We start from the raw sequence: 54,454 nt of genomic DNA on the forward strand, positions 1-54,454 counted from the left end.
CGCATAGGAAGGCCATGGCAGCGGCGGTCAGCAGCGTCAGCCAGGCGCTCTGCCCCGATCCGGGCACCACCTGCGTTGCGCGCCGGTCGCGCACTGTCCGGGCCGCGCGCCGGTCGCCCGTTTTCTGCGTCTCGCGCGGTTCGGGGGCCGCGCCGCTCACAGATCGGCCCCGGCAAGCTGCATCCGCCGCCCCGCGATCCGCAGCACCCGCGCCGAGATCTGCGACTTGGCGGTGCGGATCAGGTTCAGGTCATGGGTGGCGATCAGCACCGCCGTACCCATGCGGTTCAGCTCGATCAGCAGCGACAGCAGCCGCACCGACATGTCCCAATCCAGGTTGCCCGTCGGCTCATCGGCCAGCAGCACCTCGGGCGAGGTCATCACCGCGCGGGCCAGCGCCGCGCGCTGGCGCTCACCCCCCGAAAGCGTCGGCGGCAGCGCATCGGCCTGCGCCGACAGCCCCACCCAGCCCAGCAGGTCGTCAAGGTCGCCTTCGGGAACCGGGCGCTGACTGGCGATCAGCGGCAGGGCCACGTTTTCGCGCACCGGCAGATGATCCAGAAACTGGCAGTCCTGATGCACCACGCCGATCCGCTGGCGGGCCCGGGCCAGATCATTGCGCCCCATCTTGCGGCGACTTTCGCCAAACAGCCGCACATCCCCGCTGCGCGGCTGCAATTCGCCGTAGCAGAGTTTGAGAAGCGTGGTCTTGCCCGCGCCCGACGGACCGGTCAGGAAATGAAAACTCCCCTGCCCCATGCTGAGCGAGACATCGCTGAACAGCTCGGTCCCGCCGTAACTATGTGCAACACCGTCCAGTTCGATCAACCCGGTCTCCCGTTACGGCTTGGACTTCACCTTTGGGCTTGCTACAACACCGCAATCGAAGTGCCAATGGCGGATACTTCGCAATCAGGGAGCGCCCGTCATGCGCTTGATCTGTCCCGGGTGCGGCGCACAATACGAGATCGACGACGCGCTTGTGCCTGCGACCGGGCGCGATGTGCAGTGTTCGGCCTGTGGCCACGCCTGGTTCCAGTATCCGGCCGAAATCGATGCCGCCAGCGCCGCCGATGACAGCACCCCTGCGGCGGGCGAGGACGAGGGCACCGATACCCCCGCTGCCGCCGCCCCTCCGGCCACCCCTCCGGCTGCCGAGAGCGCGCGCCGCCCGATCGACCCGGCGGTGGTTGACGTGCTGCGCGCCGAAGCCGCCCATGAGGAACGCCTGCGCGCGCAGGAGGCCGCCCGGCCCACCGTGCCGCAGGAACCGCCCGCAGCCGATGCGCCGCCTGATCCCGCGCCGGAAACGCCCGCCGACCCTGCCGAGCCTGCCTCCGGGCTGGAACCGCAGGCCCCGTCCTCCGGCGGGCGCCGGGCGCGCAAGGCCGAAGCCGCGGCCCCGCCGGAACCCGCGCGCGCCAGGGCCGACACCGAGGGCACCCGTGGCGGGCTGCTGCCGGATATCGAAAGCATCAGTTCCACCCTCAAGCCCGAGAAAGCCCGGCGCAGCAATGCCGAAGGCAGCGAGCACGCCACCCCCGATGCCGACTCCCGCGGGGGGTTCGTGCAGGGGTTCACCGCGGTCGTCATTGCCATGCTTGCGCTGGTGCTGCTGTATATGTTTGCAGAGCCGCTGGCCCAGGCTGTTCCGCCGCTCGCAGATGCGCTGGCCGGATATGTCCGGCTGGTCGAGGGCGCGCTGCAATGGGCCGCCGGGCTTGTCGATTCCGTCACCGTCTGGCTGCGCGGCAGCGACTGACGGCAGACCGGCGGCCCTTGCCGACCCCGGACGCCGCGCTGCGCGTCATGCCCCTTGCGACCGTCCCCGGGCGCTGTGCGGCGGCGCGCAAATGGACGGACCACGGCAATGCCCCGCAAAGCCGCCCTGTTCAACCGCGCCGGAATGGTGATGGCTGGCGGCGCGGCGGGGTGTCTGGCATCAGGCCCCGCGCGCCCGGCCCCTGCAAGCGCCTTCAGCCCGGAACGGCAACCGGCGCCGGGGTGGCGCCCGCAAACCCGGCAATCAGGTCGCAGGCGCGTTCGAGCACCGCATCATCCACGGTCAGGCTGATCCGGATCCAGCTGTCCAGCACCGCCCCGAACGAGGTGCCGGGCATCACCGCCACGCCCGTCGCCTCGACCAGCGCATGGGCAAAGGCGTCGGCGCCCCCGTCGCGGGCGCCACGGGTGTCGATCAGCGCGAACATGCCGGCCTCGGCCGGGTGCACCCGCAACCCGGCGACCCCGTCCAGCCGGGATTGCACCAGCGCCAGTCGCCGCCCCAGCCGCTGGCGCAGCCCTGCGGCCACAAGATCCGGTTCACGCAGGGCCGCCGCGGTCATGTCGGCAATGAAGGGCTGGTTGCCGAACAGCATGGTTTCGGCCAGCGGCAACACCCTGGCGCAGAACTCGGCCGGGCCCGCGCACCACCCGGTGCGGAACCCGGCGGCGGCATGGCTCTTGGACAGGCTGTTGGTGACCACCACGCGCTCGGCATCCAGTGCGAAGGGCGAGATGAAGGGTTCAGGCCCGAACACCAGATCCTCATAGACCTCATCCGACAGCACCCAGAGGTCATGGGCGCGGGCCAGGTCCAGGATCGCCTCGACCTCGGCACGGCGCAGCACGGCGCCGGTGGGATTGTGGGGGGTGTTGAGGAAGATCACCCGCGTGGCCGGGGTGATCGCGGCCTCCAGATCGGCGGGCTGGATGCGAAAGCCCTGTTCGGGGCGCAGCGGCACGGCGACCGGGGTTGCCCCGCAGGCGGCGATGACGCCTTCATAGGTGGCATACATGGGGTCGCCCACCAACACCTCGCAGCCGTCATGGGCCATGGCCATCAGCACCGCATAAAGCGCGGTCTGGGTGCCGGGAAAGGCGACGAAATTCTGCGGCTCCATGGGCCGGCCCAGCCGCTCGGTATAGCGTGCGGACAGCGCATCCAGCAGCTCGGCCTCGCCCCGGCCATCGGAATAGCCGGTGCGCCCGGCATGCATGGCCCGCGCGGCCACGTCGATCAGGGTTTCGGGGATGTTCACATCCGGCTCGCCAATGGTCAGCAGGATGACCTCGCGGCCCTGACGCTCCAACTCGCGGGCACGGTAATGCACCGCCCATTTCGCACTGCCCAGATCGGCAAGCCGATCTGTCACCGGGGCGTAACGCATCTGAACCTCCTTTGCCGATCCGGGACGAAGCTGTGCCAAGACCGCGCGCCGGGCGCAAGGCCCCTGCGCCCGAAACTTGCCGGAAGGGCTTGCATTCCGCCATCGACCGGGTGTTGGTATGCCGCGAAACACCGAGGCCGAAAGAGGGAGCTTCCGATGCCGCTGACCATGAACCGCGAGGTCTTCATCACCTGTGCCGTGACCGGATCCGGGGGCACCCAGGACCGCAGCCCGCATGTGCCCCGCTCGCCCGCGCAAATCGCCGATGCCGCCATCGACGCCGCCCGCGCGGGCGCGGCCATCGTGCATTGCCATGTGCGCGACCCGGACACCGGCGCCCCCTCGCGCGATCCGGCGCTGTACCGCGAGGTGACCGAGCGCATCCGCGAGGCATCGGTCGATGTGGTGCTGAACCTGACCGCCGGCATGGGCGGCGATCTGACGCTGGGCGGCACCGACACCCCCCTGCCGCCCGTCACCGGCACCGACATGATCAGCGCGGCCGAGCGCGTGCAGCATGTGGTGGACTGCCGCCCCGAACTCTGCACACTTGATTGCGGCACCATGAACTTCGCCGAGGCCGATTACATCATGGTCAACACCCCCGGCATGTTGCGCGACATGGCCGCGCGGATGGTCGAAAGCGGCGTCCGGGTGGAGATCGAGGCCTTTGACACCGGCCATCTGTGGTTCGCCAAGCAGCTTGTGGCCGAAGGGATCATCCCCGACCCGGTGCTGGTGCAGCTGTGCATGGGCGTGCCCTGGGGCGCGCCGGATGATCTGAACACCTTCATGGCCATGGTGAACAATGTGCCTGCGGGCTGGCACTGGTCCGGCTTTGCCCTGGGGCGCAACCAGATGCCCTATGTGGCCGCTGCGGCCCTTGCGGGCGGAAATGTCCGCGTGGGGTTGGAGGATAACCTGTTCCTGGACAAGGGCGTGCTGGCCACCAATGCGCAACTGGTGGAGCGCGCGGTGACCATCCTGGAAAACATGGGCGCCAAGGTCATCGGCCCGCAGGCCGTGCGCGAGCGCCTGCAGCTTGAAAAACGCGGCCCGGCATGAGGCTCCTGGCCGCCCTTGCGCTGGCCCTTCTGGCGGGCTGCGGCACGGTCTGGCGCGACACGGACGCGCCCATGACCCCCGTGGCGGCGCTGGATCTGGATGCCTATGCCGGCCGCTGGTATGAGGTCGCGCGCTTTCCCGTCCCCTTCCAGCGCGGCTGCACCGCCACCACTGCCGACTATGGCCCGCCCGAGGATGGCGCGATCACGGTGGTCAACACCTGCCGCCGCGGCGCTCCTGATGGACCGGTCAGCCAGATCGCCGGGCGCGCCACGGTGGTGGGGCCGGGGCAGTTGCGGGTACGGCTGGGGCGGATCCCCTTTGCGGGCGCTTATTGGGTGCTGTGGGTCGCACCCGACCATGACACGGCGGTGGTGGGCGTGCCCAGCGGGCGCGCGGGCTGGATCCTGCACCGCAGCCCGGATATCCCGCCCCAACGGCTGGAGCAGGCCGGCGCGGTGCTGGCCGCGGCCGGCTATGACCTTTCACATCTGAAAATGACGGAGCATTGATGCCCAAGGCAGCGATCATCGGCGGCGGCGTCATCGGCGGCGGCTGGGCCGCGCGGTTTCTTCTCAACGGCTGGGAGGTGGCGGTTTATGACCCCGACCCCAACGCCGAACGCACCCTGGCGGCGGTGCTGAACAACGCCCGTGCCGCGCTTCCGGCGCTGTCGGACGTGCCCATGCCCCCCGAAGGCACCCTGCGCTTCGCCGCAACCCTGGCCGAGGCCGTCAGCGGCGCCGATTACATCCAGGAATCCACGCCCGAACGGCTGGACCTGAAACACCGCGTCCTGGCCGAGGTGCAGGCCAGCGCGCCGGACACGCCCATCGGCAGTTCGACCTCGGGCTACAAGCCCTCGCAACTGCAGGAGAACGCCCGCAATCCCGGGGCGATCTTCGTGGCGCATCCGTTCAACCCGGTCTATCTGCTGCCGCTGGTCGAAATCGTGCCATCGGCAGCCAATGACGCCGCGGGCATTGCCGATATCTGCGCGCTGATGCGTGACATCGGCATGTTCCCGCTGCATGTCCGCAAGGAGATCGACGCCCATATCGCCGACCGCTTCCTGGAAGCGGTGTGGCGCGAGGCGCTCTGGCTGGTCAAGGACGGCGTCGCCACCACCGAGGAGATCGACGAGGCCATCCGCATGGGCTTCGGCCTGCGCTGGGCGCAGATGGGGCTGTTCGAGACCTTCCGCATCGCCGGGGGCGAGGCCGGGATGCGCCATTTCCTGGCCCAGTTCGGCCCCTGCCTGACCTGGCCCTGGACCCGGCTGATGGATGTGCCCGAGTTCAACGATGACCTGGTGAACCTGATCGCCGGGCAGTCGGACGACCAGTCAGGGCACCTGTCCATCCGTGAGCTGGAGCGCATCCGCGATGCCAATCTGATCGGCTTCCTGCGCGTCCTGAAAGAGCGCAACTGGGGCGCCGGGCGCGTGCTGCTGGAACATGACGCCCGCCAGCGCCAGACCACCCCCGCCCCCACCCCGGACACCGCCGCACCCATGGTGATGGCGCAGATGCAGGTCCTGCCCGGCTGGATCGACTACAACGGCCACATGACCGAAAGCCGCTATCTGTTTGCCTCCTCGGAAACCACCGATGCCTTCCTGCGCTTCATCGGCGCGGGCCTGGACTATGTGCAGGGCGGGCACAGCTATTACACCGCCGAAACCCATATCCTGCACCATGGCGAGGCAAAGCTGGGGCACCGGCTGACCGGATCGGTGCAGGTCCTGGGGGCCGACGAAAAGCGGCTTCACCTGTTCATCCGTATCGCGCGGGACGGCGAAACGGTGGCAAGCGTGGAACAGATGCTGCTGCATGTGGACACAGCCGCCGGGCGCACCTGCCCCGCCGCCCCCGCAGTGCTGGAGCGTCTGATGCCGATCGCCAAAGCCCACCAGACCCTGCCCCGCCCCACCGGCGCGGGCCGCCATGTCGGACAAAGGAAAGACTGATGCATTTTGCCATGACCGACGAACAGCGCATGATCGTGGAGACCACCCGCGCCTTCGTCGAAACCGAGCTTTACCCCCACGAGGCCGAGATCGAACGCACCGGCCACCTGCCCATGGAGCTGATCCGCGAGCTGCAGGCCAAGGCCATGGCCGCCGGGCTCTATGCCGCCAACATGCCCGAGGATGTCGGCGGCGCCGGGCTCGATACCCTGTCCTGGCTGCTCTATGAAAAGGAACTGGGCCGGGCGAATTACGCCCTGCACTGGACCTGCGTGGCGCGCCCGTCGAACATCCTGCTGGCCGGCACGCCCGAACAGCGTGAAAAATACCTGGTGCCCTGCATGAAGGGCGAGACCTGGGATTGCCTGGCCATGACCGAACCCGGCGCGGGGTCCGACCTGCGCGGCATGTCCGCCAGCGCCCGGCAGGACGGCACCGACTGGGTGCTCAACGGCACCAAGCATTTCATCTCCCATGCCGATATCGCGGGCTTCACCATCGCCTTCATGGCCACCGGCGAAGAGGACACGCCCCGCGGGCGCAAGAAGAAGATCACCGCCTTCTTCGTGGACAAGGGCACCAAGGGCTTCACCGTGCGGGAAGGCTACCGCAACGTGGCCCATCGCGGCTATACCAACGCGATCCTGGAATTCGACGATTGCCGCATCCCGGCGGAAAACGTCCTGGGCGAGGTCCACAAGGGCTTCGAGGTCGCGGGCAAATGGCTGGGCGCCACCCGGCTGCAGGTGGCCGCCACCTGCTTGGGCCGCGCCGACCGGGCGCTGGCACACGCGCTGTCTTGGGCGGCCGAGCGGCGCCAGTTCGGCCAGCAGATCGGCAAGTTCCAGGGCATCGGCTTCAAACTGGCCGACATGGCGACCGAGCTGAAGGCAGCCGAACTGCTGACCTGGGAAGCCGGCTGGAAATATGATGCAGGCACCGTGACCGAAGCCGACATGGCCATGGCGAAACTGAAAGCGTCAGAGATGCTGGCCATGGTCGCCGATGAGGCGATCCAGATCCATGGCGGCATGGGGCTGATGGATGAATTGCCGCTGGAACGCATCTGGCGCGATGCGCGGCTGGAACGGATCTGGGAAGGCACCTCCGAAATCCAGCGCCACATCATCAGCCGCGAGATGCTGCGCCCCCTGGGCGGCTGAACCCACCCCGCCGCGCCGCGTCCCGGGCGCGCGCGGGTGGGCGGGTGGGAGCGCGGCCGGGACGGGGCGCGGCGGGGTGCTGGCGCCACACCCCCCGAAGCCGCAGGCCTGAGTGCACCAGAGCGTGACGACATCCCCCCTTGCATCACGCGGCCAAGCCTCGTTCTATGACGGGGCAGCAGCCACGGGGGAGCGACGGGCATGAGCGCCGATATCACGGCGAGGAAGCGCATCTGGGGCTGGTGGATGTTCGACTGGGCGAACCAGCCCTACAACACCCTGTTGCTGACCTTCATCTTCGGGCCGTATTTCGCCTCGGCCGTGGCCCCGGACCCGGTAAGCGGGCAGGCCATGTGGGGCTGGATGCTGGCGATCTCGGGCGTGGTGACGGCGCTTTTCGCACCCGTTCTGGGTGCGATTGCCGACAATTCCGGGTACAAGCGGGTCTGGATCGCGGGCTGGTCCGTGCTTTACGTGGCGGGCGCGTTTTCGCTGTGGTGGGCGGTGCCGGGGGCGGATACGGGCACCATCCTGCTGATCCTGGTGGCCTTTGCCATCGGCATGGTGGGGCTGGAATACGGGATCGTCTTTACCAACGCCATCCTGCCCAGCCTTGGCAAGCGCGAGGATCTGGGCCGCATCTCGGGCAATGGCTGGGCGCTGGGATATATCGGTGGGCTGGCCTCGCTGGTCATCATGCTGCTGCTCCTGGCCGAGGATGAGGCCGGTGTGACCCTGATCGGCATCGAACCGATCCTGGGCCTGGACCCCGACGCGCGCGAGGGCACACGCGCCGTGGGGCCGTTTTCGGCACTGTGGTATGTGATCTTCGTGATCCCGTTCTTCCTGTGGGTGCGCGAACCCCCAACCCCGCAGCAGGCCCCCGGCGCCATCCGCCGCGGCCTGGTCGAGCTGAAACACACCCTGCGCGCCCTCCCCGCGCGGCGCAGCCTCTTTGCCTATCTGGGCTCCTCGATGGTCTATCGCGACGGGCTGAACGGGATTTATGCCTTCGGCGGCATCTATGCCGCCGGGGTGCTGGGCTGGTCCATCGTCCAGATCGGCGTCTTCGGCATTCTGGCGGCGGCAGTCGGCGCGGTGGGCTGCTGGCTGGGCGGCAAGCTGGATTCCCGCCTGGGCCCAAAGCCCGTGATCATCGGCGCGATCCTGCTGCTGATCGCCGTCTGCACCATCATCGTGGGAACGGATCGGACCATGGTCCTGTTCCTGCCCGTAACGGCTGACTCCAACCTGCCTGACATCGCCTTCTACATCTGCGGTGCGCTGATCGGTGTGGGTGGCGGCAGCCTGCAGGCGGCCTCGCGCACCATGATGGTCCGCCAGGCCAACCCCGAACGCATGACCGAGGGCTTCGGCCTCTATGCGCTTTCGGGCAAGGTGCTGTCCTTTGTCGCGCCGGGGCTGATCGCGCTGGCCACCATGATCACCGATGACCAGCGCCTGGGCGTCACCCCCCTGATCGGGCTTTTCGCGCTGGGGCTGGTGCTGCTACTGTGGGTCAAACCCGAAGGAGAACCCGAGTTCCGATGCGCGCCCCAACCCTCGGCCTGATCCTGGCCCTCATCGGCCTGCCCTTGCCGGCAGCGGCGCAGGCCCTTGCCAACCAGCTTTTCGGCGCGCATCAGGCGCCATCGCTCCAGACGCCGCAGGCCATCGGCTCCTACGCCAATGGCTGCGCCGCCGGGCTGGTGCGCCTGCCGGAAACCGGGCCCACATGGCAGGCCATGCGGCTCTCGCGCAACCGCAACTGGGGCCACCCCGAGGCCATCGCCTATGTCCAGGACCTCAGCCGCACGGCCACGCAGATCGGGTGGCGCGGGCTCTATGTCGGCGATATCAGCCAGCCGCGCGGCGGGCCCATGACCTCGGGGCATGCCAGCCACCAGATCGGCCTGGACATCGACATCTGGATGCGCCCGCCGCACCGGCTGGATTTGTCGCGGGCCGAGCGCGAATCGCTCAGCTCGATCTCCGTGCGCAGCGCCGACCAGCGCAGCGTCACCTCGCACTGGACCCCGCAGCACCACGCGCTGCTGCGCGCCGCCGCGTCCGATCCGCGCGTGGACCGCATTTTCGTCGCCGCCGCCGTGAAGCTGGAGATGTGCCGCACCGCCACCCGCGCCGACACGCCCTGGCTGCAACGCATCCGCCCCGCCGTGGGCCACAACTACCACTTCCACGTGCGCCTGCGCTGCCCTGCGGGCTCCAGCGCCTGCCAGACCCAGTCCCCCACGGTGGCCGAGCTTTCCAACGGCGGCAATGGCTGCGATGACACGCTGCAATGGTGGGTCACCGACTTCCTGGACCCGCCCCGGCGCGAACGCACCGAACCCGCCCCACCCCGGCGACGCCATCCGCGCGAATTCACCATGGCCGATCTTCCCGGGCAATGCGCTGGCGTGCTCAACTCCCCCTGATCCTCGGCGCCCCTGCCGGCGCGCGCCAGCGCGCCGCCCCGCCCAACGGGAGGGGTCGGATTTCCAATCCGCCCCCGACGGGCGGGAGCCCCCGCCCCCCGGCAACCACGCCTGAACCAACCACCGGAAAGCCCCATGACCGAGTATTCCGACAGCTTCCTGAAACAGATCCTGAACCGCACCAGGGTCATTGCCATTGTGGGTGTTTCGCCCAATCCCGTCCGGCCCAGCTACTTCGTGGCCCGCTACCTGAAGCTCAAGGGCTTTCGCATCATTCCGGTCAACCCGGGTCATGCGGGCAGCGAAATCCTGGGGGAAACCGTGCGCGCTTCGCTCTCCGAATGCCCGCCCGATGTGGATATGGTGGATATCTTTCGCCGCTCGGAACATGTGCCCGCATTGGTCGATGAAGCGCTGGAACATCTCCCCGGCCTGCGCACGATCTGGCTGCAGATCGGCGTCACCCACGCCGAATCAGCCAGGCGCGCAGGCGACCACGGCATCGACACGGTTCAGGACCGCTGCCCGAAAATGGAGTATCAGCGCCTCTTCGGCGAATTGCGGAGGGGGGGCGTGAATACCGGCATTATATCGTCAAGGCTGAGTTGAATTCGAAAATTTCAACCATGGGTTGTTTTTTCGCGCAAAATACGCCTGAATTCACACTCTGGAAACAGTGTATTTCTATGTTTTGACACATTCCCGGCATGTTTCACGCAGATTCTGATGCGAATTATGATAATCACAACCGCTGGTTCTACCTTTGGCCGGGCTGCACACCAGCCCGGGTTCTGGTAGGGCTCCCGCCAGACCACCTGGCTGGGCCAGTGGGTCGTCAGATTCTCGGGACCCAATGCGTTCCCGGATCGATCAGGGGAAGTGAATATGAGTGTGACCATTAATGACGCCATCGTGTTGAGCGCCGGAACGCCTGGCGTCAACACCCAGGCCCAGGGCCAGGCCTACGCCTTCGACAATGGCGATTTTGTCGAGGTGCTTGACGGGCTTGTGTTCGAAGGCAATCTTGAAGGCGAATCCATCGGACCGGGGGCCACGGTGGATATCAACGGCATGGAATTCACCCTGACCAATATCTACGATTTCTGGGCCCAGGGCACGACCATCAACCTCGAAACGCAGGAAGAGGCGCCGTTTCAAGGCCAGGCCATCGGCCTGCGCCTCGAAGACCCTGACGGCGCCCCCCTGAACCTGGTGGTCCCCGCCGACTCCCTGACCGACCCTGAGGCAGGCTGGACCGGCGACCCCATCAACACGCTCAACGTCTTCAGCCCGCCGACCGAGGAACTCTTCATCTATTCCTACGAACAGGAAGATGGCAGCTTTGCCAATAAGCTTGGCAATGACAACGAAGTTGACATCCCCTGCTTCACCGCCGGCACCCTGATCGACACGCCGGATGGCGCGGTTGCGGTGGAAACGCTGCGCCCCGGTGATCTGGTGCTGACCCGGGACAATGGCTACCTGCCGCTGGCCTGGTGCGGACAGCGCAGCGTCGGCGCCGCAGAGCTGGCCACCAATGAGGCGATTGCCCCGGTCCTGATCGCCGCGGGCGCCCTGGGGGGCGGCCTGCCCGAACGCGCCATGCGCGTCTCGCCCCAGCACCGGATGCTGGTCACCGGCCCCCGCTCCGAACTCATGTTCGGCGAGCGTGAGGTTCTGGTCCCCGCCCTGCACATGATCGGCCTGCCCGGCATCACCCGTGACCATTCGGACGTGACCTATGTGCATATCATGTTCGAACGTCACGAGATCGTGCGCGCCGATGGCACCTGGAGCGAAAGCTTCCAGCCCGCCGACTGGGCGATGGCTGGCCTTGACGACAAGCAGCGCGAGGAAGTGCTGCAGCTATTCCCCGAGCTAGCCAGCAGCACAGGCCAGCGCAGCTTCGACAGCGCCCGCATGGTGCTCAAGGCGCATGAAGCCCGCGCCCTGCTCTCGGCGGCCTGAGCGCAACAGCGCTTCAGTCAGGATAAGGGGCGGCGAGGTGACCTCGTCGCCCTTCTTCATGACCGGACGCCTGCCACAGGGCGGCGCGCATACCCCCCAACCAAACCGCGGCCATCATGGCGGGACTCTGGCCCGGCGCCCCCAAGGCGCCCCCAAGGCGCGCGGAGCGCTGACAGCCGAAGCCGGGGGATCGGCTCAGCCCAGTTCGGCCAGCCGCCGCTCCTGCCGCCGGATCAGGAAATCCAGCTCGGCCACCGCCTCGGACGAGAGTGCCTGGCCCGGCTTGCGCTGCGTGTCCGAGGCGATGATCCCCCGCCGCGCCAGCGTGTATTTCCGCGCCGCCAGCCCCACGCCCTGCTGCTGCTCATAGCGCACCAGCGGCAGATAGGCGTCAAACACATCCTGCGCGCGATCATGGTCCCCCGCCGCACTGAGGCGGCAGACCTGCACCATCATCTCGGGGTAGGCGAAGCCGGTCATGGCCCCGTCGGCGCCGCGGCGAATCTCTTCGGGCAGGAACATGCCGCCATTGCCGCACAGGATCGATACACGCCGCCGACCGGCAGCCTCGGCCTTGCGCAAGGTGGTGATCTTGGACAGCCCCGGCCAGTCCTCATGTTTCAGCATCACCACCGACGGATGCGCCTCGAAGATCGCGCCCAGCGTGGCGGGGCTGATGGTCACTCCGGTGACCAGCGGAAAATCCTGCAGGCACAGCGGCACATCCGGACCCAACGCCTCGACCACATGGCCGTAATAACCGATGATCTGCTCATTCGTGCGCAGGCTGCCGGGCGGCGCCACCATCACCCCGGCAGCCCCCATATCCATGGCCCGGAGTCCCAGGTCCCGGATCGCCGCCAGCCCCGGGGCCGAGACACCGACAATCACCGGCATGTTCCCGGCCCGGGTCAGGGTCGCGCGGATGACACTCAGCGATTCCTCGGGCGTCAGCTTCGGTGCTTCGCCCATGACCCCCAGGATCGTCACGCCATCGGCCCCCGCATCGCGGTAGAAATCGATCATGCGGTCGATGCTGGCCATGTCCAGCGCGCCATCGGGGGCAAAGGGGGTTGCGGCAATCACGAAGACCCCTTTGGTCTGCGGCGTGATCTGGGGCATGGGGTCCTCCGGCTTTGTCATCATGGGGTGGGCATGATCCTTCACCGGGCGGCGCAGGGATGCAAGCCCCGCCCCGGCCGGTCAGTAACTGCGCGGCATCCCCAGCACATGTTCGGCGATATAGGACAGGATCAGGTTCGTGGAAATCGGCGCCACCTGATAGAGGCGGGTTTCGCGGAACTTGCGCTCGATGTCGTATTCCTCGGCGAAGCCGAAGCCGCCATGGGTCTGGACGGCGGCCTCGGCGGCCTCCCAACTGGCCTCGGCTGCCAGCATCTTGGCCATGTTGGCCTCGGCGCCGGGGTTCTCGCCGGCTTCATAGCGGCGCACGGCGTCGTGGACCATCAGTTCCGCCGCCCGCATCCGGGCGTAAGCCTGCGCGATGGGAAAGGCGATGCCCTGGTTCTGGCCGATGGGGCGGCCAAAGACCTCGCGCTCCTTCGCATAGGCGCTGGACTTGTCGATCAGCCATTTCGCATCGCCAATGCATTCGGCGGCGATCAGGATGCGTTCCGCGTTCATGCCGGACATGATGTAGCGAAAGCCGCGCCCTTCCTCGCCGATAAGGTTCTCGACGGGGATTTCCACATCGTCGAAGAACACCTCGCAGGTGGCGTGGTTCATCATGGTGCGGATGGGCGAAATCCGCATCCCGGCCTCGCGCGCCGCCTTCATGTCCAGAATGAATACCGACAGCCCGTCCGTGCGTTTGGCCACCTGATCCGCGGGCGTGGTCCGGGCCAGCAGGATCATCAGGTCCGAGTATTCGGCGCGGCTGGTCCAGATCTTCTGGCCGTTGACGATGTAGCGGTCCCCCTCACGCCGGGCAAAGGTCTTGATGGCGGGGGTGTTGGTGCCGCTGCCGGGTTCGGTCACGCCAAAGGCCTGCAGCCGCAGATCGCCGCTGGCGATGCCGGGCAGGTAGCGGGCCTTTTGCGCGTCGCTGCCGTGGCGCAGCAGCGTGCCCATGGTATACATCTGCGCATGGCAGGCGCCCGCATTCCCGCCCGAGCGGTGGATTTCCTCAAGAATCGCCGCCCCCGCCGACAGGCCCAGGCCGATCCCGCCATACTCCTCGGGGATCAGCGCGGCCAGATAGCCCTGCGCGGTCAGGGCGTCGACGAATTCCGAAGGATAGGCGCGCTCGGCGTCCAGTTTGCGCCAGTAGGCGCCCGGAAAATCCGCACAAAGCCGCGTCACGGCATCCCGGATATCCTGATGCATGTCGATCATTCTGTCATGCCTCCCTTTCTCCCGCCCCTGTGATACCCTCCCACCCCGGAAAAGACGAGGGCACCCCACGCCCATCATCTTGATTTTCCTGCCCCACGGCGTATTTACAAGGACACTGTCGGAAAGCAGGAAACATGATCCGATTTTCGCTCAAATGCCCGAATGACCACGGATTCGAAAGCTGGTTCCAGTCCGGTGAGGCCTATGAGAAGCTGCGCGCCGCCGGGCATGTCACCTGCCCCGTTTGCGCCAGCCCGGATATCGAAAAGGCGCTGATGGCGCCAGCCGTGACCACCGCGCGCCGCCAGCAAGCCCCCGAACCCGTCGCGTCTGACAACAGCGCCGTGCCCGTGGCCTCGGCCACGTCAGAACTCGAATCCCGCCTGCAAGCCCTGCGCGCCCATGTCGAGGCGAATTCCGATTATGTCGGCCGCGATTTCGCCACCCAGGCCCGCCAGATGCACCTGGGCGAACGCCCCGAACGCCTCATCCATGGCGAAGCCAAACCCGCCGAGGCCCGCGCCCTGCTGGAAGACGGCATCGCCATCGCGCCCTTGCCCTTCGTGCCCAGCCGCCGCACGAACTGAGCGCGCGGTTGCGCATCCGCAAACACGTCCTGCGCGGACCCGCCAATTGCGCCCCCTGGTGCAACACATACCTTTGCGGCAACGCAAACGCAGGAGAATCACATGGGCAAGCTGGTCAATGGCGAATGGGATACCGGCTGGTATGACACGTCAAAAAGCGGGGGCGCGTTCCAGCGTGACACCTCGCGCTTTCGCAACTGGGTCACGGCCGATGGCAGCGCCGGCCCTTCGGGCGAGGGGGGATTCAAGGCTGAAAGCGGGCGCTATCACCTGTATGTCTCCTATGCCTGCCCCTGGGCGCACCGGACCCTGATCTTTCGCGCGCTCAAAGGGCTGGAGCCGCATATCGATGTCTCGGTCGTGCATCCGGACATGCTCACGGATGGCTGGGAATTCCGCACCGATTTCCCCGGCGCGACCGGTGACACGCTGTTCGGCCATAGCTACATGCGCGAGGTCTACACCCGTGCGAAACCCGATGTCTCGGGCCGCGTGACGGTTCCGGTGCTCTGGGACAAGGACCGCAATACCATCGTGTCGAATGAATCGGCAGAGATCATCCGCATGTTCAACTCGGCCTTCGACAAGATTACCGGCAACACCGATGACTACTGGCCCGAGGCCCTTCGCGCAGACATCGAACCCGTCAACGACCGCATCTATGACACGCTCAATAATGGCGTCTACAAATCTGGCTTCGCCACCGCGCAAGCCGCCTATGATGATGCCGTCAGCGCGCTGTTTGACACGCTGGACTGGCTGGAATCCCGTCTGGCCGAGAACCGCTATCTGATGGGCGATCAGGTGACCGAGGCCGATTGGCGCCTGCTGCCCACGCTCTTGCGCTTTGATGCGGTCTATCACGGGCATTTCAAATGCAACCGCGCGCGGATCGTGGATTACCCCAACCTCTGGGCCTACACGCGCGAACTTTACCAATGGCCCGACGTGGCGGCGACCTTCAACCTGGACCATGTGGTGCGCCACTACCATTACAGCCATGACACCATCAATCCGCACCGGATCATCCCCATAGGCCCCCGGCTGGATTTCAACGCCCCCCACGGGCGCGGCTGACCGACCCCAGCGCCCGCCTGCCCCCGCGGCCTGATCGGCGCGCGCGGGTGGGCGGGTGGGGCGCGTGTCGATCAGGCCGCGGGGGCAGGCGCGCATGTAAAAGGGGCCGCGCAGTCCGCGCGGCCCCTTTTTCCATAGTGTCACCCCCTGCTCATTCCGCCGGAACCGCTGCGGACTCTTTCGGGGCGCCGAAATGGCGGCGGTTCAGATGCAGCACCAGCCAGATCATTGCCACCTGTGCGGCCAGCGCCACCGCCGTCACCGCCCAGAACACCGGCCCGAATTGCGTGACCAGACCGGCATCCACCAGCCCGCGGTTGACAAAGAAGTGGATCATCACCGCAAAGCCGACACCGGGGCAAACCAGCGCATAGGAGCCGGGCGAGTTCTCGGCCCCGAACAGGAAGCGCCGTGCATAGCCCTGCCGTGCCAGGATCAACAGACCGAACAGGCCGAACAGCACCTGCACCGATACATAGGTCGTCAGCAGGCTCAGCGCATCGCCCGCGGTGCTGGCCGCACCAAAGTGCTCGTGCAGCCCATGCGACTGGCGCAGACCCAGGATACCCAGGACGGTGATCAGCGGCACGATGATCATCAGCGTCGGTGCGGTTTCGGGATTGGCACCGTTTTCCATCATCGACCGGATCCCCAGGATCATCGCCAGCAGCGCGATCACCGCAGCCGTCACCAGAAAGAAGGTCGACAGCACAATCCCCAGCCCCGACACCGCCGGAACGGTGCTCAGCGCCGCAGGCGCAGCCAGACCGACCCCCACCATGGCAAAGGCAAAGGCCGGCAGGATCTGGCCGAAATTGTTGTTGGCGGCACAATTGAACCCGCCTTCGGTCAGCACCCGGCCGAGGAACGCGCCATACATGCGGAACGCCAGCACACCGATGGCCAGAAAGGCGATCATCGCCAGCGGGAACAGGACTTCGACCACCGACCACAGGCCGGGGACAAAGACCATGCCCAGGATGAACAGCACATTGACCGTCATGGCCAGCGCCAGTGGCAGGGCCAGTACCTGGCTCTGGGCATTGGTAAGCGCAAATTTCGCATAGCCTTCGGTCCGGCGCCAATCGGCGAAGCGCCGCAGGTTCCAGACCAGTGACTTGATGTTGAGCACGGCAAACCCGGCAATGCCCAGCATTGCCACCACGATCATCGCCTGGACCAGCAAGGAGCCGCTGGCGAACGCGGCGGCGATATCCTCGAACAGGGGCACCGGCTGGCCGGGATGCGGGATCCAGAACATCAGCCACATGAAGAAGGTCACCACCAGCCCCCCGGCGCCGAGCGCGGCCAGGAAGTAGAGCGGCGAATAGGTATCGGACGGGCGTGATGCAATTCGTTGCATGGTATCCTCCACAAGGTGATCGCTTTTACATTCTTATACTTGAATATAATAATATGTGTGGAGGCGCAGCGTGGCAGGATGTCGCAGGCCGCAGGCGCCAGACGGGTGAAATGCCACAGATCAGGCCCGCGTCAGGGACCCTCGGGCGGCAGCAGGGCGCGCAGGGTCTCGATCCGGTCCGCGTCGGCCGCCGGTTTGTCATCGCGGATGCGGGCGATGCGCGGAAACCGCATGGCCACCCCGGATTTGTGCCGGTTGGAGCGGTTGAGCCCCTCAAAGGCGATCTCCAGCACCTTCAGCGGTTCCACCGCGCGCACCGGGCCAAAGCGGTCGGTGGTGTGGCTGCGCACGAAACGGTCCAGCGCGCGCAATTCGGCGTCGGTAAAGCCGAAATACGCCTTGCCCACCGGCACCAGCGCATCCCCGTCCCACAGCCCGAAGGTGAAATCCGAATAATAGCCCGAGCGCTTGCCATGCCCGCGCTGGGCATACATCAGCACCGCGTCCACGGTCATCGGGTCGCGCTTCCACTTGAACCAGTGCCCCTTGATGCGCCCGGCCAGATAGGGGCTGGCGCGGTGCTTGATCATCACCCCTTCGATCACCGGCTCCGGGGGGGCGGCGCGCAGGGCGGCCAGCGCGCTCCAACTGTCAAAGGGCAGCAGCGGTGACAGGTCGATGCGCGGCTCGGCCAGCCCTGCGATGGCCCCTTCCAGCGCTGCGCGGCGGTCGGCAAAGGACAGTGCACGCAGATCGCGCCCCTGCCACAGCAGCAGGTCATAGGCCCGAAGTGCCGCAGGGTGCCGCGCCAGCAGGGGCGCGCTCACCCGTTTGCGGTTCAGCCGCTGCTGCAAATCGCCAAAGGGGGCCACCCGGTCGTCATGGCGGATCAGCAGTTCGGCATCAATCACGCCGTCAAAGGCCAGCCGCTCGATGATATCGGGGAAAGCAACACTGATGTCCTGCCCGGTGCGGGTGTAGAGCCTGCGCACACTGCCATCCGCCACCGCCTGCACCCGCACCCCGTCCCATTTCCATTCGGCGGCGAAATCGGCCGGGTCCAGCGCCGCCAGCGTATCGGCATCGGCAGCGGTGGACAGCATCACGGGGCGAAAGGGCGCGCGGGCGGCGGCGGCGGGTTTGGCGCCGCCTTCGGTCCAGGCGAACAGATCCATGTAGGGCGGGGTCAGGCCGTGCCAGATTTCCTCGACCTCCTCGACCGGCAGGGCGCCATGGGCCGCCACGGCCAGCCGCGCCAACCGGGCCGAAACCCCCACCCGCAGCCCCCCGGTGGCCAGCTTCAGATAGGCGTAGCGTTCCGACGGGCCCATCCCGTCCAGCCGCTGCGCCACCAGCGAAGGCAACCCGGCCCGGCCCGTGTCCCGCAGTTCCGCGACCGCCTGCGACAGCGCCAGATCAGCCTTCACCGCCGCGCCTTCGGGCCAGGCCAGCGCAATGGTTTCGGCCAGGTCGCCGACAAAGTCATAGGACAGGGCGAACAACTCGGCGTCGATCCGCGCGGCGGCCAGATCGCGCAACAGCCCCGGCCGGACCGCGCGCAAGTCCAGATCCCCGGTCAGCGCCGCCAGCGCATAGCCGCGGTCCGGGTCCGGGGTGACGGCGAAATACTGCACCAGCGTTGCGGTCTTGATGCTGCGCCGGGGGGTAAAGGCCAGTCGCTCCAGCAATCGGGCAAAGGCGCGCATCACTCGGGCTCGTCTTCATAGCCCACCAGCCGCAGCGGGCGGGCGATATGGCCGTTCAGGCTGCACCAGCGGATCACGGCATCCTCGCGCCCATGGGTGACCCAGGTTTCGGCGGGCGCCAGTTCGGCAATGGTCGCCGTCAGTTGCGGCCAGTCCACATGGTCCGAGATCACCAGCGGCAGCTCCACCCCGCGTTGCCGCGCCCGGGCGCGCACCTGCATCCAGCCGCTGGCAAAGGCGATCACCGGGTCGGAGAAGCGCTGCGCCCAGGGGCTGGCAAAGGCCGAGGGCGGCGCCAGCACGATCGCGCCCGCAAACTGCGCCTTGCCCGCGCCGCGGTCGATGGTGGCCGGGCGCAGATCGCCCAGCGCGATGCCCTGGTCCAGGTGATAGTCGCACAGCCGCTGCAGCGCGCCGTGCAGGTGGATCGGCCCGTCCCAGCCCGCCGCGCGCAGCAGCATGATCACCCGCTGCGCCTTGCCCAGCGCATAGGCCCCCACCAGATGCGCGCGGTCCGGGAAGGCGCGGACCGACTCCAGCAGCTTGCCGATCTCCGCCAGCGGGTCGGGGTGGCGGAATACGGGCAGGCCGAATGTGGCTTCGGTCACCAGCACATCGCAGGGGACGGGCTCCCAGGGCAGGCAGGCGGGGCTGGGGGTGCGGGCATAATCCCCGGTGATGACAAACACGCCGCCGCGCGTCTCCACCCGGATCTGGGCCGAGCCGAGCACATGCCCCGCCGGGTGAAAGCTGACGCGGGTATCGCCAATTCTTAGCGGCCCCTCGGCCACCTGGGTCTGGGCGGCGAAATCGGCGCCGTAGCGGATGGCCATGATCTCCAGCGTCTGGCGCGTGGCCATCACATGGCGATGCCCGGGGCGGGCGTGATCGGCATGGCCATGGGTGATCAGGGCACGTTCGACGGGCCGGACGGGGTCAACATGAAACCCGCCCGCCGGGCAGAACAGCCCTTCGGGCCGGGGTTGCAGATGGGCGTCACGGTGGGTCACTTGGCTGCGCTGTCCGTTGTTGGTTCGGGATGGGGTTAGGGCGGCATGGCCTGCCTGCGAGGGCATGGTGAATCATCTGCGCGACCCTATCGCTCTGCGGAAAAGCCGCGCAGCAAATCCCCCGGCGCGCTGCGCGCCAGCCGCAGCGCGGGCAACAGGGCCGCCGCCGCGCTGGCCAGAAGCGCCCAGCCGATCAGCCGCGCCCAGTCGCCCGGAAACAGCATCAGCGGCAGCCGCCAGCCAAAAGCCTGCACATTGATTACCGCCAGCAGAACCTGCGCCAGCAGCACGCCCACCGGCAGCGCCAGCAGCGCGGTCAGCGCGGCCAGCGCCAGGGTGCGCGCCGCATCCAGCACCGCCAGACGCCGCCGGGTCAACCCCAGCGCCCAGAGCGGCGCCAGTTGCACCAGCCGCATTCCTGACAGCGTGGCCAGCGTGGCAAACAGCGCCAGCGCCGCCACCGACAGGGTCAGCACATTCAGCGCGCGGGTCACGGCAAAAGTCCGCTCAAAGATCGTCAGCGACAGGGCCTTGGCGCTGGCCTGATCGCTCATCAGGGTCGAGGGGATGGCAAACCGGTCCTGCACTTCGGCCAGCAGGGCGGGCACTTCGGCGACCGGCAGGCGCAATGCATGCTGCAACCGGGGTGCGTCCGGATAGGCCTGCACAAACTGGTCTAGCCCCAACATCACCTGCCCGCGCGGATTGCCGTAATCCGAATAGACCCCGACCACCTGAAAGCGCCCCGCAGCGGGCAGGTCCACCTCTGCGCCCGGCCAGAGATCGGCGCGGCGGGCCAGTTGTTCATTGACCAGAACCCCCCTGCCCTCGGCCAGCCGGTCCCAGGGGTCGGCGCCGGCGGCCAGCAAGGGCCAGTGATCGCGGTAACTGGCGTGATCGCGGGTGCCATAGACCAAGGCGGGGTGGCCAGCGACCGTGGCCTCGGCGCGCCAGACGGGCAGGATCGCCTCAACGCGCGGCTTCAGAAACGCGCGCAGGGCGGCGGCCTCGGCCTCATCCCGGGCGGTGACATAGGCTTCAGCCACCAGCCGCTGATCCAGCCAGCCGATGAAGGTCGCGCGGAAGCTGCCGACCATGGTGCTGACGCCAATATTGGCCGCCAGCGCCAGCATCAACGCCATGAGCGCCAGTTGCAGCCGGGGCAGCTGCTGGCGCGCATCGGCCCAGACCCATTGCGCCAGCGGCCCGCGCGCGCCCCGCCCCGCCAGCGCGACAATCCCCGCCAGCACTGGCGGCACCGCCAGCGCCGCCGACAACAGCAATGCGCCCAGCAGGATGAAGCCCGCCACCAACCCCTCGCCCGTCAGGGCCAGTGCCAGCGCCACCCCGGCCAGTGCCACTGCCGCCGCCCCCTGCCAGCGCAACGTCCGGGCCGAGGCCACGGCCCAGGCGCGCGGTTGCGCCGGGGCCAGCACCGGCATGCGCCACATCTGCCACAGGCTTTGCCCCCCGGCCAGCAGCGCCCCCCCCAGCGCCATGCCCAAGCCCGCCAGCGCCCAGAGCGGGTCAAACCGCAGCGTGCCCGGAACCGGCGCGCCATAAAGTCCGCGCAGGCTGGCCGCCACATCCGGCAGCAGCGCCGCCGCCACGGCGTAGCCCAGCGCCAGCCCCACCAGCCCCGCCAGCAGCGCCAGCACCAGCAGTTCCGCCGCCATCAGCCCCACCAGCCGCCGCAATGGCAGGCCCAGCGCACGCAGGGTGCGCAACATCGTCCGGCGCTGCTCGAACGCCAGGCCCACGGCGGAATGCACGATGAACAGCCCCACCGCAAACGACAGCAGGCCAAAGGCCGTCAGGTTCAGATGAAAGCTGCCGGTCAGCGCGGCCAGGTCATCCTCGGCGCCCGGGTCGATGCGCTGCAGGCCGGGGGCGATCTCCGACAGCGGCGGCAGGGTCGCGGGCTGGTCGGGGTGGATCAGCAGCCGGTCCGGCCGGGCCAGCCCGCCCAGAAGCGTCTGGGCCAGCCCGATATCGACCATCACCGTGCCCACCGGCACCGCCGCGCTGGGCAGGATCTCGAACCCCGGATCGGAGAGCTCCGACACGGTTTGCGGATGCGCAAAGCCCAGCCAGGGCGCGCGCAAGAAGGCCACCGGATCGGCAACGGCCAGCGCGGTTCCGGCGGCACCCTGCGGCGGCGCGCTCAGCGGGTCGATCCCCAGCACCGTGACCCGCTGCCCGCCCAGTTCGGCGCGCCCCTCCAGCACCGGCGAGACCTGCCACCCCGCCCGGCGCAGGGCGGCGAAATCCTCCAGTGCGACCCCGCCGCCCGCGGTGGCCTCCAGCCGCGCCAGCTCGGCCTCGCCCAGCAGGGATGCGGCGCGGGCATAGGCGCTGCGGGCCTCGGAATTCAGGGCCTGCACCCCGGACCACAGCGCCGTGGCCAGCGCCAGCCCCGCCAGCAGCATGACCAGTTGCAGCGGGCTGCGCCGCCAATGACCAAAAAGCGCGCCCAGCGCCGCGCGGGTCATGGGGCCTCCAGCCGTCCGGCGCGCAAATGGATGCGCGCGCCGCAACGTGCCGCCAGCCGGGGCGAATGGGTGACCAGCAGCAGCGCCGCGCCCGCATCCGCCGCCACCTCCAGCAGCAGGTCCAGAACCGCATCGCCGGTGGCCTCATCCAGGTTGCCGGTGGGTTCATCGGCCAGCACCAGCGCGGGCCGCGCGGCCAGGCACCGGCCCACCGCCACCCGCTGCTGCTGCCCGCCCGAAAGCTGTTCGGGATAGCGGGTCAGCAGCGCCTCCAGCCCCAGCCTATGCGCCAGCGCGCTGACCTGGGCGGGGTCATGGCGCCCCGCCAGCCGCGCCTGAAACGCCAGGTTCCCGCCCACGGTCAGCGAGGGGATCAGGTTGAACTGCTGGAATATCAGCCCCACCGCGCCGCGCCGCAGCGCCGCCCGTGCGCTGTCCGACGCCCCCGTGACCGCCTGCCCCGCCACATGGACCTGCCCGCTGTCGGCAGGCTCCAGCCCCGCGCAGATATGCAGGAGCGTGCTCTTGCCGCTGCCCGATTCCCCGGTCAGCGCCAGGCTTTGCCCCGCGTCCAGTTGCAAAGAGACATCATCGAGCACCCGCAGCACCCCTTCGCCGGTGGCGAAGGTCTTGACCAGATGCGCGACCGTCAGGGCTGGCTGGGGCATGTGTGATGTATTCCTTGGCGTCCCGTTCCGCTGTAGGATAGGGCAAACGCGGCGCGAAGCGACCCCTGTCCGTGGCGCGTGATCTTCGTGCGCGGCTGCACATATCCCCTGCGACCATGGACGTTTCGCGGCCCCGTTGCACGGCTATATTGCCGTCAACACCGCAAGTGAGGAGGGCACCATGTCCGACACCACCACCCCCATCGCCGGGCTGCACCATGTCACGGCAATCTCGGGCCCGCCGCAACCCAATGTGGACTTCTATATACGCGACATGGGCCAACGGCTGGTCAAGAAGACCGTGAACTTTGACGCGCCCGATGTCTGGCATCTGTATTACGGCGACCAGCAGGCCGCGCCGGGGTCGATCCTGACCTTCTTTCCCTTTGTCGGTGCGCGCGCCGGGCGTGCCGGGCCGGGGATGGCCTCGGCCTTTGCCTATGGGGTTTCGCCTGCGGCTTTCGACAGCTGGGCTGCGCGGCTGCAGGGCCGGACTGACGCGCGTTTCGGCGCCCGGGTGCTGGAACTGGCCGATCCCGATGGGCTGCAGGTCGAGCTGATCGAGGATACCACCGCCAGCGCCCAGCCCGGCGCGTTTCATTCCGCGACCCTGTGGCTGGAGAACCCCGAGCCCACCGCCCGCCTGCTGATCGACGGGTTCGGCTATGCCGAAGCCGGGTCCGAGCGCGGCGCGGGCGGCGAACGGCTGCGGCTGGAACTGCCAAACGCAGGCGCGGGCCGCGTGATCGACCTGTGGCGCGCCAACAGCCCGGCGCAGGGGGCGCCCGGCGCGGGCACCATCCACCACATTGCGTTCCGCGCCCGCGATGACGCCCACCAGGATGACCTGCGCGAGCGGCTGATCGGGCTTGGCATGCAGGTCACACCGCGGATCGACCGGCAGTATTTCAACGCCATCTACTTCCGCGAACCCGGTGGCGTGCTGTTCGAGGTGGCCACCGACCCGCCGGGCTTTGACGTGGATGAACCCATGGCAGACCTGGGCACGGCGCTGAAACTGCCGCCGCAGTATGAATTGCGCCGCGCGCAGATCGAAAGCGCGCTGCCGCCGTTCACGGTGCCTGCATGAGCGCGGATCCCCATGCGGCGGCAACGCTGGTCCGGCTGGGCGTGGGGTCGCGGGGGCTGGTGCTGGCCCATGGCCGGGGTGCCTCGGCCCGCGATATCCTGGGCCTGGGCCAGGCCATCGCCCCCGAGGGCACGGCCATGATCGCCCCCGAAGCCGCAGGCAACAGCTGGTGGCCGGTCAGCTTTCTGGCCCCCATGGCGCAGCTTGACCCCTGGCTTGATTCGGCCCTGAACGCCATGGATCGCGCTGTTGCGGCGCTTCAGGCCGATGGGCTGGCGCAATCGCAGATCGCCCTGGCCGGGTTTTCGCAAGGGGCCTGCCTGGCGCTGGAATATGCAGCGCGGCGCGGTGGGCCCTGGCAATCGGTGATCGCGCTGTCGGGCGGGCTGGTGGGCACGGCCGATGACGGCACCGCACCGGACCAGGTGCTTTACGGCCACGCCCCCAAGCGGCTGAACTATGCCGCGCGGCTGGAGGGCGTGCCGGTGCTGCTGGCCTGCCATGACCGTGACCCGCATATCCCCGCCGAACGGGTCCGGGCCAGTGCCGAGGCGCTGAAGGCCATGGGCGCCGCGGTCGAAACCCGCCTGCACCCGGGCGCGGGACACGGCCCCGGCGCGGGCGATCTGGAGGCAGCGCAGGCGCTTCTGCAGCGCTGACCCCTTGGCGGCCGCGCGCCGCGCCGCTAAGGCTGCGGAATGGAGGTCGGCCTGACACATCTGCTGATGATCGCATTGGGCGGCGGCCTGGGCAGCATGGCCCGGGCCGCGCTGTCCGGTCTGGTCAGTCGCCATGCGCATCCGGCCTGGGGGACATTCGTGGTTAATGTCTCGGGCGGTTTCCTGATCGGGGTGGGCTTCGGGGTGTTCATGTCGCAGGCCGCGCCGATGACCCCGCCGCCCCTGGCGTGGGAGGTCTTCGCCATCGGCCTGCTGGGCGGCTATACCACCGTGTCCAGCTTTGCACTGCAGACGCTGGAACTGGCGCGTGGAGGCGCCGTGCGGGCCGCAGCGGTGAATGCGCTGGGCTCGCTTCTGGCCTGCCCGCTGGCGGCGGCGCTGGGCATCGCACTTGTGGCATTGGCAGGGGGATGAGCGGGATGCTGCGCGATTTCCTGGCCATCGGTCTGGGCGGGGCGCTGGGCACGGCGCTGCGCTATCTGCTCAGCCTCGGTGCGCTGTCGGTGCTGGACCGGGGGTTTGTCTTTGCCACGGTGCCGGCGAATCTGCTGGGCGCGATGCTGATCGGATACCTGGCTGCCAGCCCCCTTCCCGCGGAGTGGCGGCCTCTGCTGCTGACGGGGTTCTGCGGGGGGTTCACCACGTTTTCGCTGTTCAGCCTCGAATTGCTGGTGCTGATCGGCGACGGGGCCATGGGCCTTGCGCTGGCCTATGGCCTGGGGTCGGTGGTGGTCTGGGTGCTGGCCTGCTGGGCGGGGTTTGCCCTGGGCGGGCGGCGCGGGACTGACCCCGCGTAGCAGGCTGCTGAATAAGCAGCCCGTTCCGTAATTTTCAGGCAAGGAATCGGGAAACTTCTCCTCGGCACGCTTTCCACAAGCCTTGTCCCGGGCGACCAGCCCGGGACGCGCCCGACCCTCACGCGGGAGGGCGCATTGCAACGCTGCAAAAAGCTCAGCGCATGGAGGGGCTTGGCCGACATAAACCGAATTAACCCGAAGGTCCCAAAGCGCCCACCCAGGGTCAGGCGCGTCCCTTCGCTCCGGGTTTCAATGTAGGAACAGAAACAGTTTTCCTGACTGGCGCTGCCCAATCTTCTTTCTCAACAGCCTGTCAAAGCATCGCCGGAACAACCTGATCGGGCGGGCGATGACCATCGGCGAAGGTCTTGATGTTGATGATCACCTTCTCACCCATCTCCATCCGCCCCTCCATCGTGGCCGAGCCCATATGCGGCAGCAGCACCACATTGGGCAATTCGCGCAGGCGCGGGTTGATCTGGTGGCCATGTTCGAACACATCCAGCCCCGCGCCCGCCAGTTCCCCGGCGCGCAGCCCGCGGGTGAGGGCGTTTTCGTCGATCACCTCCCCGCGTGAGGTGTTGACGATCACCGCCGAGGGTTTCATCAGCTTCAGCCGCCGCGCGTTCATCAGATGGAACGTGGACGGTGTGTGCGGGCAGTTGATGGAGATCACATCCATCCGCGCCACCATCTGATCCAGACTCTCCCAATACGTAGCCTCCAGCGGGTCTTCGACCTCCGCGCGCAGGCGCTTGCGGTTGTGGTAATGGATCTGCATCCCGAAGGCCTGCGCGCGTTTCGCCACCGCCTGACCGATCCGCCCCATGCCCAGAATCCCCAGCCGCTTGCCGCCGATTCGCCCGCCCAGATGCGCCATGGGCGACCAGCCGCCCCAGCCGCCCGCCTGCATCTCGGCCAGGCCTTCGGGGATGCGCCGGGTCACGGCCAGCATCAGCGCGATGGTCATGTCGGCGGTATCTTCCGTCACCACGCCGGGGGTGTTGGACACCAGAATCCCACGCTGACGGGCGGACTGGATGTCAATATGGTCCACCCCGGCACCATAATTGGCGATCAGCTTCAGCTTGTTGCCCGCCTGGGCCAGCAGGGCGGCATCGATCTGGTCGGTGATGGTGGGAACCAGCACATCGGCCCGGCGCATGGCGGCCCCCAGTTCCTCGCGGGTCATCTTCGTGTCCGGGTCGCGCAATTCGACGTTGAACAGCTCCTTCAGGCGGGTTTCCACCGGATCGGGCAACCGTCGCGTGACAACAACACTCAGACGTTCTGCGGGCATTCTGGCCTCCGTAATGCTTTGCTTCGCGCGTGCTTTGGGGCAAAGTGGCGCAGAACGGCGCAGGGAACAAGCGCCGGTTTCATCGAGCAGGATCACAACAAGCCCGAAACGGGCACAACAACAGGCAAAGACTCTGGCCATGAAACATATCCTTCGCGCCGCAGTGATGGCGGTGCTGATCTGGGCGCAACCAATGGCGGCACTGGCGGCGGAACTGCGCGGGCCGGTGACAAACCTGCCGATGCCGCGCTTTGTCTCGCTCAAGGCCTCCGAGGCCAATGCCCGGCGCGGCCCCAGCACCGCGCATCGGATCGACTGGGTTTACCGTCTGCGCGACATGCCGCTGCGGGTGACGGCGGAATACGAACACTGGCGCCGGGTCGAGGATGCCGAGGGCAAGGGCGGCTGGATGCATTACGCGCTGCTGTCCGGCGTGCGCACCGCACTGGTGACCGAAGCCATGACCGCCCTGCGCAGTCACCCCACCCCCGAAGGCCGCACCATGGCCTATCTCGAAGCGGGGGTGGTGGCGCGACTGACGCAATGTGAACCCGACTGGTGCCGCCTGCAGGTCGAAGGCAACCGCGGCTGGGCGCCCAAATCCGCCCTCTGGGGCGTAGAGGCCGCCGAGGTCTTTGACTGACCGGCCATGCGCCCGAAGGTCGCGCCCCCCGTCCGCCCCCGCCCCCTGTCAGTCCCCGGCGTCCGGCGTTTCGCGCACCGCCCGCGGTCGCGGGCGCGAGGGGATCTCCTTGAGCAGCCCGCCAACCCCCATGCCCATGATATCTTCGGGCTGCAGGGTGATGCCGCAGATCACCCGCTCCATCACCCAATCGGCGCCATTGAGCGCGGGCGAACGCGCGCAGCCCGGCAGGCCGATCACCGGCCGCCCCCCCAGCCGCCCCAGAAACAGCAGGTTGCCCGGATCGACCGGCATGCCGAAATGGATCACCTCACCCCCGGCGGCGCGCAACGCCTCGGGCGCCACATCACGAATGTCCGAGGTCGCCGACCCGGTCAGGATCAGCAGCAGCTCGCCCATGGCCGCGCGCAGGGCCGTTTCGAGCGCGCCGATCTGATGCGGCACGGTGACATCCGGCCCCAGCGCCACGCCCAGCCGTTTCAGGCGGGTGCCAATGGCGCGGCGGCCCTTTTCGGGGTTGAACGGCGTGCCCACGCTGGTCTGGATCAGCTCTGCCTGCTGCATCACCGGATGGGCCAGCGACAGCGCGCCCTGCGCGGCATGACAGGCCCGCGCCAGGGCCGCGCCATCTACGCCATAGGCGATGATCTTCACGGTGGCGACCATCTCGCCCGCGTCCATGCGCTGCCAGGGCGGGACAGTGGCCAGGGTGATCGTGGGGTCGCAGCGGTTCACGGCGGTGATACGGGCGGCATCGATCCGCGCCACGCCGGGCCCCTTGGCCAGAATATTCACACGCCCCGTCCCCACGGGTTGCAGCCGCAACCCGGCGGCAGCATCGGGAACCAGCGCGGCTGCCAGTTTGCGCGCCGCGCTGTCTTCATCCACATCGCCCGGGGCCAGCCGCGCCACGGTAACGGCGCTGATCCCGGCATCGCGCAGGGCGGCCAGATCCGCCGCCCCCAGCACCGCGCCCTTGCGCAGGCGCTTGCCCCCCGGCAGCGGCACGGAATGGGCCAGCACCGCGCCCTCGGCCTTCTCCAGTGTGGTCTCGCCAAACTCCATCTCAGCCGCGCCTCAGAACCTGCGTGACCTGCGCCATCACCGACACTGCAATTTCCGCCGGGCTGCGCGCGCCGATATCCAGCCCCACCGGCGCATGGATACGCGCCAGCGCATCGTCACCCCAGCCAGCCGCGCGCAACCGTTCCATCCGCGCCGCATGGGTGCGCGTGGAGCCCAGACAACCAAGGTAATACACGTCCGATTCCAGCGCCGCCGCAATCGCCGGGTCATCCAGCTTCGGATCATGGGTCAGGGTGACCACCGAACTGCGCGCATCCAGCCCCAGCCCCGCCAGCGCTTCATCAGGCCAGTCATGCAGGATCGTCTCGCCCGGAAAGCGCACGGCCGAGCCAAAGGCCTCGCGCGGGTCCACCAGCACCGGCGCATGGCCCGCCAGCCGCGCCATGGGCAGCAACGCCTGCGCAATGTGCACGGCGCCGACTATCATCATCCGCAGCGGCGGGTTGAAAAGCGTGATGACCTCGCCATCCTCGGCCGGGCCGGATCGGTCGGCGCGCAGGCGCGCGCCCAGGGCCGGGTCCGTGCCGGGGATCACACGCCGCGCCCAGGTCCCGGGGTGCACCCCATAGGCCAGCGCGCGGCGCGCGGCGCGGGCGGCGGTGATCTCGGCCAGCAAGGGCTCGGGCAGGGCACTCTCGGCCACGGGCTCCAGCAGCACCTCGATCTCGCCACCACAGGCCAACCCCACGGCAAAGGCATCGCCATCGCTGACCCCATAGCGCAGAACCCGCGGCGCGCCGTCGGCAATGGCCTCCAAGGCCTCGGCCACCACTGCGCCCTCCACACAGCCGCCCGAAACCGACCCGGCCATGTCGCCAGCGCCCGAAACCGCCATCTGCGCCCCCGCCTGCCGCGGCGCCGACCCCCAGGTGCGCACAACCGTGGCCAGCGCGGCCCCCATGCCCGCCCGGTGCCAGGCCAGCGCGGCCTCCGGTATGCTGTCATGATCCATGCATCCCCCCTTCCAGCGCTCAATATGGGGCCTCCCCATGGCGCTGGCCAGTCCACCTGTCCCGCCCGCGCCGCGCGCCCGCGCGGCGCCCGGCCCAACGGGATGAGCCCCGCCAGGGGCGAAGACGGGCGGGAGCCCCCCTCACCCCCGAAGCATCGCCATCAGCCGCGCTTTCTCGCCCCGGTCCTGCGGGTCGGCAATCGCCGCCGCCAGCGCCTCCAACGAGGCCACCGAATGCCCCGCCCGCAGCGCATCCACATGCGGCAGCATCGCCCGGATCCCCGCGGCGCGCGGCGCGAACCGATCCCAGCGCAGCAAGGGGTTCAGCCAGATCACTCGCCGCGCCGACAGATGCAGCCGCTCCATCGCCGCGCCCAGCACCGCCGGATCGCCGCGCTCCAACCCGTCGCTGATCAGCAGCACCACCGCCCCCTGGCCCATCACCCGGCGTGACCAGTCCCTGTTGAACGCCGCCAGACAGTCCCCGATCCGCGTGCCCCCCTGCCAGTCCTGCGCCTGCGCCCCGGCGGCATTCAGCGCCGCATCCACATCCTTCTGGCGCAAATGGCGCGAGATATTCGTCAACTGCGTGCCAAAGGTAAAGGCATGGACCTTCGCCCAGCCCTGCCCCTGCCGGTTCGCCACAGCATGGACGAAATGCAGCACCATCCGCGAATACTCCGACATCGAGCCTGAGATATCGCATAGCACCACCAGCGCCGGCCAGCGCGGGACCGGGCGGCGCCGGGCAAGGGCCGTGACCTCGCCGCCCGTGCGCAGCGCACCGCGCAGGGTCCGCCGCCAATCCGCCGCCGCCCCGCGCGGATGCGCCCGCAGCCGCCGGGTGGGCAGCGGGCGCACCGGCAGCGCCAGACGCGCCAGCATCCGCCGCGCCGCCGCCGCTTCCTCGGCGCTCATCTGCTCGAAATCCAGCCTCCGCAGCCGCTCCTCGCCCGAGGCCGTCTGCGAGGCGTCGATGCTGATCTCCATATCCTCGGGCGGGGTTTGGGCCCCAGGACGCTCCGGCGCCTGCGCCCCGTCCAGCAGTGCCTCGGCGGCGCGGCGGGCGGCGCTGCCCGCGGCGGTCTCCTCCTGCACCCCGCGCACCGCAGGCAGCAGCATCGCCATCATGTGTTCCATGAAGCGCGGATCGCGCCAGTAGAGCCGGAACACCTGATCGAACACCGCCCGTTCCTCGGGGCGATTGACCAGCACGGCATGCAGCGTCCAGTAGAAATCCACCCGCCGGGTAAAACCCGCCGCGGCCACGGCGCGGATGGCCTCGATCACCCGCCCCGGGCCGATGGGCAGCCCCGCCCGGCGCAGCGCGCGGGCAAAATGCACCACATTCTGCGCCAGTTTCGGATCATCGGGCAAGTCCAGCGGGGCATATTCGGCCATGGGGCAGGGGCCTTCAGGTCATTTCATATACCCCGCAAGCCTAACCACACCGCCGCATCCGGGCCAAGCACCCGCAGCACCCCATGCGCCCAAGGTCGCAAATGCACCTACCGAGTTGCGCCCTTACAGAGTCGCGTTCACCGACCCGCCATCAAGCAGGATGTTCTGCCCCACGATATAGCCCGCATGCTGCGAACACAGGAAGGCACAGGTCGCCCCGAACTCCTCGGCGGTGCCATAGCGCCCGGCGGGAATGGCGGCCTGCGATTTGGCGCGGGCCTCGTCAAAGCTGATGCCTTGCGCCTTGGCGGCGTTGGTGTCCAGCGTCACCGTGCGGTCGGTGGCATGGGCGCCGGGCAGCAGGTTGTTGATGGTCACGCCCTTGGCGGCCACCTGCCGCGCGGTCCCGGCGACAAACCCCGTCAACCCCGCCCGCGCGCTGTTGGACAGCCCCAGCGCCGGGATCGGCGCCTTGACCGACCGCGAGGTGATATTCACCACCCGCCCCCAGTTGCGCGCCATCATCCCCGGCAATGCCACCTGCATCAGCGCGATGGGCGAGAGCATGTTGGCATCCAGCGCGGCGATGAAATCCTCGCGGCTCCAGTCGCTCCACATCCCCGGAGGCGGGCCGCCCGCATTGGTCACCAGGATGTCCAGATCGCCCGCCGCCTCCAGCACCTGCGCCTGCCCCTCGGCGCTGGTGATATCGGCGGCCACCGTCACCACCTCCACCCCGAAGCGCGCGCGGATATCGGCGGCGGCGGCGTCCAGCGCCTCGGCCCCGCGGGCGTTCATCACCAGCGTCACCCCGGCCTCGGCCAGCGCCTGCGCGCAGCCCAGCCCCAGCCCCTTGGACGAAGCGCATACCAGCGCCCGCTTGCCGCGAATTCCCAGATCCATCCGACTCTCTCCTGTTGTCAGCCCCGCGCCGGGCGCGAGCGCACCATTCCCACAATCTCGAACATCCGTTCCAGGATCGGATGCGCAATCGCCGCCGCCCGCTCGGCGCCTGCGCCCAGATGGCGGTCGATCTCGGCCGGGTCATCCATCAGCCGCGCCATCTCGGCGCTCAGCGGCGACAGTTTCGCCACCGCCAGATCCGCCAGCGCGGGCTTGAACGCCCCGAAGCCCTGGCCGCCATATTCGGCCAGCACCGCCGCCGGGGTGGTATCGGCCAGCGCGGCATAGATGTTGACCAGATTGCGCGCCTCGGCCCGCCCTTCCAGCCCGGCCACCGCCTCGGGCAGGGGTTCCGGGTCGGTGCGCGCCTTGCGGAACTTCTGGGCAATGGTGTCGGCATCATCGGTCAGGTTAATCCGGCTCATGTCCGAACTGTCCGATTTCGACATCTTCTTGGTCCCGTCGCGCAGGGACATCACCCGCGTCGCCACCCCTTCGATCACGGGTTCAACCACCGGAAAGAAATCCACCCCGTAATCATGGTTGAACTTGATGGCGATATCGCGCGTCAATTCCAGATGCTGCTTCTGATCCTCGCCCACGGGCACATGGGTGGCGTGATAGGCCATGATATCGGCGGCCATCAGGCTGGGATAGGCAAACAGCCCCACACTGGCGTTCTCGCGGTTCTTGCCGGCCTTGTCCTTGAACTGGGTCATCCGGTTCAGCCAACCCATGCGCGCCACGCAGTTGAAAACCCAGGCCATTTCGGCATGGGCGCTCACCTGGCTCTGGTTGAACAGGATCGAACGGGCGGGATCGATACCCGCCGCCATGAACCCCGCCGCCAGCTCTCGGGTGGCGTGGGTCAGCTTCGCCGGGTCCTGCCAGACGGTGATCGCATGCAGATCCACGATGCAATAGATCGTCTCGGTCCCGCTGTCCTGGGCTTCCACGAAGCGCTTCAGCGCGCCCAGATAATTGCCCAGCGTCAACCCGCCCGAGGGCTGGACACCGGAAAAGACACGCGGCTTGTGGCGCGATTCAGGCCGAACCGGGTCAGACATCTGGGACTCCATCTGGAAATGCGGCTGTGCACGAAGTATCGCTGCCCTGATCGAAGGTCAACCAAGCCCGCAACAGGCACCCGCCCCATGTCCGACACCGATCCCGAAGACAGACCTGACCACAACGCCGCCCCGGTGCTGCCGCTTCCCGGGCTCGTCTGGGCCATGCTGCTGGCGCTGGCCGGGACCGAGGCCGCCTTCTGGGCCGCCGCACAGGGCCTCATTGGCGGGCCCGCGGGCACGGGCTGGCGGCTGATCGCGGTCGAGCGCTTCGGCTTCGCCGCCGCCGTGCAGACCTGGATGATCGACAGCCGCCAGTTCCCGCCCGAACATATGCTGCGCTACCTCAGCTACCCGCTGGTCCATGCCGGGGCGCTGCATGCGTTGCTGTCGATGGCCTTCATCGCCGCACTTGGCAAATCCACCGCCGCCAGCCACGGCCAGGGCGCGCTGGCGGTGCTGCTTGTGGTTCCGGGCGCTCTGGGTGCAGCGGTCTTCGGCCTGCTGACCAGCGGCCAGGGCTGGCTTCTGGGCGCAACCCCGGCCGTGCTGGCGCTGGTCGGTGCCTGGGGCTGGACGCAGTGGCAAGACCCCCGGAAACCCCACCGCGCCACCCTTGGCCTGATCGGCGGCTTCCTGATCGCGCGCCTCGCCTTCGGTCTGCTGATCGAACCGACCGATATCTGGATCGCCGATCTCACCGCCTTCGCCCTCGGCGCCGCAATGGCACCGGCCCTCGCCCCCGGCGCCGCGCGCCGCGCCCTCCACCGCCTCAGACAGCGCTGAGCCGCCGCCTCACCTTGCCGGGAACCCCCAGGGGGTGAATGCGCGTTTCGCGCAGAGGGGGCAGAATGCCCCCTGAAACCCGCACGCAGTGCCAGAAGGCGTGCGCGCGGCACGCGCGCTCCATCAGGTCACCCGTCGAACCGCCGCAAGCGCCGGATCAGGCTCGATGTGTCCCAGCGCCCGCCGCCCATGGCCTGAACCTCCTTGTAGAACTGGTCCACCAGCGCGGTCACAGGCAGCGCGGCACCGACCTCATCGGCCGCCTCCAGGCAGATGCCCAGATCCTTGCGCATCCAGTCCACGGCAAACCCATGGTCGAACGCATCATCCAGCATGGTGCCATGACGGTTGGCCATCTGCCACGAACCAGCCGCACCCTGCGAAATCACCTCGATCACCGCGCGCCCGTCCATCCCGGCCTTCTCGCCGAAATGCAGCGCCTCGGACAGGCCCTGCACCAGCCCGGCAATGGCGATCTGGTTCATCATCTTGGCAATCTGCCCCGCGCCGCTCTCGCCCAGCCGCCGACAGACCCGCGCATAGGCGGCGATCACCGGCTCGGCCCGGTCATAATCCGTCTGCGCGCCCCCGCACATCACCGACAGCACGCCGTTTTCCGCCCCCGCCTGCCCGCCCGAGACCGGCGCATCCACAAAGCCGATACCCGCCGCGCGGGCCTGCGCCTCCAGCTCACGCGTGACCTTGGCCGACACCGTGGTGTGATCCACGAACACCGTCCCCGGCGCCATCACCCCAAAGGCCCCACCTTCGCCCACGCAGACCGCGCGCAGATCGTCGTCATTGCCCACGCAGGCCATCACGAACTCGGCCCCGGCTGCGGCCGCCGCCGGGGTCGGACCCATTGCCCCGCCATGACGGGCCACCCAGGCCTCGGCCTTGGCGGCGGTGCGGTTGTAGACGGTCACCTCATGCCCGGCCTTCGCCAGATGCCCGGCCATCGGCCCGCCCATCACCCCCAGTCCCAGAAACGTGACTTTTGCCATTCCGGCCTCCCATGTCATACGCTGCGATTGCGCTTTGCGCTGTGGCGGCATACGAACCCGGCAACGCGTATTCGTCAACCGCGAAACCCCACCGGGCAGGACAGGCAGGCATGTTCACCTTCTTTCGCTGGCTGCTACGCATCTTCACCGCGCTGGCGATTCTGGCGGTGATCGGCGTCGGCTTGAGCTATTTCTTCCTCTCGCGGTCGCTGCCGGATTACAACGCGCGGCTGACGGTCCCGGGGCTGGAGGCCCCGGTCGAGATCGTGCGCAACACCCATAACGTGCCCCATATCTTCGGCGAGAGTGACGAGGACGTGTTCTTCGGTCTGGGCTTTGCCCATGCGCAGGATCGGCTGTGGCAGATGATGCTGCTGCGCCGCACCGCCCAGGGACGGCTGTCCGAGGTCTTTGGCCCCCGCACCCTGCGCACCGATGAGTTGATGCGCCGCCTTGACATCTATCCGCTGGCCCAGCGCGCGGTCACCGCGCAGGACGCCGAAACCCGCGCCGCGCTGGAGGCCTATTCCCGCGGGATCAATGCCTGGGTGCAGGCCGTGAACGAGGGCGCGCGCGGACGCGGCGCGCCCGAATTCTTCCTGTTCCCCGGCGAGTTGCCGCTCTGGCAGCCTGCGGATTCGCTGGCCGTCATGAAGGTGATGGCGGTGCAGCTTTCGGACCAGATCCAGCGCGAGGTGCAGCGCGCGCGGACCTCGCTGCTGGTAGACCCCGAACGCCTGCGCGATCTGTTGCCCGATGCGCCGGGCCGCGGCGTGGCGGCATTGCCGGATTACGCCACCCTCATGCCCGGGGTCCGCCCGTCCCGTGACCCGCTGCGTTTTGCGGGCGGGGCGCTCTCGCCCATCCGCGATGTGGGCATGGCCGGGGCGTCGAACGCCTTTGCCGCCGCACCGTCACGCTCGGCCGCCGGGGGGACGCTGCTGGCCAATGATCCGCATCTGGGGCTGACGGCGCCCTCCTCCATGTATCTGGCCCGGCTGGAGTTGTCTTCGGGCGGGGTGATCGGGGCCACGATTCCGGGGATTCCGGCGGTGCTGATGGGCCGGTCGGATCATCTGGGCTGGGGGCTGACCTCATCCTACATGGATGATCTGGACGTGTTCATCGAACGGCTGGACCCGGAAGATCCCCAACGCTACCGCACCCCCGAGGGCTGGGCCGAATTCGAGACCCGCCGCTCGATCATCCGCGTCAAGGATGATGCGCCCATGACCCTGACCCTGCGCTGGAGCGAGAACGGCCCCATCCTGCCCGGTGCGCATTATGAGCTGGGCAGCGTCACCCCTCCGGGCCATGTGGCCGCCATCGCCTGGACCATGCTGCAAGAGGACAACACATCGATGACCGGGGCCATGCGGCTGATGCGCGCCCGCAGCATCGACGAGGCCTTGAAGGCGGGCGAACTGGTCACCGCACCGTCGCAGAACCTGATGCTGGTGGACAATGACCGCATCGCCATGCAGACCTTGGGCCGGATGCCCCGGCGCGATGCCGACCACCTGACCGAAGGGCGGATGCCCGCCGCCGGATGGGTGGCCGAAAACCGCTGGCGCGGCACGCTGCCCTACAGCGCCAACCCGCGCTTCGTGGAACCCGCAGGCGGCATCCTGGGCAACACCAACAACAAGATCCTGGACCGCCCCTTTCCGCTGCATGTCAGCCATGACTGGGGCGACACCCAGCGCATCAACCGCTGGCTGCGCCTGATGGGCATGCGTGAGGTCCACACCCGCGACAGTTTCATCGAAGCGCAGCTGGACACCGTCAGCCAGGCCGCGCGCACGCTTCTGCCGCTGGTGGCCGCCGATCTGTGGTTTTCCGGCGAGGCCGCGCCCACCGGCACCCGCGCGCATCTGCGCCAACAGGCGCTGAACCTGCTGGCCGACTGGAACGGCGAGATGAACGAGCATCTGCCCGAACCCCTGATCTATGCCGCCTGGATGCGCGAATTGCAGTATCGGCTGATCCGCGACCGGCTGGGCCCCATGGCGGCGAATTTCCGGCGGCTGGAGCCGGTGTTCATCGAACGCGTGTTCTCGGACACCGAGGGCGCTTCGGAATGGTGCAACATCGTGCAGTCCTCGCAGCGCGAAAGCTGCACCGAGATCGCGCAGATGGCGCTTGATGGCGCGCTGGTCTGGCTGTCGGAACGCTACGGCCCCAACCCGGAAAGCTGGCGCTGGGGCGATGCCCACACCGCCACCCACCGCCATTCCGTTCTGGGAGAGGTTCCGGGGCTGGGCTTCTTCGTCAATATCCGCCAGTCCACCAGCGGCGGCGATCACACGCTGATGCGGGGCCAGACCTCGGGGCAGGATCCGGACCCGTTCGCCAATGTGCATGGCGCGGTCTATCGCGGGGTCTATGATTTCGCCGATCCTGACAGTTCGGTCTTCATCATCTCCACCGGGCAGTCAGGGCATCCGCTCAGCCGCCATTACGATGATCTGGGCGACCTGTGGCGGCGGGGCGAATACATCCCCATGTCGCTGGACCCGGACCTGGCCCGGGGCGGGGCCGTCGGCATCTCCCGGCTGGAGCCGCGCTGACGCAAGCCACCCCGGAACGCCCGCGGCCATCGGGCCGCCGCCGGTGGCGGATCTTGCGCAGTGATCACCCCTTCGGCGCAGTGCCGCGCCCGGGTTGCTCCGCGTCCAGGTCGATCCGGTCCGTGATCTCGGGCGCCAGAAGCCCCGCATGCAGGGCCAGGAGGATCAGCTTGGCATCCAGCGAATCGCCCGCGTCCAGCGCGGCCTCCAGCCGGGCCTCGGTGCGGTCGGCGGCGTCTTCGCCACTGGTTTCGGCAAATTGCACATGCCCCAGGACGCAATAGGCCAGCAATTCGGCTGCCTGGGCAAAGGCCCTGTCCCGGGGCAGCTGCGGCGCGTGTTTGCGCGTCAGCTTGATCACGGTCAGCTTCACCGCCTCGGGGATCAGGATCGGATGCAGGCCCGCCGCGCGCAGCGAATCGTGCAGCGCCTGCATGGTGGCCGAACGGCCCAGCATGTCAAAAAGCCGAAACATGGACAGGGGTGTAGCATGTCCCCGGCGGCGCTCCATCCGAAAACGGGCTGCGCCCCCGGGAATGTTCCCCCCGGGGGCGCCTGCCATGGCATCGGCACCGGTGTCGCCGCGTGCCCGTCAGGCAGCGGCGAGGCGTTTGTTAGGGTCGTAGAAAGGCCGCTCGACCACCGTGGCGTGGCTGGCGCCCCTATGGGTCATGACCTCCAGCCGGGTGCCAGGTTCGGCATGATCGATCGCAACCATGGCCAGCGCGATATTGCGCTCCAGCCGCGGCGAATAGACCGCCGAGGTGACCCTGCCCACCGCGCCAGCGTCCGAATGGATGGTCCAGAAGGTCGTGTTCGGTCCCTCCAACGGCGCGCTGTCGATGATCAGCCCCACCTGCTTGCGGCTGACCCCCGCATCCCGGATGCGGCGCAGCGCGGCCTTGCCGATGAAATCGCCATCCATCTCCAGGTCCACCAGCCGGTCCAGGCCCAGTTCGAACGGGTTGGTGTGGATATCGGCATCCGCGTGATAGGACAGCATCCCCCCTTCGATCCGCCGGATGGTCGAGGTATGGCCCGGCTTCAGCCCCAGCGGCACGCCCACGGCCATGATCCGCTCCCACAGCGCATCGCCGCGGCTGCCGTCCCGCAGATACAGCTCATAGCCCAGCTCCGACGACCAGCCGGTGCGCGAGATGATCAGCGGGATGCCGTCCAGCTCGGCCTCGCGCCACCAGAAGTAGCGCAGGTCCATGATGCTGTCGCCAACGAGCGCGCGCATGATCTCGCCCGATTTCGGACCCTGAAGCTGCAGCGGCGAGACATCGGGTTCACGGATGGTCACATCCATCCCGGAATGCACCGCAACGCCCTGCGCCCAGAGCAGGATGTCGCTATCGGCCAGCGACAGCCAGAAATGGTTTTCATCCAGCTTCAGCAGGATGGGGTCATTGAGGATGCCGCCCTCGGCATTGGTGATCAGCACATATTTGCACTGCCCCACCTTCATCTTCGACAGGTTGCGCGGGGTCAGCATCTGGGTGAAGCGCGCCGCATCGGGGCCGGTGATCTCGACCTGCCGTTCCACGGCCACGTCGCACAGGATCGCCGCGTTGATCAGGTTCCAGAAATTCGCCTCCGGGTCGCCGAAATCGCGTGGAATATACATGTGGTTGTAGACCGAAAACCCCTGTGCCCCCCAACGCACCGTGGCGTCGAAATAGGGCGATTTGCGGATCTGGGTGCCGAAGCCGAAATCTTGCAGATCTGTCATGGTATCCTCCCGTTTACTGGCGCAGGCCCGGGTGTGGGCGGCGCCGCGTCCCTGATTCCGATGTAAGGATTTTCACGCCTGGATTAAGCCTGAATACCGGGGGCAAAAGGGACCGTTCAGGCCCTTTTGCAGGCCCTCGAACGTCCGTTTGGGCGCCGTGATCAGGCGCCCTCGCGCCGGACCAGCCGCGCAAGATTCGGCGGCGCGGATTTGACCTGCCGGGTGGTAAAATAGGTGAAATAGCGGTCGATCCCGCTTTCAAGCGAGAGCAGCTCTTCCATCAGGGCCTGAAAGGCGGCCAGATCGGGGGCGATGACGGTCAGGACATAATCCATGCCGCCGCCCGTGGCGACGCAATGGGTGATCTCATCCTTGCTGTGGACAAGTGCCTCGAAGCGTTCGAAATCGACCTTGCGGTGATGGCCCAGCGATACCGTGACCACCACCTGGGTGAGATCGGCCATCCGCTCCAGCGCGATATCGCCGCGATATCCGCGGATGTAGCCCGCAGCCTTCAGCCGGGTCAGCCGCTCCCAGCACGGGGTGGGGGACAGGTTCACCATCTCGGCCAACTGGGTCTTGCTGAGCTGGCCGTGTTTCTGGACGGCGCCGAGGATGCGGATATCGGCAGCGTCCAGTCCGGTCTTCTTGCGCATTGCGGCGGCCCTTCATGCGGCGGGCAGGGCGCATCCGCCCGCACCTGCAGGTCATGTCCTGTTGCCTTATGGCGCGCGACAGGGGGCGCTGCGCAGTGCTTTGCGACCAGATTTCGGGCATTACCGAAACGCGCGGGCGGGAGGCAGGGGGGACGGGCAGCAGGGGGCCGCCCGCGCCGACCTCAGCCCATGGCAAAGGCGCGGATCATGTCATCGCCGAACCGGATCATCAGCGGCTCCGGCATCCCCTGCGCCCCGGTGCAGGCGCGCAGCAGGCGCTCAGGGGTTTCCGGGCGCTCCACCCGCCAGCCGCAGGCCCGGGCGATGCTTTCCAGATCCGGGGTGAACAGATCCACGCCCAGCGGCGCCACCTGTGCGGCGGTCATGGCGGATTTGATCTCGCCATAACCAGAGTTGTCATGCAGCAGCAGGATCAGCGGCACGCCGGCTTCGGTCGCACTGGCCAGTTCCGCCAGGCTGAACTGCAGCCCGCCATCGCCCACCAGCGCCAGCACCGGGCGCTCACCCGCGCCCAGCGCGGCGCCAATGGCAGCGGGCAGGCCATAGCCCAGCGTGCCGAAGCCGGTGGCCGAATTCCACCAGGCGCGGGGCCGGGCGGGGCTGAAGCCCAGGTTTCCGGCATAGACCAGCTGGGTGGAATCGCCGACGAAAAGCGCCTCGGGCAGGGCATCGCGCAGGGCGTCCAGCATGGCCAGGGCTTCGCGCATGAAGGGCTCCAGCCCGTTGCGGCCGCTGCGGGCCTGCGTGGCCCGGGCGGCGCCATCACGCGCGCCGGGCGCGGGGGGCAGCGCGGCCAGAAGCGCATCCGCCGTGGCCGCCGCATCCCCCAGAAGCGGCAGCGCCGGGGCGGGGCCGCAGGCGATCTGCGCGGGGTCGATATCCACCCGCAGAAACGCGCCTTCGATGGCAAAGCCGCCGTCTTCATACATGTCGAAATCCGTGGGCCCCAGTTCGCTGCCCAGGGCCAGCACCACATCCGCCCCGGCAACCATCTGCCGGACCGAGCCCGCACTGGGGCTCAGCGGCACTGCCAGCGGGTCATCCGGCGCCATCAGGCCGCGGGCATTGGTGCTCATGACCACTGGCGCATCCAGCGCGCGAGCCAGCGGCGCCACATCGCCGCGCATGCCGCCGCCCACCAGGATCACCGGCCGCGCGGCCCCGGCAAGCAGGGCTGCAGCCTGTTGCAGCACATCGGCGGGGGGCAGCGGCGCGGCCAGCGCGGGCGGCGGTGGCAGCGGCAGGTCCGACGCATCCATCGCCATCACATCGATGGGCAGTTCCAGATGCACCGGCCGTGGCCGGGCGGACGTGAACACGCCCCAGGCCCGCGTCAGCGCGGGCAGGATCTGATCGGGGTGGCGGATGGTCTGGCTGAAGGCGCTGACATGGGCGCTCAGGCCGCGCTGGTCGGGCATTTCATGCAGCCAGCCCTGGCCGCTGTCCATCCGCCCCTGCGCATTGACCGCCGAGATCACCAGCATGGGAACGCTGTCGCCATAGGCCTGGCCCATGGCGGTGCTGATATTGGTCACCCCCGGCCCGGAAATCACGAAGGCCACGCCGGGCTTGCCCGTGGCGCGGGCATAACCGTCGGCCATGAACCCCGCCGCCTGTTCATGCCGGGGGGTGATATGGCGGATGCCGGTGCTGCCAAGGCCGCGATAAAGCTCGATCGTATGCACACCCGGAATTCCGAAGACCACCTCCGTGCCCCAGTGTTCCAGCACCTTGCACAGGTATTCCCCCGCTGTCAGCCGCATCATCCGCTCCTGTTCGCTGCCCCGGCCCCAGGATGAGGCCCGTGCCCATGGGCTTAGAGGGTGCGGATGCGGCGTGCAACCGGCAGCGTGGCGCCGGAATGGGGGAGGTCGAACAGAACGCCCGCGCGGAATCGCAGCCTGGGGTGCCCATCGGCAGCGGCGGCGCATGCCGAGCGTATTTCCGGCAAGATGAAGGACCCGGGCAAGAGGGCGTCCAGAGGGCGGGTGACCGGATGGGTCCGGGGATTCTGGCATCATGGATCGGCGGCATCTGGCCCTAAACCTGCGCGCTGACGTGACCCATGCTTGATCCCGGGACGGGCCAGAGGCCCCGGGCGCAGGACAAGGAGCCAGCCGATGAAGATGACGACCGAGGAAGCCTTCGTCAAAACCCTGCAGCGCCACGGGATCGACAACGCCTTTGGCATCATCGGCTCGGCCTTCATGCCGATATCGGATCTGTTTCCGCGCGCAGGCATCACCTTCTGGGATTGCGCGCATGAAGGCTCGGGCGGGATGATGGCCGACGGGTTCACCCGGGCATCCGGGCGCATGAGCATGATGATCGCGCAGAACGGCCCCGGGATCACCAACTTCGTCACCGCCGTCAAGGCCGCCTACTGGAACCACACGCCGCTGCTGCTGGTCACGCCGCAGGCCGCGAACAAGACCATCGGTCAGGGCGGGTTCCAGGAGGTCGAACAGATGGCGCTGTTCCGCGATATGGTCGCCTATCAGGAGGAGGTGCGCGACCCCGCCCGCATTGCCGAGGTGCTGGCCCGCGTGATCGCCAATGCCCGCCGCCGTTCGGCGCCTGCGCAGATCAACATTCCGCGCGACTACTGGACCCAGGTGGTGGATATCGACTTGCCGGAGCCTGCGCTGATCGACCCGCCCGCCCCGTCCCCCGCGGCGCTGGACCGTGCCGCCGCGCTGCTGTCGCAGGCGCGCTTTCCGGTGATCCTGAACGGCGCGGGGGTGGTGCTGTCCGGCGCCATCTCTGACACCGTTGCCCTGGCCGAGCGTCTGGATGCCCCGGTTTGCGTGGGCTATCAGCACAATGACGCCTTTCCGGGCATGCATCCGCTATTTGCCGGGCCGCTGGGCTATAACGGCTCGCGCGCGGCGATGGAGCTGATTGCCCGCGCCGATGTGGTGCTGGCACTGGGCACGCGGCTGAACCCGTTTTCCACCCTGCCGGGCTATGGCATCGACTACTGGCCGAAGGACGCGCAGATCATCCAGGTGGACATGAACCCGGACCGGATCGGCCTGACCAAGGCCGTCAGCGTCAGCATCATCGGTGACGCCAGGGCCACCGCCCGCGGCATTCTGGAGCGTCTGGCCCCCGATGCCGGCAATACCGACCGCGAGGCCCGCCGCGCCGAGATCGCCCAGCGCAAATCCGCCTGGGCACAGGCGCTGTCATCGATGGACCACGAAGACGATGATCCCGGCACCACCTGGAACGAACGCGCCCGCGACGCCAAGCCGGACTGGATGTCCCCGCGCATGGCCTGGCGCGCGATTCAGGCCGCGCTCCCGCGCGAGGCCATCATTTCGACCGATATCGGCAACAACTGCGCCATCGGCAACGCCTATCCCAGCTTTGACGCGGGGCGGAAATACCTGGCGCCCGGGCTGTTCGGCCCCTGTGGCTACGGCCTTCCGGCGATTGTCGGTGCCAAGATCGGTTGCCCGGATGTGCCGGTGGTGGGCTTTGCCGGGGATGGCGCCTTTGGCATTGCGGTGACGGAACTGACCGCCATCGGACGGCCTGAATGGCCCGCGGTGACCATGGTGGTGTTCCGCAACTACCAGTGGGGTGCGGAAAAGCGCAACTCGACCCTGTGGTATGATGACAATTTCGTCGGCACCGAACTGGATGAACAGGTCAGCTACGCTGCCATGGCAAAGGCCTGCGGGCTGAAGGGCGTGGTGGCGCGCACCATGGAAGAGCTGACCGAGGCGCTGAACACGGCGGTCGAAGAGCAGATGAAGCATGGCCGGACCACGTTGATCGAAGCCATGATCAATCAGGAACTGGGCGAGCCCTTCCGCCGCGATGCCATGAAGAAACCCGTCCCCGTGGCCGGTATCGACCCCGCCGACATGCGCCCGCAGCCGGTCTGAGCGCCAAGACCCTCCGCGGACGTTGCGGCACGGCGGCCGAGACCCATCGATGCGCAATCATTTGTGGCTGACCGGGTGCGGCGGGAAAACAACCCGGGGGATCGGTTTCCTGACGACCGGGAAAGCCGCGTGTCGATGACTGCCATGCGCTCTGCAGGCCCCGCCCTTGTCGCCGCACGCGACAGCCCGGGGCTGAGGCGGAATCATGAAGCCATGATCCGGGCCGGGAAACGCGCGAAAGCCGCGCTCAGTGCCCTTATGAGAAAGCTGATCGAACTGGCCAGTTCCTCGACGGACAGGATTCGGCACCGGGCCCCGAGAACAGCTTGATCAAGGAGGATATTCTAACGGTGACGCTGCAGCCAGTCCGCGGCTGCGCGCCCGGCATGGCGGCCGGTGGCCAGACAACCGGTGATCAGATAGCCGCCCGTCGGGGCCTCCCAATCCAGCATTTCCCCGGCAACAAAGACGCCGGGCCGGGCGCGCAGCATCAGCCCGTCATCCACGGCGCAGCGCCGAACGCCCCCGGCGGTCGAGATCGCCTCGTCCAGCGGAGCAACGCCCGCCAGCGGCACTGTGAGCGCCTTCAGCCCTGACGCCAGCACCGCTGCATCGCGCGGCACGGGGCGCAGGAGCTCCTGCACCAGCGCCAGCCGCACGCCGGACAGCCGCAGCGCCTTGCGCAGGCGATTGGTGCCGCTTTCGCGGGCGGGGCGGGCCGCCAGACGGCAGGTCAGGGTTGCCGCGTCCAGATCGGGGAACAGGTCCAGCCGCAGGGGGGCCCCCTCGCGCAGGGCGCGGCTGATGGCGTAGATGCCGCCGCCCTCCAGCCCCCGCGCGCTCAGCACGCATTCGGCGCGTACCCGCTGCGCCCCGGCCATCAGCGCAATCCCCTTCACCGGCGCGCCGAAATGCGGCGCCATATGTGCCGACCAATCAACCAGAACGCCCATGTTCGCAGGCTGGAACGGCGCCAGCTCCACACCTGCCGCGCCCAGGATCGGCGCCCAGGCCCCGTCCGACCCCAGCCGCGCCCAACTGGCCCCGCCCAGTGCCAGCACCGTCACCCCCGGCCGCAGGCGGCGGGGGCCTTCGGGCGTGTCAAAGCACAGCGCGCCATCCTCATCCCACCCCTGCCAGCGCCAGCGCGTGCGCAGGCGCATCCCCTGCCCCGCCAGCCGCGCCAGCCAGGCCCGCAACAGCGGCGAGGCCTTCATTGCCACCGGAAACACCCGCCCCGAACTGCCGGTGAATACCTCCTGCCCCAGCCCCCGCGCCCAGTCCTGCACCGCATCGGGGCCGCAGGCGGCCAGCATGGGGGCCAGCCAGTCGGCGGCCTCGGCATAGGCGGCGTCAAATTCGGGCCGGGCTTCGGCCTTGGTCAGGTTCAGCCCGGATTTTCCGGCCATCAGGAATTTGCGCGCCGCGCTGGGTCTGCCCTCGCACAGGGTGACGGGGATGGCAGCCGCGCCCAGCATTTCCGCCGCCATCAGCCCGGCGGGGCCGGCGCCGATCACCAGCGCGGCGGGGCGGTCATCGTGATCCTGTGCCGGGTGCATGGGCTTGCCTCGGGCGCGGGATGCGCCATTCTTTGACCTGCACTAACCTGCAGGACCCCCATGGACCAGCCCCCTGAAAGCGACCCCGAATGCCCGCTTTGCAGGCGCCCCATTCCGCCCGGGGTGCCGCAAAGCCTCCATCACCTGATCCCGAAGCTGCGCGGCGGCAAGGGCGGGCCGGTGGTGCTGCTGCACAGCATCTGCCACCGCGAAATCCATGCCACCCTGACCGAGACCGAGCTGGCCACGATCTACAACACCCCTGAGGCCCTGCGCGCCCACCCGCGGCTGGCCCGGTTCATCGCCTGGGTCGCCCGCCGCCCGCCTGCCTTCAACTCCAAGGTTCCAGGGGCGCAGCGGGGACCAAGGCGCCGCAGCCGCCGGTGACAGGTTCTTAACGATTGGCTGCAACACTCGGATTCGGTGGGGGCTGAATCGTCAGGGGTGTGCCGGGTGGTGGGCACCTCCTGTGATGTTCAGCGACAGAACGGGGTGTGTGATGAAACAGGAAAGCAGTTCTCGGATACCGGACCGGCCGGATACCGTCATGGCCCATGTCCGGTTGACCAATCCGCAAGCCACGGTCGAGGAACGCCGCGCCGCGCAGCAGGCGCGGGTGGGTATCCTGCGCAACCCGGCCGAGCCCAAGCTGACAATCCATCCGCCGCGCGATGTCTGGCGCAAATGGCCGCGCTTGCGCAGCAATCGCCGAAACGGCGCCTCAGGGACCATATTGCAAGCTGAAATCGTCCGCAGGGCCGGGACGGATGATCCCGCCACGGGCGAAGCCCGGCATGCGGGCTCGCCGGATGGGCGGGCATTGCACAGCCAGACCCGCGCGCTGCACCAGGCGCTCCATGTCCAGCAGCAGGACGCCCCCCCGCGCCCCGAGAGCGTAGCGCGACCCGGCCCGGCAGGGCAGCCCCCAAGGCACGATGCGGCACCGGGTCAGGACCGACAGCGCGCCCGGAATCGCGCAGGGCCCAACGCGCGCGCCATTGCCCCAGCACCGGGCACAACGGCCGACCAGAACGGCGGGCCTGACACCCCCGGCGGCGGGTCCATGGTGCAAGGGCCGCGCGGATGGCGCATCGGCGGCCTGCGCAGCCAGAACCGCACCAACATGGGCCAGCGGCATCCCTGGCCGCAGCGCATCATCTTCGCCCTTGCCTGGGGGGGCTTTTGCGCTGTGATCGGAGGGGTGGTGCTGCGACTGGCCACCGGGCCATGAGCCCATGACCAGACCGGCACGCGCCCGCAAACGCCAGCGCCCGGATGCAGCAGCCAGCGCCAGCCCGCGCCTTCGGGTGACCTGATTCGGCCATGCCGGGAACTGGCAGAGGCTGATCAGGCTGGCACAGGGTGCGCTGACGGCGCCCGACGCCGCTGACCTCAGCCCTGCGCCATGGCATATGCGCGCAGACTTTCGCTAAAGGCTTCGATGAATTCCAGCGTGATCATCGACGGTTGCTTGTGGATCGGGCGCACCAGGGACAGGCGGTGCGCGATGGCGGGCCGGAACGGGCGGTAATCGATCCCGCGCCCCTGATATTGCGCGGCATCCAGCTCGCTGATGACCGCCACGCCCAGGCCGTGACGCACCAGTTCGCAGGCCGTGGTGAACTGGCGGGCCTCGATATAGGTTCGGATGCTGACGCCATCGGCCTGAAACGCATCATGCAGCGTCTGGTAGAAGGCACTTTCGCGCAGTGTATGGATCAGCTTTTCGGCGGCGATATCCCGCGGGCGCAGAACACTCTTGCTTCCCAGCGGGCTGCCCGAGGGGAAAATGCAGACGGTGCGGATATCGATCCGTTCGCTTTCCACCGCCGGATGGCCACCAAATCCATCGGTTATACCCAGGTCGAACTGCTCTCCCACCATCCATTCCAGCACCCGCTCGGGGCGGTCGGGCTCCAGCGTGACGCTGACGCCCGGGCGTTCCTGCAGGAAGCGCGCGATCACCCCGGGCAGATGGCTGACCGCAAACCCCGGCAGGCAGGTGATTCGCAGATGCCCGGCGGTGCGCTGGGTTATGTTGCGGCCGGTTTCGGAAATGCGGTCCAGCAGCGCCAGGGAGCGTTTCACATCCGGGAGCAGCAGGCGGGCCTCTTGCGTGGGAACCAGCCGCCCGTCGCGCCGGTCAAACAGCGCAAACCCCAGCGCATCGGTCAGATCCGAGATCAGACGGCTGACCGCAGGCTGCGAGATATCCAGCATCTGCGCGGCGCGCGTCATGGTTCCGTTGTCCACGACGGCCAGAAAGGCTTCAAGCTGGCGGGGGCTGAGCTGGGGGTGCATGGGGAAACTCCGGGCAGATCGCCGCAGCGATATAACATGATATTATACCCTTTGGGAAAAAAATTGTCTTGTCTTATGTCTGTTACAATGCCACCGTAGCGATGGTAGCGCGCGACACGCGGCACGCTGCGGTCGCCATGAGACAACCGCTTCACCGCTACCTCTGAAAGGGAGGATATCATGAAAAAACCGTTGTTTGGGGCTTGTCTGGCGGCAACCACCGCACTGACCCCTGCCATGGCCCTGTCGCAGACCACCGTTTCCTGGTGGCACGCCATGGGCGGCGAACTTGGCGAGCTGCTGGAAGGTGTGGCCGAGGCCTTCAACGAAAGCCAGGACCAGTACCGCGTGGTGCCCAGCTATCGCGGCACCTATACCGAGACCATGACCGGCGCTATTGCGGCCTTCCGGGCCAACCAGCAACCGCATATCCTGCAGGTGTTCGAAGTTGGCACCGGCACCATGATGGCCGCCGAGGGCGCGATCTATCCGATCTACCAGCTCATGGCCGACAATGACGTGCATTTCGACCCGGACGCCTATCTGGATACGGTGGTGAGCTACTACACCGACCCGGACGGGAACATGCTGTCCTTCCCGTTCAACTCGTCCACCCCGATCATGTATTACAACAAGGACGTGTTCGAGGCCGCCGGGCTGGACCCGGAAACCCCGCCCGCCACCTGGGCCGAGGCCGAGGAAGCCGCGCGCGCCATCGTCGAATCGGGGGCTGCGCCCTGCGGGTTCACCACCTCCTGGCCGTCCTGGGTGATGCTGGAAAACTTCAGCGCCTGGCACAACATCCCGCTGGGTACGCAGGCCAACGGGTTCGAAGGCTTCGACACCGAATTCGTCTTCAACAACGAGCATGTCGCCCGCCATTGGGACAACCTTGCCGCCTGGCAGGATGACAATGTGTTCCGCTGGGGCGGCCCCGGGCCGGGCCCGGATGCCTTCCCGGCCTTCTATGCCGCCGACTGCGGCTTCGTCTTCGGCTCCTCGGCCAGCCGCGCCGGTGTGCTGCGCAACTCGGACTTCGAGGTCGGTTACGGCTTCCAGCCCTACTATGACGATATCGAGGGCGCACCGCAGAACACCATCATCGGCGGTGCCACGCTCTGGGTGCTGACCGGGCACACCGACGAGGAATACGCCGCTGTCGCGGCCTTCTTCGAGTTCCTCTCGCAGCCCGAAGTGCAGGCCCAGTGGCACCAGGACACGGGCTATCTGCCGATCACCCAGGCGTCCTTCGACCTGACCGCCGAGCAGGGGTATTACGACGAGAACCCCGGCGCCGACACCTCGATCAGGCAGATGACGCTGAACCCGCCGACCGAGAACTCCAGCGGGCTGCGTTTCGGCAACTTCGTGCAGATCCGCGACATCATCTCGGAAGAGATGGAAGCGGTGATGTCGGGCGCCAAGACCGGCCAGGAAGGCGCCGATGACGCGGTGCGCCGCGGCAACGCGCTGCTGCGCGAGTTCGAAGCGTCCATGAACTGACGCCACCCCTTGCCGCCCGCCCCCGGAAACGGGGGCGGGCTGTTTTCCCTTGCGCGGACTGGACCGATGCAGACCAAACGCATGACTTTCTCCCGCAGCTGGCTGCCCTATGCGCTGCTGGCCCCGCAGGTGATCATCACCCTGATCTTCTTCATCTGGCCGTCGTTTCAGGCGCTCCGGCAATCGGTCTACCGGCAGGGCGATGCCTTCGGCATCCGACCGCCGCAGTTCGTCTGGTTCCAGAATTTCCAGGCGCTGTTCGCCGATCCGCTCTATCTGAATTCGCTGAAGGTCACTGCGGTCTTCGCCATCGGCACCACGCTCCTGTCCATGTCGGTGGCGCTGCTGTTTGCGGTCATGGTGAACCGCATGATCCGCTCGCGCGACACCTACACCACCTTTCTGGTCTGGCCCTATGCCATCGCGCCCGCCATCGCGGGGGTGCTGTGGTGGTTCATCTTCAACCCGTCCATCGGCATCATGCCCTACATGCTGGACATGGTGGGCTACAACTGGAACCACCGGCGCGACGGCAATGATGCCATGATCATGGTCATCATCGCCTCGGCCTGGCGGCAGATCAGCTACAATTTCCTGTTCTTCCTGGCCGGGCTGGCCGCCATCCCGCAATCGCTGATCGAGGCCGCGGCCATCGACGGGGCCAGCCGGATGAAGCGCTTCTGGACAATCGTCTTCCCGCTCTTGTCGCCGATCACTTTCTTCCTGCTGGTGATCAACATCGTCTACGCCATGTTCGACACCTTTGGCGTGATCCATGCCACGACCGAGGGCGGGCCGGCGCAGGCCACCAACATCCTGGTCTACAAGGTGTATCGAGACGGGTTCGTGAACCTGAATTTCGGCTCATCGGCGGCGCAGTCGGTGGTGCTGATGGGGATCGTCATCGTCCTGACCGTCATCCAGTTCCGCTATATCGAGCGGCGCGTGAATTACTGAGGGGGACCGGTCAATGGTAGAAAACAATCGCTGGGGCAACTTTTTCGCCCATGTCATCCTGATCCTGGGCGTCGCCATCGTGGTCTTCCCGGTCTATGTGGCGATCATCGCCTCGACCCACCCGCCGGGGACCTTCGTGCGCGGGGTGATGCCGCTCTGGCCGGGCACCAACGCCTGGGAGAACTACACCACCGCCATCACCGAAGGGCGTTCGCGCGCGGGCACGCCGCCCATCGGGGGCATGATGTGGAACAGCTTCATCATGGCCATGGCGATCACCATCGGCAAGTTGTCGATCTCGATCATCTCGGCCTTTGCCATCGTCTATTTCCGCTTTCCGGGGCGCATCTTCTTCTTCTGGATCATCTTCCTGACCCTGATGCTGCCGGTTGAGGTGCGGATCGTGCCGACCTTCCAGGTGGTGGCCGATTTCGGGATGCTCAACAGCTTCGCGGGCCTGTCGATCCCGCTGATCGCCTCGGCCACGGCGACCTTCCTGTTCCGGCAGTTCTTCATGACCGTGCCCGAGGAATTGATGGAGGCCGCCCGTGTCGATGGCGCGGGGCCGATGAAGTTCTTCAAGGACATCCTGCTGCCGCTGTCGATCACCAATATCGCGGCGCTCTTCGTGATCATGTTCATCTACGGCTGGAACCAGTATCTCTGGCCGCTGCTGATCACCACCGACCCGGACTATTACACCATCGTCATGGGCATCCAGCGCATGGTGACCGGGGGCGACAGCGAACCCTTGTGGCATCTGGTCATGGCCACCGTGGTGCTGGCCGCCCTGCCCCCGGTGCTTGTCATCCTGTTCATGCAGCGCCTGTTCGTCAAAGGCCTGACCGAGACGGAGAAATAATCCATGGCTTCCATTACGATGGACAACCTGTGCAAGGTCTATATCGGCGGCGTAAAGGCGGTGTCCGATGTCAATCTGGATATCGCCGATGGCGAGATGATCGTGCTGGTCGGCCCTTCGGGGTGTGGCAAGTCCACGCTCTTGCGCATGGTCGCGGGGCTGGAAACCATCAGCGACGGCACGCTCAAGATCGGCGACCGGGTGGTGAACAATCTGGAACCCGCCGACCGCGACATCGCCATGGTGTTCCAAAACTACGCGCTTTACCCGCATATGACCGTGTTCAACAATCTGGCCTACGGGTTGAAGAACCGCGGCTTCAAGAAGGCCGAGATCGACCGCCGCGTGCGCGAGGCCGCCCAGATGCTGGAGATCGGCCAGTTTCTGGACCGCAAGCCGCGCCAGCTTTCGGGCGGGCAGCGCCAGCGGGTCGCCATGGGGCGTGCGCTGGTGCGCGAGCCTGCGGCCTTCCTGTTCGATGAACCGCTGTCGAACCTGGATGCGAAACTCCGCGTGCAGATGCGGGTGGAAATCCGGCAGTTGCAGAAACGGCTCCGCACCACCTCGCTTTATGTGACCCATGACCAGCTTGAGGCGCTGACCATGGCCGACCGGCTGGTGGTGCTCAACGCCGGGCGGATCGAACAGGTCGGCACCCCGATGGAGCTCTATTCCCGCCCGGCCACCACCTTTGTCGCGGGGTTCATCGGCTCGCCTGCCATGAACATGCTGCCAGCGGAGTATCTGAAAACGCTGGTCTCGGCGGATGATCTGGCCCATCTGCCCCAATCCGCCGACCTGATCGGCATCCGCCCCGAGGATCTGTCGCTTGCCCCCCCGAAGGAGGGCGAAATGGCGCTTACGGGCGAGCTGATGCTGCTGGAACCGGCCGGGGCGGAAAGCCATCTGCACCTGAAACTTGCAGGGTTGAAGGACATCTTCGTGGCGCGCCTGCCCCAGGTGCCCGATGTCAGCGAAGGCACGGCACTGACCTTCAGCCTGCGCCGCGATCAGCTTCACCCCTTTGACAGTGCCAGCGGCCAGCGCGTCGCCTGACGGAGCACAGCTCGATGACGAACCCCTTTCGCCGGCCAGCGGGCCGACCCATCATCTATGGCCATCGCGGTGCGCGCGGGGTTCTGCCGGAAAACACCATGGCGGGGTTCGAATACCTGCGCCAGATCGGTATCGGGGCCGTTGAACTGGATGTGCAGAACGCCGCCGGGCGCGTTCCGGTTGTCATCCATGACCCGCTGATGCCTGCGCAACTGGCCCGCGACCCGGCAGGCAACTGGCTGTCCGATGCAGGGCCAAGGGTGATGGACCTGACCCTGGTGGAACTGCAGGGCTATGATGTGGGGCGCCTGAACCCGCATCACAAGTATGGTGAAAACTACCCGGATCAGGCCCCCCGGGATGGCGCGCGCGTGCCCAGCCTGGATGAATTCGCGGCCTGGGCAAAGGCGGATCGCGGATTGATCGTCAATATCGAGATCAAGTCCTACGCCCATCGCGATGACCTGGCCAACCCCCCGGAAGTCCTTGTTGGCGATGCCCTCGCGGTTCTCCGGCGCCACGGGATTGCGGGGCAATGCGTCTTTTCCAGCTTTGACTGGCGTGTGCTGTCGGCCCTGCGGGCCACCGCCCCCGAGATTGCCCGGGCCTATCTGACCTATGAGCAGCCCGGGCCCGAAAACATGATCCATGCGGGCTCTCCCTGGATGGACGGGCTGTCGCTGGCCGATCATGGCGACAGTCTGCCCCGGCTGATCGCAGCGCAGGGCGGGAAATGCTGGAACGCGTATCGCCGGGACGTCACGCCAAAGCGTCTGGCTGAGGCCCATGACCTGGGCCTGGCGGTCAATGTCTGGACCGTCAATGACCGAGATGAGATGCAGGAGATGATCGACATGGGGGTGGACGGGGTCATCACCGATTACCCTGCAACCGCACTGGAACTGCTCGCCGCCAACTGAGCCCTACCGCCAAGGGTTGAGCCTGAAGCGGGGCTTCGCTATGGCCACTGCCATCGCCGCAGTTGACCGGAGGCCCCGATGAACCCCCCCCGCGCCTGGCAACGCATGCTTTCGGGGCGCAGACTGGACCTGCTGGACCCCACGCCGGTGGATATCGAGCTGGAGGACATCGCCCACGGGCTGGCCTTCGTTGCCCGCTGGAATGGCCAGACCCAGGGGGACTGGCCCTATTCCGTGGCCGAACATGCGCTGCTGGTTGAAGACCTCTTTGCCGCCCTGCAGCCCGGGGCGGAACCCCGCTGGCGGCTGGCAGCCCTTCTGCATGACGCGCCGGAATATGTGATCGGGGACATGATATCGCCGGTGAAGGCAGCGATCGGGCCGGGCTATGACGTGCTGGACAAGCGGCTGACGGCGGCGATCCACATCCGTTTTGGCCTGCCCGCGCAATTGCCGGACCGGATCAAACGGGCGATCAAGCGGGCGGACCGGATTTCGGCCTGGCTGGAAGCGGTGCAGATCGCCGGGTTTTCCGAGGCCGAGGCCAACCGCCTGTTTGGCCGCCCGGACCCGGCGCTGATTGCCCAACGCCGCATCGACCCCTCCCCGCCCGTCCAGACCCGGGCGGCGTTCATCCGACGGGTGGAGGCATTGCTGCAGGACGTTGATCAGGCCCGCCACCCGTAGAAAAACTAGGCTCAGGACCCATTGATTTTGATCTTGCTACGTGATTCACGTTCCGTAAGGAGACCGATCAATGAGCAATCTTTTTTGGCTGACGGACGCACACATGGAGCGTCTGAAACGGCTCTGTTGCACAAATCCCGTGAGGGATTCATCTTGTGAATCCAGTGTGGTAGCTGGACGGCATGAGCAGACCCATCCCCCCGCCTACAAGACCAGGAACTGGCCGGCCTATAACGAAGCGCTCAAGCGCCGTGGCTCGCTTACGATCTGGTTTGATCCCGCCATGACCTGGGAGGCGACGCCGACCGGAAAGCGTGATCGCCAGCCCGACTACAGCGATGCAGCAATCCAGACCTGCCTTACGATGAAAGTGCTGTTCGGCATGGCGCTGAGGCAGACGACCGGGTTCGTCGAAAGCCTGCTGCGGCTGAGTGGGTTGGACTGGGTCGTGCCCAATTTCAGCACGCTCTCACGTCGGCAGAAGACCTTGCAGGTCAACATCCCGTATCGAGGATCAGACGGGCCGCTGCACCTGCTAATCGACAGCACAGGCATCAAGGTCGAGGGCGAAGGTGAATGGACAGAGGAGGGTCAGCAAACAGTCCGGGGGACTGTTTGCCCGACGATGGCGCAAGCACGGTGGCACCAAACGCCTTGTATGGCGCAAGATCCACGTTGGAATTGACGAGAAAACACTCGAAATCCGCGCTGCCGAGTTCACCACCAGCGACATAGGCGACGCGCCCATGCTGCCCGAACTGCTCGATCAGATCCCACCCGATCAGGAGATCGGCAGCGTCACCGCGGATGGCGCTTTCGACACTCGCAAATGCCATGATGTTATCGCCGCCCGCGGTGCTGCCTATAGCGCGACAATCTGGGTGAGAGGAGCGTGTCAATCAGGATGAGAATCTTTGGTCGCGACATCAGCGAGGATGGCGGGTTTGTGTGTCGCGGGCAAGGGGATTGTCGCCAGTGATTGTCGCGCGGC

At 67.5% G+C, this 54,454-nt stretch carries 50 protein-coding genes and 1 pseudogene (1 of these 51 running past the window's edge); 28 read left to right on the plus strand and 23 right to left on the minus strand.

From position 1 onward, the window contains the following. Together HUK65_RS06725 and HUK65_RS06730 are read right to left on the minus strand one after the other, a co-directional pair. A protein-coding gene (locus HUK65_RS06725; RefSeq protein ID WP_179905437.1) for a cell division protein FtsX crosses the window boundary here: on the minus strand, positions 1-94 show its 5' portion. Its footprint begins 776 nt before the window's first position; 94 of the gene's 870 nt are visible here — the first part of the coding sequence; the start codon lies at positions 92-94; its stop codon lies beyond the left edge, outside the window. 62 nt (positions 95-156) lie between these two features. Continuing rightward, the gene (locus tag HUK65_RS06730) at positions 157-828 is read right to left on the minus strand and encodes a cell division ATP-binding protein FtsE (protein ID WP_179905383.1); all 672 of its coding nucleotides are present in this window, start codon (positions 826-828) and stop codon (positions 157-159) included. Between the two features lie 100 nt (positions 829-928). On the opposite strand from HUK65_RS06730, the gene HUK65_RS06735 reads away from it, so the two are divergent. After that, positions 929-1,762 carry a zinc-ribbon domain-containing protein gene (locus HUK65_RS06735; protein ID WP_179905384.1) on the plus strand — a complete coding sequence of 278 codons (834 nt, stop codon included), beginning with the start codon at positions 929-931 and terminating at the stop codon, positions 1,760-1,762. 214 nt (positions 1,763-1,976) lie between these two features. On the opposite strand, the gene HUK65_RS06740 is transcribed toward HUK65_RS06735, so the two are convergent. After that, positions 1,977-3,170 (minus strand): pyridoxal phosphate-dependent aminotransferase, encoded by a 1,194-nt coding sequence (locus tag HUK65_RS06740; protein ID WP_179905385.1) that lies wholly within the window; start codon positions 3,168-3,170, stop codon positions 1,977-1,979. Between the two features lie 156 nt (positions 3,171-3,326). Here HUK65_RS06740 and HUK65_RS06745 point away from each other — a divergent pair, with 156 nt between their 5' ends. The 8 genes from HUK65_RS06745 to HUK65_RS06780 all read left to right on the plus strand — a co-directional run bounded on the left by HUK65_RS06745 (position 3,327) and on the right by HUK65_RS06780 (position 11,773). Further along, the gene (locus tag HUK65_RS06745) at positions 3,327-4,235 is read left to right on the plus strand and encodes a BKACE family enzyme (RefSeq protein ID WP_179905386.1); all 909 of its coding nucleotides are present in this window, start codon (positions 3,327-3,329) and stop codon (positions 4,233-4,235) included. Then, the gene (locus tag HUK65_RS06750) at positions 4,232-4,747 is read left to right on the plus strand and encodes a lipocalin family protein (RefSeq protein ID WP_179905387.1); all 516 of its coding nucleotides are present in this window, start codon (positions 4,232-4,234) and stop codon (positions 4,745-4,747) included. Before HUK65_RS06745 ends, HUK65_RS06750 begins: the two co-directional genes overlap by 4 nt. Further along, positions 4,747-6,204: a carnitine 3-dehydrogenase gene (locus tag HUK65_RS06755; protein WP_179905388.1), complete on the plus strand. Its 1,458-nt coding sequence runs from the start codon at positions 4,747-4,749 to the stop codon at positions 6,202-6,204. Before HUK65_RS06750 ends, HUK65_RS06755 begins: the two co-directional genes overlap by 1 nt. Then, the gene (locus HUK65_RS06760) at positions 6,204-7,367 is read left to right on the plus strand and encodes an acyl-CoA dehydrogenase family protein (RefSeq protein ID WP_179905389.1); all 1,164 of its coding nucleotides are present in this window, start codon (positions 6,204-6,206) and stop codon (positions 7,365-7,367) included. Before HUK65_RS06755 ends, HUK65_RS06760 begins: the two co-directional genes overlap by 1 nt. Before the next feature lie 201 nt (positions 7,368-7,568). Beyond that, positions 7,569-8,939, plus strand: a complete 1,371-nt coding sequence (locus HUK65_RS06765; protein WP_179905390.1) for an MFS transporter — start codon at positions 7,569-7,571, stop codon at positions 8,937-8,939. Then, on the plus strand, positions 8,915-9,805 hold the full coding sequence (mepA, locus tag HUK65_RS06770; protein ID WP_179905391.1) for a penicillin-insensitive murein endopeptidase: 891 nt from the start codon (positions 8,915-8,917) through the stop codon (positions 9,803-9,805). Before HUK65_RS06765 ends, mepA begins: the two co-directional genes overlap by 25 nt. A gap of 135 nt (positions 9,806-9,940) precedes the next feature. Further along, complete coding sequence (locus HUK65_RS06775; RefSeq protein ID WP_179905392.1) at positions 9,941-10,414, plus strand: CoA-binding protein; 474 nt, start codon at positions 9,941-9,943, stop codon at positions 10,412-10,414. A gap of 276 nt (positions 10,415-10,690) precedes the next feature. Further along, on the plus strand, positions 10,691-11,773 hold the full coding sequence (locus HUK65_RS06780; protein ID WP_179905393.1) for a Hint domain-containing protein: 1,083 nt from the start codon (positions 10,691-10,693) through the stop codon (positions 11,771-11,773). A 195-nt stretch (positions 11,774-11,968) separates the two neighbouring features. On the opposite strand, the gene HUK65_RS06785 is transcribed toward HUK65_RS06780, so the two are convergent. Together HUK65_RS06785 and HUK65_RS06790 are read right to left on the minus strand one after the other, a co-directional pair. After that, on the minus strand, positions 11,969-12,895 hold the full coding sequence (locus HUK65_RS06785; protein WP_179905394.1) for a dihydrodipicolinate synthase family protein: 927 nt from the start codon (positions 12,893-12,895) through the stop codon (positions 11,969-11,971). Between the two features lie 81 nt (positions 12,896-12,976). Then, positions 12,977-14,128, minus strand: coding sequence for an acyl-CoA dehydrogenase family protein (locus HUK65_RS06790; RefSeq protein ID WP_179905395.1), 1,152 nt, complete (start codon positions 14,126-14,128; stop codon positions 12,977-12,979). A gap of 134 nt (positions 14,129-14,262) precedes the next feature. Here HUK65_RS06790 and HUK65_RS06795 point away from each other — a divergent pair, with 134 nt between their 5' ends. Together HUK65_RS06795 and HUK65_RS06800 are read left to right on the plus strand one after the other, a co-directional pair. Next, complete coding sequence (locus tag HUK65_RS06795; RefSeq protein WP_179905396.1) at positions 14,263-14,715, plus strand: DUF1178 family protein; 453 nt, start codon at positions 14,263-14,265, stop codon at positions 14,713-14,715. Positions 14,716-14,817: 102 nt separating this feature from the next. Further along, positions 14,818-15,792, plus strand: a complete 975-nt coding sequence (locus HUK65_RS06800) for a glutathione S-transferase family protein (RefSeq protein ID WP_179905397.1) — start codon at positions 14,818-14,820, stop codon at positions 15,790-15,792. Between the two features lie 151 nt (positions 15,793-15,943). On the opposite strand, the gene HUK65_RS06805 is transcribed toward HUK65_RS06800, so the two are convergent. The 5 genes from HUK65_RS06805 to HUK65_RS06825 form a co-directional block, all read right to left on the minus strand. After that, positions 15,944-17,155, minus strand: a complete 1,212-nt coding sequence (locus tag HUK65_RS06805) for a TsoY family (seleno)protein (RefSeq protein WP_179905398.1) — start codon at positions 17,153-17,155, stop codon at positions 15,944-15,946. 131 nt (positions 17,156-17,286) lie between these two features. Further along, the gene (locus HUK65_RS06810; RefSeq protein ID WP_179905399.1) at positions 17,287-18,861 is read right to left on the minus strand and encodes a cisplatin damage response ATP-dependent DNA ligase; all 1,575 of its coding nucleotides are present in this window, start codon (positions 18,859-18,861) and stop codon (positions 17,287-17,289) included. Continuing rightward, positions 18,861-19,871, minus strand: a complete 1,011-nt coding sequence (locus HUK65_RS06815; protein WP_327787044.1) for a ligase-associated DNA damage response exonuclease — start codon at positions 19,869-19,871, stop codon at positions 18,861-18,863. The genes HUK65_RS06810 and HUK65_RS06815 overlap by 1 nt, the downstream gene beginning before the upstream one ends. 86 nt (positions 19,872-19,957) lie before the next feature. After that, a complete protein-coding gene (locus tag HUK65_RS06820; RefSeq protein ID WP_179905401.1) occupies positions 19,958-22,363 on the minus strand; it encodes an FtsX-like permease family protein in 2,406 nt (801 codons plus the stop codon). Further along, positions 22,360-23,031, minus strand: coding sequence for an ABC transporter ATP-binding protein (locus HUK65_RS06825; protein WP_179905402.1), 672 nt, complete (start codon positions 23,029-23,031; stop codon positions 22,360-22,362). The genes HUK65_RS06820 and HUK65_RS06825 overlap by 4 nt, the downstream gene beginning before the upstream one ends. Positions 23,032-23,212: 181 nt before the next feature. Between HUK65_RS06825 and HUK65_RS06830 the strand changes: the two genes are divergently transcribed. The 4 genes from HUK65_RS06830 to HUK65_RS06845 all read left to right on the plus strand — a co-directional run bounded on the left by HUK65_RS06830 (position 23,213) and on the right by HUK65_RS06845 (position 25,598). Next, positions 23,213-24,121, plus strand: a complete 909-nt coding sequence (locus tag HUK65_RS06830; RefSeq protein WP_179905403.1) for a ring-cleaving dioxygenase — start codon at positions 23,213-23,215, stop codon at positions 24,119-24,121. After that, the gene (locus tag HUK65_RS06835) at positions 24,118-24,780 is read left to right on the plus strand and encodes an alpha/beta hydrolase (protein ID WP_179905404.1); all 663 of its coding nucleotides are present in this window, start codon (positions 24,118-24,120) and stop codon (positions 24,778-24,780) included. The genes HUK65_RS06830 and HUK65_RS06835 overlap by 4 nt, the downstream gene beginning before the upstream one ends. A gap of 66 nt (positions 24,781-24,846) precedes the next feature. Next, positions 24,847-25,215 carry a fluoride efflux transporter FluC gene (locus HUK65_RS06840; protein WP_235441807.1) on the plus strand — a complete coding sequence of 123 codons (369 nt, stop codon included), beginning with the start codon at positions 24,847-24,849 and terminating at the stop codon, positions 25,213-25,215. A 5-nt stretch (positions 25,216-25,220) separates the two neighbouring features. After that, on the plus strand, positions 25,221-25,598 hold the full coding sequence (locus HUK65_RS06845; RefSeq protein WP_235441808.1) for a fluoride efflux transporter FluC: 378 nt from the start codon (positions 25,221-25,223) through the stop codon (positions 25,596-25,598). A gap of 313 nt (positions 25,599-25,911) precedes the next feature. On the opposite strand, the gene HUK65_RS06850 is transcribed toward HUK65_RS06845, so the two are convergent. Then, positions 25,912-26,898: a 2-hydroxyacid dehydrogenase gene (locus HUK65_RS06850; RefSeq protein WP_179905407.1), complete on the minus strand. Its 987-nt coding sequence runs from the start codon at positions 26,896-26,898 to the stop codon at positions 25,912-25,914. A gap of 139 nt (positions 26,899-27,037) precedes the next feature. Here HUK65_RS06850 and HUK65_RS06855 point away from each other — a divergent pair, with 139 nt between their 5' ends. After that, a complete protein-coding gene (locus HUK65_RS06855; RefSeq protein ID WP_179905408.1) occupies positions 27,038-27,541 on the plus strand; it encodes an SH3 domain-containing protein in 504 nt (167 codons plus the stop codon). 48 nt (positions 27,542-27,589) lie between these two features. Here the strand turns inward: HUK65_RS06855 and HUK65_RS06860 are convergent, their stop codons facing one another. The 5 genes from HUK65_RS06860 to trpS form a co-directional block, all read right to left on the minus strand. Next, positions 27,590-28,606, minus strand: coding sequence for a molybdopterin-binding protein (locus tag HUK65_RS06860; RefSeq protein WP_179905409.1), 1,017 nt, complete (start codon positions 28,604-28,606; stop codon positions 27,590-27,592). 1 nt (position 28,607) lies between these two features. Then, entirely contained in the window at positions 28,608-29,579 is a 972-nt protein-coding gene (locus tag HUK65_RS06865) for an XdhC family protein (RefSeq protein WP_179905410.1), read from the minus strand. A 141-nt stretch (positions 29,580-29,720) separates the two neighbouring features. Then, positions 29,721-30,980, minus strand: a complete 1,260-nt coding sequence (locus HUK65_RS06870) for a vWA domain-containing protein (protein ID WP_179905411.1) — start codon at positions 30,978-30,980, stop codon at positions 29,721-29,723. A 123-nt stretch (positions 30,981-31,103) separates the two neighbouring features. Further along, positions 31,104-31,883, minus strand: coding sequence for an SDR family oxidoreductase (locus HUK65_RS06875; RefSeq protein WP_179905412.1), 780 nt, complete (start codon positions 31,881-31,883; stop codon positions 31,104-31,106). 17 nt (positions 31,884-31,900) lie between these two features. Further along, positions 31,901-32,950, minus strand: a complete 1,050-nt coding sequence (gene trpS / locus HUK65_RS06880; protein ID WP_179905413.1) for a tryptophan--tRNA ligase — start codon at positions 32,948-32,950, stop codon at positions 31,901-31,903. Positions 32,951-33,037: 87 nt separating this feature from the next. Here trpS and HUK65_RS06885 point away from each other — a divergent pair, with 87 nt between their 5' ends. Continuing rightward, positions 33,038-33,736 (plus strand): rhomboid family intramembrane serine protease, encoded by a 699-nt coding sequence (locus HUK65_RS06885; RefSeq protein ID WP_179905414.1) that lies wholly within the window; start codon positions 33,038-33,040, stop codon positions 33,734-33,736. 128 nt (positions 33,737-33,864) lie between these two features. Here the strand turns inward: HUK65_RS06885 and HUK65_RS06890 are convergent, their stop codons facing one another. Further along, positions 33,865-34,740 carry an NAD(P)-dependent oxidoreductase gene (locus HUK65_RS06890; RefSeq protein ID WP_179905415.1) on the minus strand — a complete coding sequence of 292 codons (876 nt, stop codon included), beginning with the start codon at positions 34,738-34,740 and terminating at the stop codon, positions 33,865-33,867. A gap of 110 nt (positions 34,741-34,850) precedes the next feature. Between HUK65_RS06890 and HUK65_RS06895 the strand changes: the two genes are divergently transcribed. Then, complete coding sequence (locus HUK65_RS06895) at positions 34,851-37,310, plus strand: penicillin acylase family protein (RefSeq protein WP_179905416.1); 2,460 nt, start codon at positions 34,851-34,853, stop codon at positions 37,308-37,310. A 64-nt stretch (positions 37,311-37,374) separates the two neighbouring features. Here HUK65_RS06895 and HUK65_RS06900 read toward each other — a convergent pair whose 3' ends face one another. From HUK65_RS06900 to HUK65_RS06915, 4 genes are all read right to left on the minus strand, one after another. Further along, positions 37,375-37,785 (minus strand): hypothetical protein, encoded by a 411-nt coding sequence (locus HUK65_RS06900; protein WP_179905417.1) that lies wholly within the window; start codon positions 37,783-37,785, stop codon positions 37,375-37,377. A 117-nt stretch (positions 37,786-37,902) separates the two neighbouring features. After that, positions 37,903-39,045, minus strand: a complete 1,143-nt coding sequence (locus HUK65_RS06905; protein WP_179905418.1) for a glycine cleavage T C-terminal barrel domain-containing protein — start codon at positions 39,043-39,045, stop codon at positions 37,903-37,905. Between the two features lie 161 nt (positions 39,046-39,206). Further along, on the minus strand, positions 39,207-39,701 hold the full coding sequence (locus HUK65_RS06910) for an Lrp/AsnC family transcriptional regulator (RefSeq protein ID WP_179905419.1): 495 nt from the start codon (positions 39,699-39,701) through the stop codon (positions 39,207-39,209). A 182-nt stretch (positions 39,702-39,883) separates the two neighbouring features. After that, positions 39,884-41,485 (minus strand): 5-guanidino-2-oxopentanoate decarboxylase, encoded by a 1,602-nt coding sequence (locus HUK65_RS06915; RefSeq protein WP_179905420.1) that lies wholly within the window; start codon positions 41,483-41,485, stop codon positions 39,884-39,886. 357 nt (positions 41,486-41,842) lie between these two features. Here HUK65_RS06915 and xsc point away from each other — a divergent pair, with 357 nt between their 5' ends. Beyond that, positions 41,843-43,618: a sulfoacetaldehyde acetyltransferase gene (xsc, locus tag HUK65_RS06920; RefSeq protein ID WP_179905421.1), complete on the plus strand. Its 1,776-nt coding sequence runs from the start codon at positions 41,843-41,845 to the stop codon at positions 43,616-43,618. A 344-nt stretch (positions 43,619-43,962) separates the two neighbouring features. On the opposite strand, the gene HUK65_RS06925 is transcribed toward xsc, so the two are convergent. Beyond that, entirely contained in the window at positions 43,963-45,177 is a 1,215-nt protein-coding gene (locus tag HUK65_RS06925; protein WP_179905422.1) for a TIGR03862 family flavoprotein, read from the minus strand. Positions 45,178-45,237: 60 nt separating this feature from the next. Here HUK65_RS06925 and HUK65_RS06930 point away from each other — a divergent pair, with 60 nt between their 5' ends. After that, entirely contained in the window at positions 45,238-45,564 is a 327-nt protein-coding gene (locus tag HUK65_RS06930; RefSeq protein WP_179905423.1) for an HNH endonuclease family protein, read from the plus strand. A 112-nt stretch (positions 45,565-45,676) separates the two neighbouring features. Next, positions 45,677-46,408 carry a hypothetical protein gene (locus HUK65_RS06935; protein WP_179905424.1) on the plus strand — a complete coding sequence of 244 codons (732 nt, stop codon included), beginning with the start codon at positions 45,677-45,679 and terminating at the stop codon, positions 46,406-46,408. 161 nt (positions 46,409-46,569) lie between these two features. Here the strand turns inward: HUK65_RS06935 and HUK65_RS06940 are convergent, their stop codons facing one another. Then, complete coding sequence (locus tag HUK65_RS06940) at positions 46,570-47,478, minus strand: LysR substrate-binding domain-containing protein (protein WP_179905425.1); 909 nt, start codon at positions 47,476-47,478, stop codon at positions 46,570-46,572. Between the two features lie 180 nt (positions 47,479-47,658). Between HUK65_RS06940 and ugpB the strand changes: the two genes are divergently transcribed. The 7 genes and pseudogenes from ugpB to HUK65_RS06975 all read left to right on the plus strand — a co-directional run. Continuing rightward, on the plus strand, positions 47,659-48,981 hold the full coding sequence (gene ugpB / locus HUK65_RS06945; protein WP_179905426.1) for a sn-glycerol-3-phosphate ABC transporter substrate-binding protein UgpB: 1,323 nt from the start codon (positions 47,659-47,661) through the stop codon (positions 48,979-48,981). Positions 48,982-49,047: 66 nt separating this feature from the next. Beyond that, on the plus strand, positions 49,048-49,938 hold the full coding sequence (ugpA, locus tag HUK65_RS06950; protein WP_179905427.1) for a sn-glycerol-3-phosphate ABC transporter permease UgpA: 891 nt from the start codon (positions 49,048-49,050) through the stop codon (positions 49,936-49,938). A 13-nt stretch (positions 49,939-49,951) separates the two neighbouring features. Continuing rightward, complete coding sequence (ugpE, locus tag HUK65_RS06955) at positions 49,952-50,800, plus strand: sn-glycerol-3-phosphate ABC transporter permease UgpE (RefSeq protein ID WP_179905428.1); 849 nt, start codon at positions 49,952-49,954, stop codon at positions 50,798-50,800. 3 nt (positions 50,801-50,803) lie between these two features. After that, the gene (locus tag HUK65_RS06960; RefSeq protein WP_179905429.1) at positions 50,804-51,856 is read left to right on the plus strand and encodes a sn-glycerol-3-phosphate import ATP-binding protein UgpC; all 1,053 of its coding nucleotides are present in this window, start codon (positions 50,804-50,806) and stop codon (positions 51,854-51,856) included. Positions 51,857-51,870: 14 nt separating this feature from the next. Beyond that, entirely contained in the window at positions 51,871-52,776 is a 906-nt protein-coding gene (locus tag HUK65_RS06965) for a glycerophosphodiester phosphodiesterase family protein (RefSeq protein WP_179905430.1), read from the plus strand. A gap of 78 nt (positions 52,777-52,854) precedes the next feature. Continuing rightward, complete coding sequence (locus HUK65_RS06970; RefSeq protein ID WP_179905431.1) at positions 52,855-53,463, plus strand: HD domain-containing protein; 609 nt, start codon at positions 52,855-52,857, stop codon at positions 53,461-53,463. 182 nt (positions 53,464-53,645) lie between these two features. Then, a pseudogene (locus HUK65_RS06975) lies at positions 53,646-54,323 on the plus strand (IS5 family transposase); the annotation flags it as partial. Positions 54,324-54,454 lie beyond the last annotated feature (131 nt).

Origin of the sequence: Rhabdonatronobacter sediminivivens (genome assembly GCF_013415485.1) — a bacterium.
Classification (GTDB): domain Bacteria; phylum Pseudomonadota; class Alphaproteobacteria; order Rhodobacterales; family Rhodobacteraceae; genus Rhabdonatronobacter; species Rhabdonatronobacter sediminivivens.

What these genes read in the sequence shown, in the direction of transcription:
- HUK65_RS06735 (WP_179905384.1), top strand. Translation starts at nt 929, where the DNA reads ATGCGCTTGATCTGTCCCGGGTGCGGCGCACAATACGAGATCGACGAC.
- HUK65_RS06740 (WP_179905385.1), bottom strand. Translation starts at nt 3,170, where the DNA reads ATGCGTTACGCCCCGGTGACAGATCGGCTTGCCGATCTGGGCAGTGCG.
- HUK65_RS06745 (WP_179905386.1), top strand. Translation starts at nt 3,327, where the DNA reads ATGCCGCTGACCATGAACCGCGAGGTCTTCATCACCTGTGCCGTGACC.
- HUK65_RS06750 (WP_179905387.1), top strand. Translation starts at nt 4,232, where the DNA reads ATGAGGCTCCTGGCCGCCCTTGCGCTGGCCCTTCTGGCGGGCTGCGGC.
- HUK65_RS06755 (WP_179905388.1), top strand. Translation starts at nt 4,747, where the DNA reads ATGCCCAAGGCAGCGATCATCGGCGGCGGCGTCATCGGCGGCGGCTGG.
- HUK65_RS06760 (WP_179905389.1), top strand. Translation starts at nt 6,204, where the DNA reads ATGCATTTTGCCATGACCGACGAACAGCGCATGATCGTGGAGACCACC.
- HUK65_RS06765 (WP_179905390.1), top strand. Translation starts at nt 7,569, where the DNA reads ATGAGCGCCGATATCACGGCGAGGAAGCGCATCTGGGGCTGGTGGATG.
- mepA (WP_179905391.1), top strand. Translation starts at nt 8,915, where the DNA reads ATGCGCGCCCCAACCCTCGGCCTGATCCTGGCCCTCATCGGCCTGCCC.
- HUK65_RS06775 (WP_179905392.1), top strand. Translation starts at nt 9,941, where the DNA reads ATGACCGAGTATTCCGACAGCTTCCTGAAACAGATCCTGAACCGCACC.
- HUK65_RS06780 (WP_179905393.1), top strand. Translation starts at nt 10,691, where the DNA reads ATGAGTGTGACCATTAATGACGCCATCGTGTTGAGCGCCGGAACGCCT.
- HUK65_RS06785 (WP_179905394.1), bottom strand. Translation starts at nt 12,895, where the DNA reads ATGCCCCAGATCACGCCGCAGACCAAAGGGGTCTTCGTGATTGCCGCA.
- HUK65_RS06790 (WP_179905395.1), bottom strand. Translation starts at nt 14,128, where the DNA reads ATGATCGACATGCATCAGGATATCCGGGATGCCGTGACGCGGCTTTGT.
- HUK65_RS06795 (WP_179905396.1), top strand. Translation starts at nt 14,263, where the DNA reads ATGATCCGATTTTCGCTCAAATGCCCGAATGACCACGGATTCGAAAGC.
- HUK65_RS06800 (WP_179905397.1), top strand. Translation starts at nt 14,818, where the DNA reads ATGGGCAAGCTGGTCAATGGCGAATGGGATACCGGCTGGTATGACACG.
- HUK65_RS06805 (WP_179905398.1), bottom strand. Translation starts at nt 17,155, where the DNA reads ATGCAACGAATTGCATCACGCCCGTCCGATACCTATTCGCCGCTCTAC.
- HUK65_RS06810 (WP_179905399.1), bottom strand. Translation starts at nt 18,861, where the DNA reads ATGCGCGCCTTTGCCCGATTGCTGGAGCGACTGGCCTTTACCCCCCGG.
- HUK65_RS06820 (WP_179905401.1), bottom strand. Translation starts at nt 22,363, where the DNA reads ATGACCCGCGCGGCGCTGGGCGCGCTTTTTGGTCATTGGCGGCGCAGC.
- HUK65_RS06825 (WP_179905402.1), bottom strand. Translation starts at nt 23,031, where the DNA reads ATGCCCCAGCCAGCCCTGACGGTCGCGCATCTGGTCAAGACCTTCGCC.
- HUK65_RS06830 (WP_179905403.1), top strand. Translation starts at nt 23,213, where the DNA reads ATGTCCGACACCACCACCCCCATCGCCGGGCTGCACCATGTCACGGCA.
- HUK65_RS06835 (WP_179905404.1), top strand. Translation starts at nt 24,118, where the DNA reads ATGAGCGCGGATCCCCATGCGGCGGCAACGCTGGTCCGGCTGGGCGTG.
- HUK65_RS06840 (WP_235441807.1), top strand. Translation starts at nt 24,847, where the DNA reads ATGATCGCATTGGGCGGCGGCCTGGGCAGCATGGCCCGGGCCGCGCTG.
- HUK65_RS06845 (WP_235441808.1), top strand. Translation starts at nt 25,221, where the DNA reads ATGCTGCGCGATTTCCTGGCCATCGGTCTGGGCGGGGCGCTGGGCACG.
- HUK65_RS06850 (WP_179905407.1), bottom strand. Translation starts at nt 26,898, where the DNA reads ATGCCCGCAGAACGTCTGAGTGTTGTTGTCACGCGACGGTTGCCCGAT.
- HUK65_RS06855 (WP_179905408.1), top strand. Translation starts at nt 27,038, where the DNA reads ATGAAACATATCCTTCGCGCCGCAGTGATGGCGGTGCTGATCTGGGCG.
- HUK65_RS06860 (WP_179905409.1), bottom strand. Translation starts at nt 28,606, where the DNA reads ATGGAGTTTGGCGAGACCACACTGGAGAAGGCCGAGGGCGCGGTGCTG.
- HUK65_RS06865 (WP_179905410.1), bottom strand. Translation starts at nt 29,579, where the DNA reads ATGGATCATGACAGCATACCGGAGGCCGCGCTGGCCTGGCACCGGGCG.
- HUK65_RS06870 (WP_179905411.1), bottom strand. Translation starts at nt 30,980, where the DNA reads ATGGCCGAATATGCCCCGCTGGACTTGCCCGATGATCCGAAACTGGCG.
- HUK65_RS06875 (WP_179905412.1), bottom strand. Translation starts at nt 31,883, where the DNA reads ATGGATCTGGGAATTCGCGGCAAGCGGGCGCTGGTATGCGCTTCGTCC.
- trpS (WP_179905413.1), bottom strand. Translation starts at nt 32,950, where the DNA reads ATGTCTGACCCGGTTCGGCCTGAATCGCGCCACAAGCCGCGTGTCTTT.
- HUK65_RS06885 (WP_179905414.1), top strand. Translation starts at nt 33,038, where the DNA reads ATGTCCGACACCGATCCCGAAGACAGACCTGACCACAACGCCGCCCCG.
- HUK65_RS06890 (WP_179905415.1), bottom strand. Translation starts at nt 34,740, where the DNA reads ATGGCAAAAGTCACGTTTCTGGGACTGGGGGTGATGGGCGGGCCGATG.
- HUK65_RS06895 (WP_179905416.1), top strand. Translation starts at nt 34,851, where the DNA reads ATGTTCACCTTCTTTCGCTGGCTGCTACGCATCTTCACCGCGCTGGCG.
- HUK65_RS06900 (WP_179905417.1), bottom strand. Translation starts at nt 37,785, where the DNA reads ATGTTTCGGCTTTTTGACATGCTGGGCCGTTCGGCCACCATGCAGGCG.
- HUK65_RS06905 (WP_179905418.1), bottom strand. Translation starts at nt 39,045, where the DNA reads ATGACAGATCTGCAAGATTTCGGCTTCGGCACCCAGATCCGCAAATCG.
- HUK65_RS06910 (WP_179905419.1), bottom strand. Translation starts at nt 39,701, where the DNA reads ATGCGCAAGAAGACCGGACTGGACGCTGCCGATATCCGCATCCTCGGC.
- HUK65_RS06915 (WP_179905420.1), bottom strand. Translation starts at nt 41,485, where the DNA reads ATGCGGCTGACAGCGGGGGAATACCTGTGCAAGGTGCTGGAACACTGG.
- xsc (WP_179905421.1), top strand. Translation starts at nt 41,843, where the DNA reads ATGAAGATGACGACCGAGGAAGCCTTCGTCAAAACCCTGCAGCGCCAC.
- HUK65_RS06925 (WP_179905422.1), bottom strand. Translation starts at nt 45,177, where the DNA reads ATGCACCCGGCACAGGATCACGATGACCGCCCCGCCGCGCTGGTGATC.
- HUK65_RS06930 (WP_179905423.1), top strand. Translation starts at nt 45,238, where the DNA reads ATGGACCAGCCCCCTGAAAGCGACCCCGAATGCCCGCTTTGCAGGCGC.
- HUK65_RS06935 (WP_179905424.1), top strand. Translation starts at nt 45,677, where the DNA reads ATGAAACAGGAAAGCAGTTCTCGGATACCGGACCGGCCGGATACCGTC.
- HUK65_RS06940 (WP_179905425.1), bottom strand. Translation starts at nt 47,478, where the DNA reads ATGCACCCCCAGCTCAGCCCCCGCCAGCTTGAAGCCTTTCTGGCCGTC.
- ugpB (WP_179905426.1), top strand. Translation starts at nt 47,659, where the DNA reads ATGAAAAAACCGTTGTTTGGGGCTTGTCTGGCGGCAACCACCGCACTG.
- ugpA (WP_179905427.1), top strand. Translation starts at nt 49,048, where the DNA reads ATGCAGACCAAACGCATGACTTTCTCCCGCAGCTGGCTGCCCTATGCG.
- ugpE (WP_179905428.1), top strand. Translation starts at nt 49,952, where the DNA reads ATGGTAGAAAACAATCGCTGGGGCAACTTTTTCGCCCATGTCATCCTG.
- HUK65_RS06960 (WP_179905429.1), top strand. Translation starts at nt 50,804, where the DNA reads ATGGCTTCCATTACGATGGACAACCTGTGCAAGGTCTATATCGGCGGC.
- HUK65_RS06965 (WP_179905430.1), top strand. Translation starts at nt 51,871, where the DNA reads ATGACGAACCCCTTTCGCCGGCCAGCGGGCCGACCCATCATCTATGGC.
- HUK65_RS06970 (WP_179905431.1), top strand. Translation starts at nt 52,855, where the DNA reads ATGAACCCCCCCCGCGCCTGGCAACGCATGCTTTCGGGGCGCAGACTG.